Source organism: Aquipseudomonas alcaligenes NBRC 14159 (assembly GCF_000467105.1).
GTDB lineage: Bacteria > Pseudomonadota > Gammaproteobacteria > Pseudomonadales > Pseudomonadaceae > Aquipseudomonas > Aquipseudomonas alcaligenes.
Window position 1 is genome coordinate 1 of record NZ_BATI01000003.1, and the last position, 56,456, is coordinate 56,456.

The following is a 56,456-nucleotide window of genomic DNA, read 5'->3' on the forward strand; positions in this document are numbered from 1 at the left end:
GTCGCCAGCAACGCAGCCCTCTCCCCCTGCCCCTCTCCCGCAAGCGGGAGAGGGGTGACTCAGGCGTCCAGCAGCTCGGTAGCGGTTTCCAGGATGTTCTCGACGGTGAAGCCGAACTCCTCGAACAGCTGCGCGGCTGGCGCCGACTCACCGAAGGTGGTCATGCCGATGATGCGGCCTTCCAGGCCGACGTACTTGTACCAGTAGTCGGCATGCGAGGCCTCGATGGCGATGCGCGCGCCGACCTGCAGCGGCAGCACGGCCTGCTTGTAGGCGGCGTCCTGCTGGTCGAACACGCTGGTCGACGGCATGGACACCACGCGGACCTTTTTGCCCTGCTCGCTCAGCTTCTCGAAAGCCTGTACGGCCAGGCCGACTTCCGAGCCGGTGGCGATCAGGATCAGCTCCGGTTCGCCGGCGCAGTCCTTGAGTACGTAGGCACCGCGGGCCACATCGGCCAGCTGCTGGGCGTCACGGGCCTGGTGCGGCAGGTTCTGCCGGCTGAAGATCAGCGCGGACGGGCCGTCGGCGCGCTCGATGGCGTACTTCCAGGCCACCGCGGATTCCACGGCATCGGCCGGGCGCCAGGTATCCAGGTTCGGCGTGCCACGCAGGCTGGCCAGCTGCTCAATCGGCTGGTGGGTCGGGCCGTCTTCGCCGAGACCGATGGAGTCGTGGGTGAACACGTAGAGCACGCGCTGCTTCATCAGTGCGGACATGCGCACGGCGTTGCGCGCGTATTCCATGAAGATCAGGAAGGTCGCGCCGTAGGGGATGAAACCGCCGTGCAGGGCCACGCCGTTCATGATCGCGCTCATGCCGAACTCGCGCACGCCATAGAACATGTAGTTGCCGGCGGCATCATCGGCGGAAACGCCCTTGCAGCCTTTCCACAGGGTCAGGTTGGAACCGGCCAGGTCGGCGGAGCCACCGAGGAATTCCGGCAGCAGCGGGCCGAAGGCGTTCAGCGCGTTCTGGCTGGCCTTGCGGCTGGCGATGGTTTCGCCCTTCTCGGCGACATCCTTGATGTAGGCAGCGGCCTTCTCGGTGAAGTCGGCCGGCAGTTCACCGGCCATGCGCCGCTTGAACTCGGCAGCCAGCTCGGGATGGGCAGCGGCGTAGGCGGCGAACTGCTCGTTCCAAGCGGCCTCGCGGGCGGCGCCGGCTTCCTTGGCGTCCCACTCGGCACGGATGTCGGCGGGGATCTCGAAGGGGCCGTGAGCCCAGCCGAGCTGGGCACGGGTGGCGGCGATCTCGTCGTTGCCCAGCGGGGCGCCGTGGCACTCTTCCTTGCCCTGTTTGTTCGGCGAACCGAAGCCGATCACGGTCTTGCAGCAGATCAGGGTCGGACGGTCGCTGGTCTTGCGCGCGGTCTCGATGGCGGTCTTGATCTCGTCGGCGTCATGACCGTCGACGTTGCGGATCACCTGCCAGCCGTAGGCCTCGAAGCGCGCCGGGGTGTCGTCGGTGAACCAGCCATGGACTTCGCCGTCGATGGAGATGCCGTTGTCGTCGTAGAAGGCGATCAGCTTGCCCAGGCCCAGGGTGCCGGCCAGCGAGCAGACTTCATGGCTGATGCCTTCCATCATGCAGCCGTCGCCGAGGAAGGCGTAGGTGAAGTGGTCGACGATGTCATGGCCGGGGCGGTTGAACTGCGCGCCCAGCACTTTCTCGGCGATGGCAAAGCCGACGGCGTTGGCGATGCCCTGGCCCAACGGACCGGTGGTGGTCTCCACGCCCGGGGTGTAGCCGTACTCCGGGTGGCCCGGGGTCTTGCTGTGCAGCTGGCGGAAACTCTTCAGATCGTCGATCGACAGGTCGTAGCCGGTCAGGTGCAGCAGCGAGTAGATCAGCATCGAGCCGTGACCGTTGGACAGCACGAAGCGGTCGCGGTCGGCCCAGTTGGGGTTCTGCGGGTTGTGCTTGAGGTAGTCACGCCACAGCACTTCGGCGATGTCGGCCATGCCCATGGGGGCGCCGGGGTGGCCGCTGTTGGCCTTTTGCACGGCATCCATGCTGAGGGCACGAATGGCATTGGCTCGCTCACGACGGCTGGGCATCGCTAATCTCCTGCGGGGGGCTGGTCACGGTAAAAAGGCGCGTATTTTCGCCCAGCCAGGCCCCCAGGGGCAATGACAGATGGTCGAAGACCCTCCCGCCGACCTCAATCGGCGCTGAAAACCCCGTGCGCCGCCGATTGCGGCCCACCCAGGCAGGGCGCCTGGAACAGCTCGCCATGCCACACGCCGCGCAGCGTGCGCTGCAGCACCAGCAGCCAGATCGCCGCCAGCTGCACGCTGAGTACCAGGCCGACCAGGGCAAAGAAACTCAGTTCGGTCAGGCGCAGCAGCTCCAGCGTGGCCAGGGCGAACACCCCGAGCGGGAAGGTGAAGCCCCACCAGCCCAGGTTGAAGGCCATGTTGTCGCGGATGTAATGACGGGTGAACAGGGTGGCGATGACCAGCCACCACAGGCCCGCGCCCCATAGTGCCAGCCCGCCGACCAGGCCGATGCCGTGCGCTAGCTCGGCCGCCGCGGCAAGCGGCGTGCCGGTGAACGCCGCCGGCGCTGCCTGGCCCATGGTCAGCAGCCCCAGGCAGCCGGTGGCCAGCGGCCCCAGCGGCAGCCAGCTGGTGGCAGCGAAATCGGTGTCCGGCAGTTTGTGCAGGGCCAGGCGCAGCAGCACCAGGGTGATCAGCGAGAAAGCCAGGGCCAGCGACATGCCCCAGAGAATGAAGCCGACCACCAGCACCAGGCGCGCGGCGGCCGGGTCCAGGTGCGGCGCCAGCGCGCCGGCGGCGCCGGCCGCCACCTCCGGCGCGACGATCGGCAGCAGCCACACGGCCGTCATCTTCTCCAGCGCGTGGCTCTGCCGGGTGAACATCAGGTAAGGCACCAGCAGCGCGCTGCCCAGCGCCATCGCCGCATCCAGCCACCAGAGGGCATGCGCCAGCGCATACACGCCGTCGCCCCAGCGCGCCGGGCCGAACTGCAACAGGCCGCTGATCAGCACCGCCAGGCCCATCGGGATGGCACCGAGAAACATCGATTGCACCGGGTGCAGCAGCATCGGCCACAGGGTGTCGCGGTGCAGCAGCACACGGGTGAGGAACAGCAGGGCGAACAAGGCGAACAGGGCCACGCCAAACAGCCACAGGACCTCGGCCAGGATCATCTGCCCCGGCAGAGCCCAGGGCAGGTGGGCGATCACCAGAGCGAGCACGCCAGTGCCCATGGTCATGGCAAACCAGTTGGGGGTGAAGTGGCGGACGAAGGCCCAGGGTTCGGGCAGACGGCTGAAGGGGCGCGACATAAGACTCCGGTCGGGTGGTCCCGTGGGGTAACGACGAGTGGAGTCAGGCTAAAGAGCCGCTTGCCATATTAAAAATACATATTCAGCATCACATGGATACCTAATTGATATGGCAAGGCTATGAACCTGCACCACCTCAAGGTCTTCCTCGCCGTCGCCCAGGCCGGCAGTGTCAGCCGCGGCGCGGAGACCCTGCACATCAGCCAGCCGGCGGTAACCCGGGAGATCCGCGACCTGGAGGCCAGCCTCGGCCTGGCCCTGTTCGACCGCCACCCGCGCGGCGTGACGCCGACCGAGGGCGGCCAGCGCCTGCTGCAGTTCGCCGAGCGCATCTTCGCCCTGGAGCAGGCCGCCGAGCGTGACCTGCGCGACCTGGCCGGGCTCGGCCACGGCGAGCTGATCCTCGGTGCCAGCGCCACCCTGGGTGCCTACTGGCTGCCACCGCTGCTCAATCGCTTCCGCGAACAGCACCCGGGTGTGTTCGTCAGCCTGCAGATGAGCAACACCCAGGAAGTGCTGCAGCAGCTGGACGACGCGCTGATCAGCCTGGGCTTCGTCGAAGGCCCCTTCCCGGCCGAGGACTATGCCCACCACCTGCTGGCGCGCGACCGGCTGCTGCCGGTGGTCGGCCCGGCGCACCCACTGGCCGGCCGCCAGGGCCTGTACATGGCCGAGCTGCAAGCACACGAACTGTACCTGCGCGAGGCTGGCTCCGGCGCCCGCGCCAGCATCGAGCAGGCCTACCGCAAGCACGGCCTGGACGCGCGCGCGGCGATGATCGGCGGCGGCACCGAGCCGCTCAAGCGCCTGATCGCCGGCGGGCGCGGCATTGCCTGGCTGTCGCAACTGGTGGTGGAAGAGGAGCTGGCCGACGGCCGCCTGGTACAGCTCGATGTGCGCGACCTGCAGATCGAGCGCGACCTGCACGTGCTGTGGCGCCTGGGCAGCCGCCTGAACCCCGCGCCGGCCGCGTTCCTGCAGATGATCGACAGCAATATCAAAACTTTTTGATATTGCTGTTGCTGGATGAAAAGTGACCGACTAGACTGCCGCCCCTATGAATATGCGCGTGCCCCAGCTCCGTTTCGAGCCAGCCGACGAACTGGCCGCCCTGTGCAAGGCCGGCGGTGACCCGCTGCGCCTGAACGTGCTGCGCGCGCTGGCCAACGACTCGTTCGGCGTGCTGGAACTGGCGCAGATCTTCGCCATCGGCCAGTCGGGCATGAGCCACCACCTCAAGGTCCTGGCCCAGGCCGGCCTGGTGGCCACCCGGCGCGAAGGCAACGCGGTGTTCTACCGCCGCGCCCTGCCACATGGCGAGCTGCTCGGCGGCACCCTGCACGGCGCGCTGCTGGCCGAAGTGGATGAGCTGCAACTGCCGGCCGAGGTGCAGACCCGCATCGCCGCCGTGCACGCCCAGCGCGCCGCCGCCAGCCGCGACTTCTTCGCCCGCGCGGCGGACAAGTTCCAGGCCCAGCAGGACCTGATCGCCGGTCTGCCGCAGTACCGCGACAGCGTGCTGGCCCTGCTAGATGCGCTGGGCTTCGCCGCCGGCAGCACGGCGCTGGAAGTCGGCCCCGGCGATGGCGGCTTCCTGCCGGAGCTGGCGCGGCGCTTCGCCCGGGTGGTGGCGCTGGACAACAGCGAGGCGATGCTGGAGCTGGCCCGCCAGCGTTGCGACAACGAACGACTGGGCAACGTCGAGCTCAAGCTCGCCGATGCCCTGAACGACGAGATCGACGCCGCCGACTGCGTGGTGGTGAACATGGTGCTGCACCATTTCGCCGCCCCGGCCGAGGCGCTGAAGCAGCTGGCACGCCTGGTCAGACCGACCGGCAGCCTGCTGATCACCGAGCTGTGCAGCCATGACCAGAGCTGGGCCAGGACGGCCTGCGGCGACCTCTGGCTAGGCTTCGAACAGGAAGATCTGGCCCGCTGGGCCGATGCCGCGGGGCTCACGCCCGGCGAGAGCCTCTATGTGGGCCTCAAGAACGGCTTTCAGATTCAGGTACGGCACTTTGCCAAGCCGGATGCGAAGCAAACCCAGGTATGAATAGGATTTTGAAATGAGCGAATACTCCCTGTTTACCTCCGAATCCGTGTCCGAAGGCCACCCGGACAAGATCGCCGACCAGATTTCCGATGCCGTCCTCGACGCCATCATCGCCCAGGACAAGCACGCCCGCGTGGCCGTGGAAACCCTGGTCAAGACCGGCGTCGCCATCGTCGCCGGCGAAGTCACCACCAGCGCCTGGGTCGACCTCGAGCAGATCGTCCGCGACGTGATCTGCGACATCGGCTACACCAGCTCCGACGTCGGCTTCGACGGCGCCACCTGCGGCGTGATGAACATCATTGGCAAGCAGTCCCCGGACATCAACCAGGGCGTCGACCGCGCCAAGCCGGAAGACCAGGGCGCCGGCGACCAGGGCCTGATGTTCGGCTACGCCAGCAACGAGACCGACGTGCTGATGCCGGCACCGATCTGCTTCTCGCACCGCCTGGTCGAGCGCCAGGCCGAGGCGCGCAAGTCCGGCCTGCTGCCGTGGCTGCGTCCGGATGCCAAGAGCCAGGTCACCTGCCGCTACGAGAACGGCAAGGTGGTCGGCATCGACGCCGTGGTGCTGTCCACCCAGCACAGCCCGGACGTCTCGCTGCCCGACCTGCGTGAAGCGGTGATGGAGCTGATCATCAAGCACACCCTGCCGGCCGAGCTGCTGCACAAGGACACCCAGTTCCACATCAACCCGACCGGCAACTTCGTGATCGGCGGCCCGGTCGGTGACTGCGGCCTGACCGGGCGCAAGATCATCGTCGACTCCTACGGCGGCATGGCCCGCCACGGTGGCGGCGCGTTCTCCGGCAAGGACCCGTCCAAGGTTGACCGTTCGGCCGCCTACGCCGGTCGCTACGTGGCCAAGAACATCGTCGCCGCTGGCCTGGCCGAGCGCTGCGAGATCCAGGTGTCCTACGCCATCGGCGTGGCCCAGCCGACCTCCATCTCGATCAACACCTTCGGCACCCACAAGATCGCCGAAGGCAAGATCATCCAGCTGGTGCGTGAAGTGTTCGACCTGCGCCCGTACGCCATCACCAAGATGCTCGACCTGCTCCACCCGATGTACCGTGAAACTGCGGCCTACGGTCACTTCGGCCGCACTCCGCAGCAGAAGACCGTCGGCGACGACACCTTCAGCACCTTCACCTGGGAAAAGACCGACAAGGTCGACGCCCTGCGTGCTGCCGCTGGCCTGTAAGCGCCCCCGGCAATGCAAAAAGCCCCGCCCAGTGCGGGGCTTTTTGTTGGGCAGGTGCAACCCGCGACCGGGCCCCGCGAGGCTTCACCCGCCCTACTCGGCGACCGGCAGATTCGCCTGTGGGCGGCTAGGCTAGCCCTGGTCACCCTCGAGCAAGGATGCTCCCATGCCACGCTGGATCGCGCTGTCGCTGCTGCCGTTCGCCTTTGACTGCCTCGCCGCGCCCTGCCCCGACTGGTCCGCCGAGCAGGCGCGACGGGAACTGGCGGCACTCGCCGCACAGCTCGCCGACTGGGACGACGCCTACCACCGCCAGGGCCGCTCGCCAATCAGCGACGAACTCTACGACCAGTCGCGCCAGCGCCTGGAGGACTGGCAGGCCTGCTTCCCCGCCGAGGCCATAACGCCCACCGCCCAACTGCAGGGCGCCGGCGGCCCCGTCGCCCATCCGGTGGCGCAGACCGGCCTGGCCAAGTTGCGCGATGCAGACGCCGTGCGTACCTGGATGGCCGGGCGCGACGACCTGTGGATTCAGCCCAAGGTCGATGGCGTCGCCGTCACCCTGGTCTACCGCGACGGCCGCCTGCAGCAGGCGATCAGCCGCGGCGACGGCCGCAGCGGCCAGGACTGGACGGCGCGCGCCCGCCTGATCGGCGCCATCCCGCAGCACCTGCCACGCAACGACGAACTGATCCTGCAGGGCGAGCTGTACTGGCGCGTCGCCGAGCACGTGCAGGCCCGTGACGGCGGCAATGGTCTGCGCGGCCTGGCCGCCGGCGCCATGGCGCGCGGCACGCTGGATGAACCGCGCGCCCGGCAGGTCGGCCTGTTCGTCTGGGACTGGCCGAACGGCCCGGCGAGCATGACCGAGCGCCTGCAGGACCTGCGCGCCATGGGCTTCGCCGACAGCGTCGCGCTGACCCTGCCGCTGCGCACGCTGGAGGAAGCCAGTCAGTGGCGCGAGCGCTGGTATCACCAGCCCCTGCCGTTCGCCAGCGACGGCGTGGTGCTGCGCCAGGGCCGGCGTCCGGCGGGCGACAGCTGGATCGCCGAACCGCCGAGCTGGGCCGCGGCCTGGAAATACCCGCCGCGCCAGGCCCTGGCCCAGGTGCGTGCCGTGCAGTTCCAGATCGGCCGCACGGGGCGCATCACGCCACTCTTGCAACTGCAGGCGGTCGAGCTGGACGGACGCCAGGTGCGCCGCGTCAGCCTCGGCTCATTGCAACGCTGGCGCGAACTGGATGTGCGGCCCGGCGACCAGGTGGCCATCGCCCTCGCCGGCCTGACCATCCCACGCCTGGACGCCGTGGTCTGGCGCAGCCAGCAGCGCATGGTGCTGCAGGTGCCGGACCCGGCGCAGCACCATGCGCTCAGCTGCTTTCGGCCGACGCCCGGCTGCGCCAGCCAGTTCGCCGCGCGCCTGCAGTGGCTGGGCGGCAAGCAGGGCCTGGCGCTGCCTGGCGTCGGCGCCGGCACCTGGGAAAAGCTGCAACTGCAGGGGCTGCTCGACTGGCTGGCGCTGGCGGACGAGGAACTGGCGCGCCGTCCGGGCTTCGGCCCGCGCAGTGCGGCCAGCCTGTCGGCCAGCTTTGCCAGTGCACGGCAGCGCCCCTTCACACAATGGCTGCGCGCCCTGAGCCTGCCGCCCAGCGGCTCGGCACCGCTGCAGGGCGGCTGGACAGCGCTGGCGGCACGTGAGGCGACGGACTGGGATGCCTATGCCGGCGTGGGCACGACCCGCGCCGCCCAGCTGGCGGCCTTCTTCCGCCACCCGGAGGTGCTGCAGCTGCGCGAACAACTGCAGCGCAGCGGCATCGAGGGCTTCTAGTAGATACGGAACTCTTCGTGGCAGGCCTTGCAGGCCGCCTCGACCTTGGCCACCGGCGCCTCCAGTGCGCGCGCCTTCAACGGCTTGACCTGGGCCGCGCCACGCAGCTCGGCGGTGGCGGCTTCCAGCTCGCGCGCCAGCTGCTGGAAGCGCTCCTGGCGCTGCCACACCTCATCGCGCGCCTGGCTGTCGCCGTCGCTTTCGCGTACCTGCGGGAAGTGCTGCCAGGGCTGGCGCGACAGCTCATCGAGCTTGGCCGCGCCCTCGGCGAAGCGCTGCTCGTTGAAACTCAGGCGCCCACGCAGCATGCCACCAAGGTCTTCGCTGGTGCGCAGCATCTCTTCGAACAGGGCCTGGCGCTTGCCCAGCGGCGAATTGGGATCGACCCGGTCACAGCCGGCCAGCAAGGTCACAGCCAGCAGGCCAAGCAGCAGTTTCGACTTCATATCTACAGCCAGTCACGGACGAAAGGGGCGACAGTATTGCCAGTCTGCGCCCGCCCGCCAAGCGCAAGGCTGTCGCAGGAGTTTGCCAGGCCGGGTTAGCGGCGGCGCCACTCAGGTGCGGAAGCGCCCCAGGGTCTCGTTGAGCTGACGGACTTCGGCCTGAATCTGCGTACTGGCCTCGACCACCCTGTCGGCGTCGCCATGGCTGCGCTCGGCCAGGCTGGAGATATGGGTGATGCGCTGGTCGATCTCCGTCGCCACCTGGCTCTGCTCTTCGGCGGCGGTGGCGATCTGTGCGTTCATCGCGTTGATGCTGTCGACCGCGCTGACGATATGCTCCAGCACCTGCGTGGCCTCACCGATGTGCGCCAGGTTGTCGCGAGCCATGTTCTCGCTCTGCTGCATGGAGGCAACCGCCTGGCGCGCGCCCTCCTGCAGGCGCTGGATGATGCTCTGAATCTCGCCGGTGGATTGCTGCGTCCGGCTCGCCAGGGTGCGCACCTCGTCGGCCACCACGGCAAAGCCGCGCCCGGCCTCGCCGGCCCGCGCCGCCTCGATGGCGGCATTCAGCGCCAACAGGTTGGTCTGCTGGGCGATCCCGGTGATCACCTCCAGCACCTGGCCGACGCCGGCGGTTTCCGCCTCCAGGGCCTGCACCTGGCCACCACTGCGCTGCAGATGGTCGGTCAGCGCCCCGATCAGTTCCGCGCTGCGCCGCACGGCCTGCTGGCCGGTACGCGCGTGGCTATCGGCACCCCGCGCGGAATCGGCGGCATCCACCGCATGGCGCGCCACCTCGGCCACCGTCGCGCTCATCTCGTTCATCGCCGTGGCCACCTGGTCCAGGTCCTCGTGCTGCTGGCGCACGTCCTCCCCTGCCGCGCCCGCCGCGCTGGCCGCCTGGTCGACATGCCGGCGGGTACGCTCGCCGCTGTCCTTGACCTGCGCCAGCAGCACGCGGACCTGCTCCTGCATGCGGTTGTAGCCGGCAAAGATGCGGCCGATCTCGTTGTCCGCCTGGCCGCCCTGCAGCGCGCCGGTGAAATCGCCGGCACCGACCCGCGTCAGCGCCGACTCGACCGCGCGCAGGTCGCGCATCAGCGGGCTGAGGCCGAACTGGCGCCCGAGCACCACCAACACCAGGATGCCCAGCACACAGACGAAGGCCAGCCACATCTGCCGGCGTTGCGAACTCTCGGCATGCGCGGCCATCAGCCCGACCGCCTGGTTCATTTCCTTGAGCAGGGCCACCGAAGCGGACTCCAGGGCTGCCAGGTCGGCCTCGCCACCGCCGGCCGTCTGCTCCAGCCGCGGCCGGAAGGCGCGCCACAGCTCCCCGACACGCGCCATCTGCGCCTGAATCGCCGGCGCCTCGATCACGCTGATATTGCGTGCCGGGTTGCCGGCCAGCAGATCACGGTGAGCCTGGTCGAACTGCGCGATGGTGGCCTCCAGACTCTTGCGCTCGCTGGCGCCCTGGCGCAACAGCAGCGCCTCCTTGGTCATCTTCTGGCTGAGCATGCGCTGGGCACCGGCGACGTTGATGGTCTCCGGCGACACCGACATGCTCAGGTACAGCGCCACCGAGGCGGTAACGGCAAGCAGGAACATCAGGGCGTAGGAGAACAGGAACTGCTGGTTGAGGGTGCGCATTCCCAACATGCGCAGCAGCTTGTCGAAGGCGAGGGAGAGAGACATGACGAAGGCTCCGGGCAGAGGGGCGACCAGACCGGCCGCCAATAGCCACGCCAAGCAAGATCATGGCCAGCGCCGGAGTGCCTGACCTTATGGTCAGGAGTTAAAAACGCACCACAAAAGAGCAAAAATAAACCCATGCGCCCCGCCACAGAGCGACGGAAGACCTTGGGCTGCGCCACCGGGATGGCTATAATCGCCGGGCTTCACATGGCCGGCTTCGCCCGGCCATGCCCGCCACCCGTCCGAGGGGCGCTGCAGCAGGCTGAAAGACCGCCTGTCAGGCTCGGATGGGGCGTTACCCAAACGCATCAACGGCGCCCATTCGCAGACAACGAATGGAGAGCTTTCGCATGAGCGCTGCTTTTACCGATTACAAGGTAGCCGACATTTCCCTGGCCGAGTGGGGCCGCAAGGAACTGATCATCGCCGAGTCCGAGATGCCGGCACTGATGGGCCTGCGTCGCAAGTACGCCGCCAGCCAGCCGCTGAAAGGCGCCAAGATCATCGGCTGCATCCACATGACCATCCAGACCGGCGTGCTGATCGAGACCCTGGTCGCCCTCGGCGCCGAAGTGCGCTGGTCCAGCTGCAACATCTTCTCCACCCAGGACCAAGCGGCCGCTGCCATCGCCGCTGCCGGCATCCCGGTGTTCGCCTGGAAAGGTGAGACCGAGGAGGAGTACGAGTGGTGCATCGAGCAGACCATCCTCAAGGACGGCCAGCCGTGGGACGCCAACATGGTGCTGGACGACGGCGGTGACCTGACCGAGATCCTGCACAAGAAATACCCGCAGATGCTCGAACGCATCCACGGCGTGACCGAAGAGACCACCACCGGTGTGCACCGCCTGCTCGACATGCTCAAGGCCGGCACCCTCAAGGTCCCGGCGATCAACGTCAACGACGCGGTCACCAAGAGCAAGAACGACAACAAGTACGGCTGCCGCCACAGCCTGAACGACGCCATCAAGCGCGGCACCGACCACCTGCTGTCCGGCAAGCAGGCCCTGGTGATCGGCTACGGCGACGTGGGCAAGGGCTCGGCCCAGTCCCTGCGTCAGGAAGGCATGATCGTCAAGGTCACCGAGATCGACCCGATCTGCGCCATGCAGGCCTGCATGGACGGCTTCGAGCTGGTTTCCCCGTACAAGAACGGCATCAACGACGGCACCGAGGCCAGCGTCGACGCCGCCCTGCTGGGCAAGATCGACCTGATCGTCACCACCACCGGCAACGTCAACGTGTGTGACGCCGGCATGCTCAAGGCGCTGAAGAAGCGCGCCGTGGTGTGCAACATCGGTCACTTCGACAACGAGATCGACACCGCCTTCATGCGCAAGAACTGGGCGTGGGAAGAGGTCAAGCCGCAGGTGCACAAGATCCATCGCACCGGCGCCGGCAGCTTCGATCCGGCCAACGACGACTACCTGATCCTGCTGGCCGAAGGCCGCCTGGTGAACCTGGGCAACGCCACCGGCCACCCGAGCCGGATCATGGACGGCTCCTTCGCCAACCAGGTGCTGGCGCAGATCTTCCTGTACGAGCAGAAGTTCGCCGACCTCTCCCCAGAGAAGAAGGCCGAGCGCCTGACCGTGGAAGTGCTGCCGAAGAAGCTCGACGAGGAAGTGGCGCTGGAAATGGTCAAGGGCTTCGGTGGCGTCGTCACCCAGCTGACCAAGCAGCAGGCCGACTACATCGGCGTTACCGTCGAAGGCCCGTTCAAGCCGGACACCTACCGCTACTGATGCACCAGGAAGGCGGGGCGGCAACGCCCCGCCTTCTTCGCGTCTGCAAGGACCAGATTTATGTCGCAAGAACGTCGCTACAGTTTCGAGTTCTTTCCCACCAAGACCGAAGCCGGTCACGAGAAGCTGATGGGCGTGGCCCGCCAGCTGGCCGGCTACAACCCGGATTTCTTCTCCTGCACCTACGGTGCCGGTGGCTCCACCCGCGACCGCACCCTCAACACCGTGCTACAGCTCGATGGCGATGTCGGCGTGCCGACCGCACCGCACCTGTCCTGCGTCGGTGACAGCAAAGACGAGCTGCGCAGCCTGCTCAGCCAGTACAAGAATTCCGGCATCAAGCGCATCGTCGCCCTGCGCGGCGACCTGCCGTCCGGCATGGGCATGGCCAGCGGCGAGCTGCGCTACGCCAACGAGCTGGTGGAGTTCATCCGCAGCGAGACCGGTGATCACTTCCATATCGAAGTGGCCGCCTACCCGGAAGTGCACCCGCAAGCGCGCAGCTACGAAGACGACCTGCAGAACTTCGTGCGCAAGTGCCGGGCCGGCGCCAACAGTGCCATCACCCAGTACTTCTTCAGCGCCGACTGCTACTTCTACTTCGTCGAGCGCGTGCGCAAGCTCGGCGTGGACCTGCCGATCGTGCCGGGCATCATGCCGATCACCAACTACAGCAAGCTGGCGCGCTTCTCCGACGCTTGCGGCGCGGAGATTCCGCGCTGGGTACGCAAGCAGCTGGAAGCCTACGGCGATGACCTGGAGAGCATCCAGGCCTTCGGCGAGCAGGTAGTGACCGAGATGTGCGAACGCCTGCTGCAGGGCGGCGCTCCGGGCCTGCACTTCTATACCCTCAACCAGGCCGATGCCAGCCTGGCCATCTGGAACAACCTCAAGCTACCCCGCTGAGGTGAACGCGCCGCCCCGGCAACTTCGCGGCGGCGGCGCGATCTCATGCCAGACACCCTGCGCGCACCGCCCCAGCGGCGCCAGCGCGCCTCCGACACGGAAGCCTCGATGACTCTGGTACGCAACAAGATCAACGCCTCGGTAAGCCCCAAGGGCAGCCTGGAAACCCTCTCCCAGCGTGAAGTGCAGCAGCTGCGCGAGACCGGCTCCGGCAGCATCTACGCCCTGTTCCGGCAGTGCGCGCTGGCGATCCTCAACACCGGCTCGCACAGCGACAACGCCAAGACCATTCTCGAGGCCTACCCGGATTTCGAGGTGCTCATCCACCAGCAGGACCGCGGCATTCGCCTGGAACTGCGCAACGCCCCGGCCGATGCCTTCGTCGATGGCGAGATGATCGCCAGCACCCGCGAAATGCTGTTCAGCGCCCTGCGCGACATCGTCTACACGCAGAGCGAGCTGGAAAACCAGCGCATCGACTTCGACAGCGGACAGGGCATCACCGACTACGTCTTCCACCTGCTGCGCAACGCCCGCACCCTGCGTGCCGGCGCCGAGCCGCGGATGGTGGTGTGCTGGGGCGGCCACTCGATCAGCAGCGAGGAATACAAGTACACCAAGAAGGTCGGCCACGAGCTGGGCTTGCGCCGCCTGGACATCTGCACCGGCTGCGGCCCCGGCGTGATGAAGGGGCCGATGAAGGGCGCCACCATCGCCCATGCCAAGCAACGCATCGGCGGCGCCCGCTACCTGGGTCTGACCGAGCCGGGCATCATCGCCGCCGAGGCGCCCAACCCGATCGTCAACGAGCTGGTAATCCTGCCGGACATCGAGAAGCGCCTGGAGGCCTTCGTCCGCGTCGGTCACGGCATCATCATCTTCCCCGGCGGCGTCGGCACGGCCGAGGAGTTCCTCTACCTGCTCGGCATCCTCACCCATCCGGACAACGCCGACCTGCCCTTCCCGGTGATCCTCACCGGCCCGCGCAGCGCCGAGCCCTACCTGCAGCAGCTGCATGACTTCATCGGCGCCACCCTCGGCCGGGCGGCCCAGCAGCGCTACCGGATGATCATCAACGACCCGGCCGAAGTGGCCCGGCAGATGGCCGCCGGGATCAAGGAAGTGGCGCAGTTCCGCCGCGAGCGCAACGATGCCTTCCACTTCAACTGGCTGCTGAAGATCGACGAGAGCTTCCAGCGCCCGTTCGCGCCCACCCATGCCAGCATGGCGGCGCTCGACCTCAGCCGCGGGCAACCGGTGCATGCGCTGGCCGCCAACCTGCGCCGCGCCTTCTCCGGCATCGTCGCCGGCAACGTCAAGGCCCACGGCATCCGCATGATCGAGGAACACGGTCCCTACGAAATCAAGGGCGACCCGAGCATCATGCGCCCGCTGGACCGCCTGCTGCAGGCCTTCGTCGAGCAGCACCGCATGAAGCTGCCGGGTGGCAGCGCCTACGTGCCTTGCTATCGCGTCGTCGGCTGAGCCGCGCCCTGTGGCCGCATGCCATGCCCCGCTGGTCGAAAAACAGGCGACGGGCAGCTAGCGGCCACACCGCATTGCTCTGTTATACTCCGGACACCCGCCAGGCTTGCGCCCGGATGCTCGGCAACCCATCGCCCAGCAGTACCGGACGGGATCGTTCAACCAGAGCGATTCAAGCCAGGCAACTTCCCCATCGGGCTCTCGCCCCATATTGACAGGATTACACATGTCCTTTGCTTCCCTCGGTCTCTCCGAGGCATTGGCCGGCGCCGTAGAAGCCGCCGGTTACGCCCAGCCCACTCCGGTGCAACAGCGGGCCATCCCCGCCGTGTTGCAAGGCCGCGATCTGATGGTCGCCGCCCAGACGGGTACTGGTAAAACCGCAGGCTTCGCCCTGCCGATCCTGGAGCGCCTGTTCCCGGGTGGTCATCCGGACCGCGAACACCGCCATGGCCCGAAACAGCCGCGCGTGCTGGTGCTGACACCGACCCGCGAGCTGGCAGCCCAGGTCCACGACAGCTTCAAGATCTACGCCCGCGATCTGAAATTCGTCAGCGCCTGCATCTTCGGCGGCGTCGGCATGAACCCGCAGGTACAGGCCCTGGCCAAGGGCGTCGACGTGCTGGTGGCCTGCCCTGGCCGCCTGCTCGACCTGGCCGGCCAGGGTAGCGTCGACCTCTCCCGCGTGGAGATCCTGGTCCTCGACGAAGCCGACCGCATGCTCGACATGGGCTTCATCCACGACGTGAAGAAGGTCCTCGCCCGCCTGCCGGCGCAGCGCCAGAACCTGCTGTTCTCGGCGACCTTCTCCAAGGACATCATCGCCCTCGCCAACAAGCTGCTGCATGATCCCGAGCGCATCGAGGTGACGCCGCCGAACACCACGGTCGAGCGCATCGAGCAGCGCGTGTTCCGTATCCCGGCCACGCACAAGCGTGCCCTGCTGGCGCACCTGATCACCCTCGGCGCCTGGGAACAGGTGCTGGTGTTCACCCGTACCAAGCACGGCGCCAACCGCCTGGCCGAGTACCTGGACAAGCACGGCCTGCCGGCCGCCGCGATCCACGGCAACAAGAGCCAGAACGCACGGACCAAGGCCCTGGCCGACTTCAAGGCCAACCAGGTACGCATCCTGGTCGCCACCGATATCGCCGCCCGCGGTCTGGACATCGACCAGTTGCCGCACGTGGTCAACTACGAGCTGCCCAACGTCGAGGAAGACTACGTCCACCGCATCGGCCGCACCGGTCGTGCCGGCCGCAGCGGCGAGGCCATCTCGCTGGTGGCACCGGACGAGGAGAAGCTGCTCAAGGCCATCGAACGCATGACCAAGCAGCAGATTCCCGCCGGCGACATGCAGGGCTTCGACCCGGCCAGTGTCGAGGTAGAGAAGCCGGAAGCCCGTGGTCCGCGTCCGGAGCGCCAGCCGCGCGCCGACAAACCGCGCCACGAGCCCAAGCACGAACCCAAGGCCGACGGTGAAGCCGGCGACGGCCAGGGCAAGAAGCGCAAGCGTCGCCGCGGCAAAGGCAAGGGCGAAGCCGGCCAGCAGCCGCAGCAGAACACGCCGCGCCAGGCCGGCAAGCCGGCCGCCCCGCTGGCACTGCCGCCGGAGCGTGACCCCGAGGAGTTCCTCGACGACGAGTTCGACAACTTCGGCAACCGCGCCGACTACGTGCCGCCCCAGCCGCAACCGCAAGGCCGCAATCAGCGCCGCGGTGGCCAGGGCGCAGCTCAGGCCGGCCGGGGCGGACAAGGACGCACCCAGGGCGCGCCGCGTCAAGGTGGCCAGGGCCCACGTCAAGGCGGGCAGAAGCAGGGGCAACGCCAGGGCGGTCAGGGCCAGGGTCAGGGGCAGAACCGCAACCGCGGCGGCCAGGGCCAACGCCAGGGCGGCGGACGCCGTGAGGAACCCCGCTATGAGCGCCAGGAGCCGGCAGTACAGGACAGCCGCGCAGCCAAGCAACCGCTGATCATCCGCAAGGGTGAGCGCCTGCCAACGCTGGAGCAGCTGGAAAGCCTGCCGGGCAGCCGCCCACGCAGCGAGAAGCCGGCACTGCTGACGCGCAAGAGCGATACAGCGGAGTAACTACCTGCGCTCTGCAAAAGCCGGCCAATGGCCGGCTTTTTTATGCCCTTCCGCTGGGCCAAGCCACAAAAAAAGCCGGCGCTGGGCCGGCTTTTTCATTTTGCTGCGCTCGGCAACGGCGTTACTGGCGCACGCCTTCCACCGAGAGAATCAGCTCCACTTCCTGGGAAGCCGGGCCTAGGTCTTTCTGGATGTCGAAGTCCTTCAGCTTCAGCTTGGTGCTGCCCTCGAAGCCGGCGCGGTAGCCGCCCCACGGGTCGCTGCCTTCGCCGAGGAACTTGGCGGCGATCACCACCGGCTTGGTCACGCCGTTGAGGGTCAGGTTGCCGGTGATGTCGGCAGTGCCTTCGCCAGTGCTCTTGACCGAGGTGGACTCGAAGGTGGCAGTCGGGTGCTTGTCGACGTTAAGGAAGTCACCACTGCGCAGGTGCTTGTCACGCTCGGCGTGGTTGGAGTCGACGCTGGCAGTGTTGATCTTGACGCTCACCTTACTGGCTTCCGGGGCCTTGGCATCGAAGCTGAAGCTGCCGTCGAAGTCCTTGAAGGTGCCGTACAGCCAGCTGTAGCCGAGATGGCTGATCTTGAAGTTGATGAAGGCGTGCTGGCCTTGCTTGTCGATGGCGTAGTCGGCAGCCATGGCCTGGCCAGCGAACAGAGCGGCGCCCAGGGTCAGGGCGGCGAAGGTTTTCTTGAGCATTAACAGTCTCCTTGTGGGTTACTTGCCGGTGCGACCAAACATGCGCACCAGGGTGGCGTCACGGTCAATGAAATGGTGCTTGAGCGCCGCCAGGGCATGCAGGCCGGCGAAGATCACCAGGGCCCAGGCGAGGTATTCGTGAATGGCGCCGGCGACGTCGGCCTGGTCCGGGATGCTGGTCAGCGTCGCCGGTACCTCAAACAGGCCGAACACGGCAATGCCGCGGCCGTCGGCGGTGGAAATCAGGTAGCCGCTGAGCATCAGGACGAACAGCGCGAGATAGAGGAACGCATGGCCGGCCTTGGACGCCAGGCGGGTCGTCCGGCCATGGTTGGCCGGAGCCGCAGGTGGCGGGCTGACGAAGCGCCAGAGCAGGCGCCCGAGCATCACCGCGAACAGCACAAGACCGATGCTCTTGTGCAGGTCCGGCGCGGTGCGGTACCAGCCGCTGTAGTAGTCCAGACCGACCATCCACAGGCCCAGGCCGAACAGGCCGAATACCATCAGGGCCACCAGCCAGTGCAGCAGGATGCTGACCAGGCCGTAAGTGGAGTCGGAATTGCGCAACTGCATGAGAAGTCTTCCGTGTAAGCGATTGGGAAACAGCCTAGCGGCAAAACCATCGATTAAAAGCGGAATTTTTCGCTTCGAAATATCGAGTAACCAGATGATTAGGCGCTGACGCCTTAGTCAACAAGTGCCCATGATGGTTCGCGGCGAGGGCTCTGGACGGCGCCCTGGCGTGGACGAGCGGCAGGCGGCGTATCCCCGCGGGCCTTCTGGTAGTCTCAGCCACTGTCGTATCGGAGACCCACCATGAGCCAGAACACCCAATGGATGCAGCGCGACCTCGCCGTGCTGTGGCACCCCTGCACGCAGATGAAGGACCACGAGCGCCTGCCGCTGATCCCGATTCGGCGCGGCGACGGGGTCTGGCTGGAAGACTTCGACGGCAAGCGCTATCTCGACGCGGTCAGCTCCTGGTGGGTCAATGTGTTCGGCCATGGCAACGCCCGGATCAACCAGCGCATCCGCGAGCAGCTCGACAGCCTGGAGCACGTGATGCTCGCCGGCTTTACCCACGCGCCGGTGGTGGAGCTGTCCGAGCGCCTGGTGCAGATCACCCCGGACGGCCTGTCCAAGGTGTTCTATGCCGACAACGGTTCCTCCGGCATCGAGGTGGCGCTGAAGATGAGCCACCACTACTGGATCAACAGCGGCCAGCCCGGCAAGAAACGCTTCATCACCCTGACCAACAGCTACCACGGCGAGACGGTGGCGGCGATGTCGGTGGGTGACGTGCCGCTGTTCACCGACACCTACAAGGCACTGCTGCTCGACACGCTCAAGGTGCCCAGCCCGGACTGCTACCTGCGCCCCGAGGGCATGGGCTGGGAAGAACACTCGCGCACCATGTTCGCCGCCATGGAGCAGACGCTGGCCGAGCACGCCCACGAGGTGGCGGCGGTCATCGTCGAGCCGCTGATCCAGGGCGCTGGCGGCATGCGCATGTACCACCCGGTGTACCTCAAGCTGCTGCGCGAGGCCTGCGACCGTTATGGCGTGCACCTGATCCACGACGAGATCGCCGTCGGCTTCGGCCGCACCGGGACAATGTTCGCCTGCGAGCAGGCCGGCATCACCCCGGACTTCCTGGTGCTGTCCAAGGCGCTGACCGGCGGCTACCTGCCGATGGCCGCCGTACTCACCACGGATGAGGTATACGGCGCCTTCTACGACGACTACGCCACCCTGCGCGCCTTCCTCCACTCGCACACCTACACCGGCAACCCGCTGGCCTGCGCCGCGGCCCTGGCGACCCTGGACATCTTCGAGCAGGACAACGTGATCGAGGCCAACAAGGCCCTCAGTGCCCGCATGGCCAGCGCCACCGAACACCTCAAAGACCACCCGCATGTGGCCGAAGTGCGCCAGACCGGCATGGCCCTGGCCATCGAGATGGTGCAGGACAAAACCAGCAAGACCGCCTACCCCTGGCAGCAGCGCCGTGGCCTGGCGGTGTACCAGCACGCCCTGAGCCGCGGCGCCCTGCTGCGCCCGCTGGGCAGCGTGGTATACTTCCTGCCGCCCTACGTGATCACTCCCGAGCAGATCGACTTCCTCGCCGAGGTGGCCAGCGAAGGCATCGACATCGCCACCCGTGATTCGCTCAGCGTCGCGGTGCAGGCCGACCTCTATCCCAACCATCGCGATCCGGGCTGACGGCATGGAGCACAGTTTCTGGCACGACCGCTGGGCGACCAACCAGATCGGCTTTCACCAACCGGCGGCCAATCCACTCCTGGTCACTCACTGCGCCGCCCTCGCCTTGCCCAGCGCGGGCCGCGTCCTGCTGCCGCTATGCGGCAAGACCCTCGATATCGCCTGGCTGCTGGCCGCCGGCTACCAGGTCGTGGGCGTCGAGCTGAGCGAACTGGCGGTGCAGCAGCTGTTCGCCGAGCTGGGCGCGACGCCGCGTATCCAGGTGCTGAACGATGCGCTGCAGCGCTACGAGACGGACAAGCTGACGGTGTTCGTCGGCGATATCTTCGCCCTGAGCCGCGAGCAGCTGGGCCCGGTGGACGCGATCTACGACCGCGCCGCCCTGGTGGCCCTGCCCGCCACGCTGCGCTCACGCTATGCCAGCCACCTGACCGCGATCAGCGCCGGCGCACGCCAGCTGCTGATCAGTTTCGACTACGAACAGAGCCAGCTGCCGGGACCGCCCTTCGCCGTCCTGGCCGAGGAGCTGAGCGAGCTGTATGGCCAGCACTATGAGCTGCAAGCGCTGGCACGCCAGTCGCTGGCGGGGGGCCTCAAGGGGCAGTGCCCGGCGGACGAAGCGGTGTGGCTGCTGCAACCGCGCGCCTGACCTGAACTGGCGAACGCGCTTAAAATAGCCGCCTTTCCCTAGGTGACCTCCTGCATGCGCCTGTCCCGCTTCTTCATCGACGCCCCACTGTCCCTCGGCCAGCACGAACTGCCCGAAGCCCAGGCCCACTACATCGGCCGCGTGCTGCGCCATGCCGCCGGCGATGCCGTGCAGCTGTTCGACGGCAGCGGCCAGGAGTACCTGGGAGAGCTAATCGAAGTGGGCAAGAAGGCGGTGCGGGTCGAGCTGCGCGAGCAGCTCGCCGGCCAAGCCGAATCGCCCCTGCGTATCCACCTGGGCCAGGGCCTGTCGCGCGGCGAGCGGATGGACTGGGCGATCCAGAAAGCCACCGAGCTGGGCGTTGGCGAGATCACCCCGATCGTCTCCGAGCGCTGTGAAGTGCGCCTGAAGGACGAGCGCGCCGACAAGCGCCTGGCCCACTGGCGCCAGGTGGCGATCAGCGCCTGCGAGCAGTGTGGGCGCTCGGTGCTGCCGGTGATCCACGCGCCAATCACCCTGGCCGAGTGGCAGGCGCGCGTGCAGGCCGAGCTGAAGCTGGTGCTGCACCCGGTCGCCGCGCCGCTGGAAAGCCATACCCGGCCGCACAGCCTGGCCTTTCTGATCGGTCCCGAAGGCGGCCTGAGCGAGACCGAAGTCGAGCAGGCCAAGGTCGCCGGCTTCCACGCCGCGCGCCTCGGCCCGCGCGTGCTGCGCACCGAGACCGCGCCCGTGGTGGCACTGGCCGTGGCCCAGCAGCTGTGGGGCGACTTCTAACGCCCGCCACTGTCGCCTGGACGTAACAAGATGTGACTTTCGGGGATGGCAAGCCCGTCCCTCTCTGGCATGCTCTGCGCGCCAGGAGCGAAGCAGCGGCCTACCACCGCGCTGCGCGCCTGCCAAGGTCCGGGCGCATCGCCCAGACCTAACTCCAATAACAATTCGCCCGGGCTCCGCGCTTTCCCACAAGGGAGCCGTTGCAGGCCCGAGGCTCTAGGAGCACTACATGAACGAACTGGTCAACACACTCAACGGGCTGGTCTGGAGCCCGGCGCTGATCTATCTGTGCCTGGGTGTCGGTCTCTACTTCTCCTTGCGTGGCCGCTTCCTGCAAGTCCGTCATTTCAAGGAAATGATCCGCCTGATGTTCAACGGGCGCACCGATGAACACGGCATCACCTCCTTCCAAGCGCTGACCATGACCCTCGCCGGCCGCGTGGGTACCGGCAACATCGCCGGCGTCGCCACCGCCATCACCTTCGGTGGCCCCGGCGCTGTGTTCTGGATGTGGATGGTGGCCTTCCTCGGCGCCAGTTCGGCCTTCGTCGAGTCCACCCTCGGCCAGGTCTACAAGGAGAAAATCGACGGCCAGTACCGTGGCGGCCCGGCCTTCTACATCGAGAAGGGTCTGGGCATGAAATGGTATGCCTGGGTCTTTGCCGTGGTGACCGTATTCGCCTGTGGCGTGCTGCTGCCGGGCGTGCAGGCCAACTCCATCGCCTCCAGCGTGCAGACCGCACTGGGCGTACACCCGAACACCACGGCTGCCGTGCTGGCCATCATCCTCGGCCTGATCATCTTCGGCGGGGTCAAGCGCATCGCCCGCTTCGCCGAGTTCGTGGTGCCCTTCATGGCGCTGGGCTACATCCTGGTCGCCTGCGTCATCGTCATGCTGAACATCGACAAGCTGCCGGAAGTGATCACGCTGATCTTCAAGAGCGCCTTCGGCCTCGATGCCGGCTTCGGCGCCATCCTCGGCCTGGCCATCATGTGGGGCGTGAAGCGCGGCGTGTATTCCAACGAAGCCGGTCAGGGTACCGGCCCGCATGCCTCCTCCGCCGCCGCCGTCAGCCATCCGGCCAAGCAGGGCCTGGTGCAGGGCTTCTCGGTATACGTTGATACCCTGTTCGTCTGCTCCGCCACCGCCTTCATGCTGCTGATCACCGGCCAGTACAACGTGCAGGCGCCGGATGGCAGCGCGCTGTTCACCGGCATCGCCGGCGTCGCCGCAGGCCCGGGCTATGTGCAGACCGCGATGGAAAACATCATGCCCGGCTTCGGCAACATCTTCGTCGCCGTGGCGCTGTTCTTCTTCGCCTTCACCACCATCGTGGCCTACTACTACATCGCCGAAACCAACATCGCCTACATCAACCGCAAGGTGAATCGTCCCTGGATGACGCTGGTGCTGAAGGCCGCCATCATCGGCGCCACCGTCTACGGCACCGTGAAGACTGCCGATCTGGCCTGGGGCCTGGGCGACCTCGGCGTGGGCCTGATGGCCTGGCTGAACATCATCGCCATCGTGCTGATGCACAAGACCGCGTTCGTATGCCTGAAGGACTACGAAGCGCAGCAGAAGGAAGGCAAGGAGCCGGTGTTCCACCCGGAGAAGCTCGGCATCAAGAACGCCGACTACTGGGGCGGCCACCGTGCCGAAGACAACCTGGCCGAGGAGAAGGCCGTCGAGCTGCAAAGCCCGGTGGAATCCCAGCGCTGAGTTGACCTCGTAATACCCGAGCCCCGGTGCCGCAAGGTCCGGGGCTTTTTCTTGGCGGCCTCAGAGGCCGCGCAGGGTCAGCGCGGCCAGCATCAGCAGCAGCGCACCACAGCCCGCATAGCTGATGCGCTGCCACAGCAGCGAGGTGTGGCGGCGCAGCCAGTCCACCAGCGCCGCGCAGATGAAGCACCAGAGCAGCGAGGCGAGCATGAAGCCGGCGAAGAACACCACCATCTGCGCCTGGCTCGGCGTGCCCTCGACGATGCCCGCCAGCGCGCTGCCGAGGGCGCCCCAAAACACGATGTTCTTCGGGTTCGACAACGACAGCAGCGCGCCCGCGCCGAAGGCATTACGCCCCTGTGCGGCACCCTCTTCTTGCGTCGGCGGCTGCCAGGCATCGCGCAGCCCCTGGATACCAAGCCAGACCAGATAGGCCGCACAAGCGATGGTCAACGGCACGCGCACGCTATCCTGGGCCAGGAGCAGCACCAGACCGGTCAGGCCGATCAGCGCCCAGACCGCATCACCGATCAGCGAGCCGAGCTGCACCAGCAGCGCCGGACGGAAGCCACCGGTCAGGCCACGGCGCAGCGTCTCGCTGAATACCGCGCCAGGCGACGCACAAAAGGCCAGGCCGAACAGCATGGCAGCGAGGAAGATGGCCAACATCGGGAGCACTCCGCATTCGTCGATCAGGCGGATTATCCGGACTGCGGCCGGCCTCGACTTGAACCGGATTGCGCTGCTAGGCGCGCACGCAGGCCTGATAGCGCCCGGGGCTGATGCCGTAGGCAGCGCGGAAATGACGGTTGAGATGGCTCTGGTCGGCGAAGCCCAGACGATGGGCCACCTCGCCGGCCGGCAACCCCAGGCGCAACAGGCCCTGGGCACGCCGGGTGCGCAGCTGCATGGCCCACTGCCGAGGGCTGAGCCCGGTACGGCGCTTGAAGGCGCGCAGCAGGTGGAACTTGGACAGGTCCACCGCCGCTGCCATCTGCTCCAGGCTTGGCGTCTGCTCCAGGCTGGCGGCCAGCAGCTCCTGCAGACGTCCGACCGCCTCCCTGCCGATATCCCGAGCCTCGGCCAGACGCACGCCGGCGCCGCTGGCGATCCGCCCGAGCAGCAGAGTCACGCCCTCCTCGCCGTGCTCGCGCAGCAGCGGATCGTCGCTCAGGCAGGCCTCGATCGCTCGGGCCAGTTCACCGGCCAGGGCCGGTGCCTGCTGCAGCGGGCGCTCGAAGTGCAGCTCGCCGCGGCCGAGGCTCTCGGCCAGCTGTGCCGCGGGCAGGTACAGGCTGACATAGCGCCAGGGCTGCCCTTCGCGGGCACCGCCGCCCTGAATCTCGCCGGGGTTGTAGGTAGTGATGGCGCCGACGCCGGCATCGAAGGTACGTCCGTCCAGCCAGATGCGCTCTTCGCCCACCAGGTTGGCGCCGATGACGAATTCGTCGTGACTGTGTTTGTCGAACTGCTGGCCCGCCACGCTACTGCTGGCGACCTCCAGGTCGCCGAGGCGGGCCAGACGGACCGCGCTCATGTCAGATCAGGCCGGCGTCCGCCAGCTTCTGCTCCAGGCCGATCAGGTCCGGAATCTTCACCACCGCCTCGCCGAGCTGCACGGCGTCCAGCTCCAGCGGCGCCAGCTCGGCGCTGGCGCGCTGCAAGTGGCCATCGACCTTCATCGAGCGCGGGATGCCCTGCACCAGCAGGGCGATGAACTTGACCTGGTCACGACCGCCCATGGCATTGAGCACGGCTACCCGCACCCCCGGGCCGATCTGCGGCTGGCCACCGGAGGCCGCCTCGAAGGACAGCAGCGGCAGCTGCAGGTCGCGCCAGGCCACCTGGCCGAGGAACCAGGACGGCAGCCCCGGAGTGACATGCGGCGGGCGGTAGGGAATCAGCTCGGCCACTGCCACGTTGGGCAACAGCAGGGTACGGTCGGCCAGCGGCACCAGCAGGGCGGTAAGGCTGCTGACGCTGTTCTGCGGGGCTATGGCTTGGCTCATGGCGGCTCCTTGAAAGACAGCAGAGGCCGTTACTGGCACTGCTCGGCCAGATGATTGACCAGGGCGGCGGCCAGCTCGCGCGGGTCGCCGCTGAGAGCGCTGTAGCCGCCCTCGCGCAGGCTGTCGGGCATGCTCGGGCAGGCACAGCTGTCGGCCTTCTGGGTCCAGATTACGCCACCCTGGCGACGCACGTAGGCGGCGGCGGCACTGCCGTCGCTGCCCATGCCGCTAAACGCGATCACACCGCAGTGGGCCCCGTATTGTTGGGCCAGGTTGAGCATCATCTGGTCTATGGACGGGCTGTAGGGCTCCGGCCAGCCGCGGTCGGCCACCTGCATGCTGCCATCTTCGGCAAAGCCCAGTTCATGGGCGATTGGCGCCACCACCACTTCACCGCAACGCACGGCATCGCCGTGACGCGCCGGGTTGACGTGCCACTGGCTGTGGCGGCCGACGGCCTGCGGCAGCGCCGTCTCGAAGGCGGCGTCGATGTGCTGGGCGTAGATGAAGCCGATCGGCAGACCGCCGGGCAGCGCGTCGAGGAACTCCTTGACCGCCGCCGGGCCACCGAGCGAGGCGGCCAGCAGCCACACCTGCCTGGCGGGCTCGCCGGCCACCAGCGGTGTGCCGGCCAACGCAGCCGGCAGCTCCAGACGGTTGGGGCGCTGCGCCTCGGCCAGCAGGGCTTCCAGGCTGGGGCCGACGGCCTGCGCCGGATCACCGACCAGCCGCTTGAGCTTGCCGAACAGGCGGCGCTCCCAGCGCGGGTAGTTCTCCGAGTGCCGTTCCGGGGCATGGCCCTCGCCGAACAGCACCGGGGCACTGGCCTTTTCCAGGAGGTTGTCGACCAGCGGTGAGTCTTCCGACTGGGCCAGGTCCACCAGCCACAGATCGGTTTCGCAGTCGGCCAGCGCCGCCTCGTCGAGGCGCGCCGGATCACTGTTGAGTACTACCTGGTAGCCGCTGCCGGACAGCGCCTGCTGCAGCACGTGGCGCTGCAGCGAGGTGTCGGCGATGACCGCAATACGAGCAGCAGTTCTGTCAGCCATTGGCCTTGTCCTTGACCAGTTTCAGGATATTTTCCAGCAGGTCCGACTCCTGGTACGGCTTGCCCAGGTATTCGTTGACGCCGATGGCCATGGCCCGCTCGCGGTGCTTCTCGCCGGTACGCGAGGTGATCATGATGATCGGCAGGTCCTTCAGGCGCTCGTCGTGGCGCACCAGGGTGGCCACTTCGAAGCCGTCCATGCGCGGCATCTCGATGTCCAGCAGCATGATGTCCGGCTTGTGCTCCTGCAGCTGGGCGATGGCGTCGACCCCGTCCTTGGCGGTCAGCACGTTCATGCCGTTGCGCTCCAGCAGGCGGCTGGTCACCTTGCGCACGGTGACCGAGTCGTCCACCACCATGACCAGGGTTGGCCGCGTGCTGTCGACCTCGTTCGCCACCGCGGTCTGGCTGGCCAGACGCGGGGCCTGGACCTGGTTGAGCTGAAGGGCATGGCGCACGCGAATGGTCGCCAGCAGGTCGAGAATCACCACCACGCGACCGTCACCGAGGATGGTCGCACCGGAGATGCCGTGCACGCTGGCGAACTGCGGGCCGAGGCTCTTCACCACGATCTCGCGGGAGCCCGCCAGGGCATCTACCTGCACCGCCACGGCGTGCTCGCTGGAGCGCACCAGGATCACCGGCAACGGCAGGCTCTGGCCGACCAGCTTGGGTTGCTGGCCGTTGTTCAGCAGGTCGCCGAGGTATTTCAGTTCGTAGGCCTGGCCGGCGTATTCGAAGCGCGGCGCATCCGGACCGTAGTAGGCCTCCAGTTCGTACGGCGAGACCCGCACGATACCTTCGATGGTGTTCAGCGGGATGGCGTAGAAGTCCTCGCCGGACATCACCATCAGCGCGCGGTTGACCGACACGGTGAACGGCAGGCGAATGAGGAAGCGTGTGCCTTCGCCGACGGTGGACTCGATGCTCATCGAGCCGCCGAGCTGCTTGACCTCGGAGTGCACCACGTCCATGCCGACACCGCGACCGGAGATCTGCGTGACCTTCTCGGCGGTGGAGAAGCCGGCTTCGAGGATGAACTGCAGCACTTCATGGTCCGACAGATCGCTGTTCTCGTCCATCAGGCCACGCTCGATGGCCTTGCGCCGTACCGCGTCGCGGCGAATGCCGCCACCGTCGTCGGCCAGCACCAGCAGGATGTCGCCACCCTCGCGACCGAGACTCAGGCGGATATTGCCGACCTCGGACTTGCCGGCGGCACGACGCTTGTCGGCCGGCTCGATGCCGTGGTCGACGGCGTTGCGCAGCATGTGTTCCAGCGGCGCGACGATACGTTCCAGTACGGTACGGTCCATCTCGCCGTCGGCGTTGCCGACGTGGAACTCGACCTGCTTGCCCAGCTCGCCGGCCACCTGGCGGACGATCCGGCGCAGACGCGGCACCAGGCGATCGAAGGGCACCATGCGCGTGCGCATCAGGCCTTCCTGCAGCTCGGTGTTGACCCGCGCCTGCTGCAGCAGCAGGGTTTCGGCGTCACGGTTCTTCGCCGCCAGGGTTTCCTTGAGGTCGAGCAAGTCGGAGGCGGACTCGAACAGCGCACGGGACAGCTGCTGCAGCTGCGAGTGGCGGTCCATCTCCAGCGGGTCGAAGTCTTCGTAACCGGCGCGCTCGGCCTCGGCCTGATAGCGGCTGAGGATCTGCGCCTGGGTCTCGGTATCGAGGCGGCGCAGCTGATCGCGCACCCGCTCGATGGTCGCCTCCATCTCGCCAAGGGTGAAGCCGACGTCGCTCACCTGCTGCTCGACCCGACCACGGAAGATCGAGGTCTCACCGGCCAGGTTGACCAGGCCTTCGAGCAGCTCGGCAGGCACCTTGACCAGTTCCTGCGGCGCACGCTGGGCGGCGGCACGGGCAGCGGCCTCGGCGGCGCGCTGGACGAACGGCAGCACCTGGTTCTGTTGCTGTTGCTGCGGCTGGCTGCTGGCAGCCACCAGCGGCACGGCCAGCGCTACCGGCGCCGGCTGCGGCTCGGCGGCCTGCGGCTGCTCCGCGGGAGCGGCCTGATCCTCGGCCACATGATGATCATCGAGGCGCCTGCGCAGCTGGTCGAGTTCCTTCTGCAGGCCCTCGAAAGCCGACTGCACATCGAGGAACAGGCTCTCCGGCCAGGGTGCGCCCTGCTGCTGGGCCTCGGTCAGGTGTTGCTCGAGGTCATGGCTGAGATCGCCCAGGCGCTTCTGCCCGGCCAGGCGGGCACCACCCTTGAGGGTGTGCAGAATGCGCAGCAGTTCGTCGATGGCGGAGCCGTCCTCGCGGTTGGCCTCCCAGCGACCGACGGCAGCTTCCATGGCTTCCAGCAGGTCGTCACCTTCCTCGAGGAAGATGTCGAGGATCTCGTCGTTCTCGCCGTCTGCCTCGGCCTCCTCCTGCACCGGCTGCAGATGCACGCTGGTGGGCATGCTGAGCTGGGCATCGGGGTTGGCGCGGAAACGCTTGATGGTTTCGATCAGCGCCAGCCCGTCGGGGATCGCGCGATTGCCGCGTACCGCGTCGAGCATCTCGGAGAGACGGTCGTGGCAGGCCTGCAGCACACCGAACAGGTCGCCGTTGGCCTTCAGGCGACCGTCGCCGACGCCCTCGTAGAGGAACTCCAGCTCGTGGGCCAGATCGCCGATCTCGCGAATCTCGGCCATGCGCGCGCCACCCTTGAGGGTGTGCAGGTCGCGCTGCAGCGATTCCACTTCGAGGGTGTTGTCGACATCGGTCATCCAGCGCTGCAGGGCGGCAGAGGCGCTGTCAATGATGTCGAAGCCTTCCTCAAGGAAGATTTCCACCAGTTCCGGGTCGCGATCGACCACCGGGGCCGGCGCGGCAGCAACCGGCGCAGTCACAGGTGCGGGCTCGGGCTCGGGCTCGGGCTCGGGCTCGGGCTCGGGCTCGGGCTCGGCAGCGTCGAGCGTCGGCAGCTCCTCGGCAAGCGGCTGCAGATCCTCGGCGCCAAGGGCCGGCAGCGACTCGTCCAGGTGCCACTCGTCCGAGCTCAGCGCCGGCAGTTCGCTCGGCAGCTCTTCCTCGACCTGCGCGGCGGTTTCGATATGCAGTTCGGGCAGTTCATCGGGCTGCGGCGCGACAAAGTCGACGCCCGGCAGCTCGCCGAGGTCGATTTCCATCGACGCTTCTTCCGACGGCTCGGCCGGACTGGTCGGCTGCTCATCGAGCAGCTCGGCGCCCAGGGCCGGCAACGAATCGTCCAGGTGCCACTGATCCGCGCTCAGCGCCGGCATCTCGGCCGGCAGCGCCTGTTCCGGCTGCGCCAGCGTCTCGATATGCAGTTCCGCCAGCTCATCCGGCTGCGGGGCGACGAACTCCACCTCGGCCAGTTCACCGAGGTCGATTTCCATCGACTCAGGCCCTGTCGGCTGTGCGGCCGCTTCGGCGGCGGGAGCCGGCTGCGGGCTTTCCTGCGGGGCCGAGACACTCGGCGCGGCTAGCGTGCCGCCCTGGCGAAAGGAGCGGATCGCGTCGATCAACTCCGTCGAATCGAGCAGCGGCTGGTTGCGTTGCAGTTGCTCCAGCACCACGGCCAGACGGTCATGGCTCTGCTGCAGCAGGCCGGCCAACGCCGGCGAGTAGCTGAAGCGGCGATCCACCAGGCCTTCGTAAAGGGATTCCAGTTCGTGCGCGAGGTCACCAATGGCACGGATCTCGGCCATGCGCGCGCCACCCTTGAGGGTGTGCAGGTCGCGTTGCAGGGACGACAACGCCAGGGTGCTGTCCGGATCGGACAGCCAGCGGTCGAGAGCCTGGCCGGCGCTGTCGAGGATGTCGACGGCTTCCTCCAGGAAGATCTCCACCATCTCGGCGTCGAGGTTCTCCGGCATGCTGGACAGCGTCACGACCGGCTCCGGCGTGGTCGCTGCAACAGGTTCCGGCTCAGGCTCCGGCTCGACGGCCGCTACCGGCTCAGGCTCGGCTGGCAGCTCCTCCAGCTCCACGACTTCCAGACCGCTAACGCTATCGGTGTCGAGCAGCGCCAGGGTGGCGGGGTCGAGCGCCTGGTCCAGCAGGTTGCGCAAGGCCGCCACGCGCTCGGGCTGCGGGCTGACCTGCAGGGCGGCGGCAACCTGATCCATCTGGCCGATCAGCGCTTCGTGGGCGGCCTCGGCCTCGCTGAAGAAGTGCTCACTGACGGCCAGGCGACCATCCAGCACCGCCTGGTAGAGGGCCAGCAGGACCTGACACAGTTCGCTGATCTGCGGCAACTCAGCCATCTCGGCGCCACGGCCGAGCATGGTCAGCTCCTCCAGCAGCGCGGACAGTTCCTGCTGCTCGCTGGGGTGCTCACGCCATTTGCGCAGCAGGTCTTCGGCGTCCAGCAGGATGTCCATGCCTTCGGCGAGGAAGATCGAGATCAGCTGCGGATCGCGATGGTCCTGCTCTTCCAGACGCGCACTCTCGGCGCTGTCCAGACGGCTGTGATGCAGTTTCTGCACCCGCTCGAGGAACTCCGCGGCACCAGCAATGGGCGCCAGCGGCTGGCTTTCCAGCTGCTCGAGGCCGGCGCGGAACAGCTGTTCGGCATCGCGCAGCAGCTCGGCCTCGGCCAGGTCCATGGCGATCAGGTTGGTCTTGAACTCCTTGACCAGCTTCTCCAGCGGCGTGGCGATCTCGGCGATCGGCAGGATGCCGGCCATGTGCGCACTGCCCTTGAGGGTATGCAGGGCACGCTGCAGGTCATCGGTCACCGGCTGCGGCAGTTCCTGGGCGCAGTCGGCAAGGAAGCCGACCAGGGTATCCAGATGGGTTTCGGCCTCGTTGCGGAAGATTTCCAGCAGCAAGGGGTCAAGACCATCGTCCTCGACGAGCGCAGCCGCCGCGACCGGCGCTACCGCCTCGAGTTCGATCTCCAGGGCCGCTTCGTCGTCCTCTTGCGGGGCCGGCTCAGCCGCCGGCTCGCTCTGTAACTCGGCCTGCGGCGGCACGCTAGCAAGATTCGGCACCTGACCACGGGCCAGGGCATGCGCGGCGGCGGCCAGGCGATCGACGTCATCGCGCTGGCGCTGGGCCTTGGCTGCGAACTCATCGACCAGCGCCGGCATCAGCTCGACCACATCGGCGATCACCTGCTGCACCAACTGGTCGGGCTGGATGCTGCGATCCAGCACGCGGTTGAGCATGTTTTCGATCGACCAGGCCAGCTCGCCGATGATCAGCGCGCGGACCATGCGGCCACTGCCCTTGAGGGTGTGGAAGGCGCGCCGCACTTCGGTCAGCGCTTCCTTGTTGTCGGTGTCGGCACGCCACTGCGGCAGGTATTCGTTGATGGTCTCGAGGACCTCACCGGCCTCCTCGATGAATACTTCGAGCAGGTCTTCGTCCACCGGCTCTTCGTCGGCGGGCGGCGGCAGCAGGGTCGGCGGGACGTCCTGGGCCGGCGGGTTGATGGCCTGCACGGGCGCAGCCATCACCTCAGCCATGGTCAGCGGCCGCTCGACCGCCACCGGAGCCGGCTCCGGCTCGACCGGGGCACTCGGCAGCTCGACTTCCGGCAGTTCGAGATCGGCAATCTCCAGCTCGTCCCAGTTGCTCGGCGTGCTGTCGAGGTTCAATTCCTCGGCCGGTTCTTCACCCAGGCTTGGCAGCTCCTCGCCGAGCAGAAACTCGGTCGATTCGCTGGCCAGGCTCGGTTCGGCGCTGAGCGGCTGCAAATCATCCAGGCTGGCCAGCTCGAGTGGTGCATCGAGGCTCAGGTCCAGGCCGGAAGCGCCGTCTTCAACGGTCTCGCCCAAGCTCCAGTTGTCGTCGGAGACCAGCAGTTCGCCGGCATCGACCGGCAGCTCGGCAAATTCGCTGCTCAGCTCGTCGCTCGCCAGCGCCGGCAGCTCTTCCAGCGCCAGCGGCTGCTCTTCGGCCAGCGGCTCGAAGGCGATTTCCTCGGCAGCCAGCACCTCGATGTCCTGCAGCGGGTCGACCAACGGTGCCGGTGCTTCCTCGCGCGGCTCGATGCGATCGAGGATCGAGGGCTTCTCCTTGAGCGGGTAGCCCAGGCTTTCCAGGCTTTCCTCGGCGACGTCGAGGATCAGGTCGCCCTGAGTCGCGTGGTCTTCGGCCAGACGCTCCAGGTAGTACTCGACGCTGGTGATGGCGTCGGCCAGGGTGTCGAGGTTCTGCCAGTTGGGCACGGCCTTGCGCACCAGCAACTGCTCTTCGATATAGCGGGTGCAAGCCTTCAGCAGGTCGGCGGCGCGGGCCAGCGGAATCATCGCCAGACCACCGCGGACCTGGGTCAGCAGCTCCGGCACACGGGCCAGGTGTTCATGGTTCCACTGCGAGGCGATGAACTCGATGATCGCGTCCTTGGCCTGCTCCAAGCCGGTACGCGCCTCCTTGATCACCAGCTGGTGAATCTGCGCCACGTCGGTGGTGGGCAGGTGGCTCTGTTCGTTCTGCGCATCATCGCCGGGGCCGACCATGCCGGCCAGGGTGGCCTCGACATACAGCAGCGCGCCGGCCACATCCATCAGCACCGCGTCGTTCGGCTCACGCTGGCCGAGGGACAGAGCATGTACCACGTCGATCTGGTCGAGGATCACCTTGCGCGGCTGGCCAAAGCCGAGCACCGCCAGGGTATCGGCGATCTGCTTGAGCGGCGCCAGCAGGGCATCCAGCTCGGCCACCTGCTTGCGGTCGCTGCGCACGAACAGGTCGAGGCTGTCCTTGACCCGCACCAGCTCCTCGCACAGGGCGCCCACCACCGAGCGCATGGCGTCGCGGTCGGGACCGGCCAGGCGCGCGCGCTCTTCGTCGACCACGCCGCTGTCGGGCAGGGCGTCGTCGAGACGGTACTGTTCCTTGAGGGCGCGGATACGCGGCGACTGCGCCGGCGCCTTGGCCACATAGAACAGCAGGTTCTTGGTCAGTTCGTCCGGAGCGGGCTGGTTGATGCCGTCGGCGCCCTGGTCGACCAGGCGCTTGAGCTCCTTGTCCACCTGGCGCAGCAGGGTACGCACCGAGGCGCTGTTGACCACGCTGCCATTGGCCAGGCCCTCGACCATGCCGGAGGCGATCTGCCACAACGGGCCGAGCGGCGCCTCCTTGCACAGGGTCTCGAGACGGGCGAAGACGCGTGCCATATAGCCCAGGTTGGTGGCCAGGTCCTGGCTGCGGATCACGCCGACCAGGGCCATCTGAAGCATCTGCCGCAGCTTGCGCAACAGCACCGGCAGTTCGGCGGTGCGCAGTTTGTCCAGGGAATCTAACGACAGTGCCGGCAGGCGGCCGGACAGGTCCGGGGAGAACAGGCTGGTTTCCGACAGCAGGTTCTCGCCGCGCGCGGCGCGCAGATCGTTGAGCAGTGGCAGTACGACCATCGGCAGGTCGCGACGCGCACTCTGGATGCGGTCAAGGTAGGCCGGCAGCTGCAGGATGGCCTGCATCAGCACTTCCAGGGCCTCGTTCTGATTGCCGACGCGGCCATCCAGAAGAGCCTGGGTCAGCTGCTCCATTTCTTCGGCGAGCAGGGCCGCGCCGTAGAACTCGACCATCTGCAGAGTGCCGTGGACCTGGTGCACGTAGGTCTGGCAGAAACGCATGCGCGTGGCATCCTGGGGGTTCTCGACGAACGCCTCCAGGGCCTGGCGGGCCTGCTTCAGGGTCTCCGCGATTTCGCCTTTGACCCACTCCAGGGCGACATAGTCGTGCCGATCACCCATACCTGCTCCAGTCATTCTTGTCTTAGCCCTTGCGGGTGAACGCCAGAACCCGCTCGTCGGCCACCGGCACCAGGTCCGGATGCTGCCAACCGACCACTTCCCCAACCCCGACCACCAGCATTCCCCCCGGCGCCAGGCGCTCGGCCAGGCGGTTGAGGATTTCGCGGCGACGCCAGCGGCGGAAATAGATCAGCAGGTTCTGGCAAAAGATTACGTCCATGCCGGACTGTGGCGCCTTGGCCAGTTCCAGCACATTCAACCGGGCGACGCAGACACGCGCCACCAGGTCAGGCACCACTTGATAACGACCATCGGCCTGGGCGAGGAAGTAGCGCTCGCACAGGTCGCTGTCCATCTGTTCCAGCTTGCGCGCGCTGTAGACCGCCTCGCGCGCCTTGTTCAACACATTCAGACTGATGTCGGTTCCGGTGACGCCGAACTGCCGCTCGCTACCCAGCTCGCGCAGCACCTCGGCAGCGCAGATCGCCATCGAGTAGGGCTCCTCGCCGCTGGAGCAGCCAACGCTCCACAGGGCCAGAGGGTGTTGCTGTTCATCGGTGGCCAGGCGGCCGCGCAGGTAACTCTCCAGCACCTCGAAGGACGGGCGGTGGCGGAAGAAACGGGTCTCCTGCACGGTCAGACGGTCCAGCAGGGTCGACCACTCCACCGCGCCACGCGGGCCGTCGGTGACCTGGCGGAAGTAGCTGGCGTAGTCGCCGACGCCCAGTTCACGCATACGCGCGGTCAGGTTGGTCTGCAGAAAGGCCCGGCGCTGCTCGTTGATCACCACGCCGGTACGCTCTTCCAGCAGGGCCTGCCAGTCGCGAAACTCCGCCTGCGACATGTCGGCCAGAGGCTTCAAGGCCCAGACGCCGCTTGGCTGCATGCCGTGCCCCTCGCTCATGGCCGAATGCCCCGGGCAGCGACCCTCTCAGGCCGCTGCACCTCCCTAGATCAGGCCTGGCCGTCCGGCAGGGTGAAGCCGGATACCGAACGACGCATCTCACTGGCCATCTTGGCCAGGTTACCAATGCTCTTGGCGGTAGCGGTGGTACCTGCGGAGGTCTGCGAGGTGATCTCCTGAATCACGTTCATGGTGTTGGAGATGTGGCCGGCCGACGAAGCCTGCTGACGGGCGGCATTGGAGATGTTCTGGATCAAGGCCGCGAGGGTCTTGGATACCTTCTCGATCTCTTCCAGGGCCACACCGGCGTCCTGCGCCAGACGGGCACCACGCACCACTTCGGAGGTGGTCTGCTCCATGGAGATAACCGCTTCGTTGGTGTCGGTCTGAATGGTCTTAACCAGTGCCTCGATCTGCTTGGTCGCGGCGGCGGAACGTTCCGCGAGGCGCTGTACTTCGTCCGCTACCACGGCGAAGCCTCGACCGGCGTCACCGGCCATGGATGCCTGGATCGCGGCGTTCAGTGCGAGGATGTTGGTCTGGTCGGCAATGTCGTTAATCAGGCTAACGATGTCACCGATCTCCTGGGACGACTCACCGAGGCGCTTGATCCGCTTCGAGGTGTCCTGGATCTGCTCACGGATGTTATCCATGCCGGTGATGGTGTTGTGCACCACCTCGTTACCCTTGTTGGCGATGGCTACGGAACGTTCCGCTACCGCGGAGGATTCCGCGGCGTTCGCCGATACCTGGTCAATCGACACGGCCATTTCGTTGATCGCCGCAGAGGCGCCGGCGATTTCCTGGGCCTGGTGCTCGGAAGCCTCGGCCAGGTGCATCGCGGTAGCCTGGGTTTCCTGGGCGGCGGCGGCCACCTGCACGGCGGTCTGGTTGATCGTCGCTACCAGGTCGCGCAGCTGGTCGATGGAGTAGTTGATGGAGTCCGCGATCGCACCGGTGAAGTCCTCGGTTACGGTCGCGGCCACGGTCAGGTCACCGTCGGCGAGGTCGGCAATTTCGTCGAGCAGTCGCAGAATCGCCGCCTGGTTACGTTCGTTCTTCTCGGCGGTGGAGGTCAGTCGACGGTTGGTCTCGCGCACCATTACCAGACCGATGAGGATGATCGAGGCCAGTGCCAGGGCACCCAGCACATAACCGGCAATGGTGTTGAAGTAACGGCCGTCGGCCAGGTTCTCGAACTCGGTGGCCAGACCGGAGGTCTTGTCCAGCAGGGTTTGCGAGCCGGTGAAGATGGTGTTGGCGGATTCACGGACCTGGAACAGTTCCGGAGAGGTTTCCAGAATCTCGTCCACCGAACCGGAAACGAACTGGAACAGCTCGGAAATCTCGGCCAGACGCTCCAGGGCGTCTTCGTCGGTCACCTTGGAGATCTCCATGGCGCTGTTGCCTTCGATCATCGCCTTGAGCACGCGACCGAACAGGCTAGCGTCACGACCGAACATGTCGGCGGCCTGCACCGAGTCCTGGTCACCGGCCAGCACCTTGTTCACCGAGCCTAGGATACGTTCGGCCAGCAGCGACTGACGCTGGGCAACAGAGACCTGAGCGGCAGGCGCACCGCTCTGCAGCAGGATGTCGACGACTTCCTCGTACTCGACCTGCAGCTGCGGAATGGTTTCGGCGAGGGTCGCGGCTACCTGGTGCAGCGACAGTACGGTCTGTTCGCTCTGCAGGATGGCGTCGGCGTTCTGCCGCAGCACGTCCCAGTCCTTCTGCACCTCATCCATCTGCGCCTTGACCGACTCGGGGGCAGCCGGCAGACCGCTGGCCTCGTTGCCCTTGGTCAGGAAACCCCAGCGCTCTTCGAAGTCACGACGCGCTTCCTTGAGCAGCGGGAAGGCTTCGGCCTTGCCGGTCGCCGCTTCGGTGGCGTTCTTCGCGATACGCTGGGACAGGACGCGCAGTTCGCCCGCGTGGCTGATGTATTCCTTGTCGTAGCCCGACTGGGTGTTGAGGTAGGCGAAGTTGGCGAACAGCAACACGATGGAAATGATCAGGACCACGAAGAGTCCGGCGATCAGCGTGTTACTGCGCACACCTGCCAAGAGATTGCCTGCATCGAGTTTTTTCATTATTTGGCCCCCGCCTGGACCGACCGCACAACGATTTCCATGTAACGCCAAAGGGCCGACAAGTGCCGACCCAACCGAAAAGCTTATACCGCCACGTCGAGAAAGCCCTGGTGCTGAGCCAGCGCATGCGGGCTGAACACCAGCCAGGGACGTTCGCGCTGGAACACCCCATGGATGAACGGAGCAATCGCGGCCTCGAGGGGCGGCAACTGCTCGGAGAAGGTATCAACCGGGAAGTGCTGCATGCCGAACACCTCGTCGACCGTCAGGCCGGCGAACACTTCATTGTGGTCCACCACCAGAACCCGGCGCTGCTTGCGCAGGGGCGACAGTTCGCCACCGAAGAAGCCGCAGAGATCCATCACCGGCAGCAGGCGACCACGCACGTTGGCCACGCCCTTGACCCAGTTCTTCACACCTGGCAACAGCGTATGACGTGGCTCGTGCAGCACTTCGCCGACTTCGCCCATGGGCGCCACGAAATAGCGCTCGCCCATGCGGAAACCGATGCCACTCCAGGTCTGTACCGTCTGCTGCTGCGACGGCAAACCGGCAGCCAGCGTACGGCAACGCTGGTCGAGAGCGACGAGGAGCTGGAAGGGAGATTGCGCGTCCGACATGCCGACCTTGGTCTGTTCTTCTTATGTGGCTACGGACTGGCGCGGCGTTAGCCGGCCAGCACCGCGTTGAGGGTCTTCATCAGCGTGTCTTCGTCAACCGGTTTGGTCAGGTAGTCACGCGCGCCCTGGCGCTTGCCCCAGACCTTGTCGGTTTCCTGGTCCTTGGTGGTCACGATGATCACCGGGATGTGGCTGGTTTCGGCGTCCTTGGTCAGCTGACGGGTCGCCTGGAAGCCATTGAGACCGGGCATGACGATATCCATCAGCACCGCGTCGGGCTTTTCCTGGCGCGCCAGCGCTACGCCGTCGGCACCATTCTCCGCCTTGAGTACCTGATGACCATGCTTCTCGAGCATGGCGGTCAGCTTGTACATCTCGGTCGGCGAGTCATCAACAATCAGAATACGAGCCATGAAGTTCCCCATTCGGAATAGGCATCGCCGGCTTGTGGCCGGCTATCAGGAGGCTTGCTCCACCGGGACGAATTCGGGCACATGCGCCTTGATGGCGCCGAGCAGCTCTTCCTTGCTGAAAGGCTTGGTCAGGTACTGGTCGGACCCGACAATGCGCCCCTTGGCCTTGTCGAACAGGCCGTCCTTGGAGGACAGCATGATCACCGGGGTGGATTTGAAAGCACTGTTGTTTTTGATCAGGGCGCAGGTCTGATAGCCGTCGAGGCGCGGCATCATGATGTCGACAAAGATAATGCTCGGATGCGTGTCGGCGATCTTGGCCAGCGCATCGAAGCCGTCCACCGCAGTGATGACCTCGCAACCCACCTTCTTCAGCAGAGTCTCGGCGGTGCGACGAATCGTTTTCGAATCGTCGATCACCATGACCTTCAAACCCTCGGAATGCTGTTCCATGTCTGCCCTACCATCGCCTCGGTGAGTCATTTGTTTTATCTATACAGCACAGTGTGGCTGAGGCCGTAACACTACGGGCTGCGACCCGATCGTCCGGACTTTTTAGCACACTCTCCTGATGCAATCTATAAGCCCCTAATACTCGGGGTTTTTCTTGACCGGCGGCGCCCTGCGGCGCCACCCTTGCGTCTCTCTTCGCCCCACTTGAAGCAGGTTTCACCCCATGAGCATTCGCCTGGGGATCGTCATGGATCCCATCGCCCAGATCAACTTCAAGAAGGACAGCTCGCTGGCCATGCTCCTGGCTGCCCAGGCCCGCGGCTGGTCGCTGTTCTACATGGAACAGCGCGACCTCTATCAGAGCGCCGGCCAGGCCCGCGCCCGGATGGCCGCATTGACTGTCTTCAACGACCCACAGCGCTGGTTCGAACTGGAAGAGGAAAAGGACGCGCCACTGGCCGACCTGGATGTGATCCTGATGCGCAAGGATCCGCCCTTCGACAACGAGTTCGTCTACTCCACTTACTTACTGGAGCAGGCCGAACGCGACGGCGTACTGGTGGTCAACCGCCCGCAGAGCCTGCGCGACTGCAACGAGAAGCTGTTCGCCACCCAGTTCCCTCACTGCATGCCACCTACGCTGGTCAGCCGCAGGGTCGACATTCTGCGCGAGTTTGCCGAAGCGCAGCGTGACATCATTCTCAAACCCCTGGATGGCATGGGCGGTTCCTCGATCTTCCGCCACCGAGCCGGCGACCCCAACCTCTCGGTCATCCTCGAGACCCTCACCGCCCACGGCACCCAGCAGATCATGGCGCAGGGCTACCTGCCGGCGATCAAAGACGGCGACAAGCGCATCCTGATGATAGACGGTGAACCGGTGCCCTACTGCCTGGCACGCATCCCGGCCCAGGGCGAGACGCGCGGCAACCTGGCCGCCGGCGGCCGTGGCGAGGCACGCCCATTGACCGAGCGTGACCGCTGGATCGCCGCCGAAATAGGCCCGACGCTGCGCGAGAAGGGCCTGCTGTTCGTCGGCCTGGACGTGATCGGCGAGCACCTGACCGAGATCAACGTGACCAGCCCGACCTGCATCCGCGAAATCGACAAGGCCTTCGACACCCGCATAGGCGAGCGCCTGATGGATGCCATCGAGGCCAAGCTTGCCGCGCGCAAAGCTTGATCCAGGTGGCAGCTTGGCGCTTGCGGCTTGCAGGCGCCCGGCTCTAGCCGGCAGACTGCGCGGCAATTCGATTTGCGCCCCAGTCCGATGAATGCAGCACTGAAACCTCCAGCCGAACTGACCAGCTCCGGCATCCGCCCTGCGGATCGCCTGGGCTTCACCCTGTTCGTCGCCACCCTGCTGCACCTGGCGCTGATCCTCGGCGTCAGCTTCACCCTGGCCAAGCCCGGACAGATCAGCAAGACCCTGGAAATCACCCTGTCCACCTTCAAGAGCGAGGAAAAGCCCAAGGAGGCGGATTTCCTCGCCCAGGACAACCAGCAGGGCAGCGGCACCCTGGAGCACAAGGCAGCGCCCAAGACCACCGAGCAGGCGCCGTTCCAGGACAGCAAGGTGAACAAGGTCACCCCGGCCGCCGCGCCGCAGCCGACCCAGCGCAAGGAGGCCGTCGCGACCAAGACCTCGCTGACCACCAGCAAGCCGCAGCCGCAGAAGGCGCCGACCAAACAGAAGGAAGAAGAGCCGCAGCCCGACGCCCAGCAGGCGCCGATCTTCGACACCACCCAGCTGTCGGCCGAGATCGCCAGCCTGGAGGCGCAACTGGCGCAGGAGCAGCAGCTCTACGCCAAGCGCCCGAAGATCCATCGCCTCAACGCCGCCTCGACCATGCGTGACAAGGGTGCCTGGTACAAGGACGAGTGGCGCAAGAAGGTCGAGCGCGTCGGCAACCTCAACTACCCCGAGGAAGCCCGTCGCCAGCGCATCTACGGCAGCCTGCGCATGCTGGTGTCGATCAACCGCGACGGCACCCTGTACGAGGTGCAGGTCCTCGAATCCTCCGGCCAGCAGGTGCTGGACCAGGCCGCCCTGCGCATCGTGCGCCTGGCTGCGCCCTTCGCCCCCTTCACCGGCGACCTGGCAGACATCGACCGCCTGGAGATCATCCGCACCTGGCGCTTCGAGCGCGGCGACCGTCTGTCCAGCAACTAGTGCGCGCATCGCACGCTTGAAGCCGGCGCCGCCAGGGTCGAAACTAGCGGCCATGAAAACCGCTCCCAGCTATCTCAAGCATCACTTCCTGATCGCCATGCCGCACATGGCCGATCCGAACTTCGCGCAGACCGTCACCTACCTGGTGGAGCACAACGAACAGGGCGCCATGGGCCTGGTGATCAACCGCCCCAACGGTCTCAACCTGGCCGATGTGCTGGAGCAGCTGCGCCCGGACGAGCCGCCACCCGCCCTCTGCCAGAGCCTGCCGATCTTCGCCGGCGGGCCAGTGCAGACCGACCGTGGCTTCGTCCTGCATCCGAGCGGACACAGCTTCCAGGCCACCCTGGAGCTGGGCGAACTGGCCCTGTCCACCTCGCAGGACGCGCTGTTCGCCATCGCCGACGGCAATGGCCCGGCCAGACACCTGATCACCCTTGGCTACGCTGGCTGGGAAGCCGGTCAGCTGGAGACCGAGCTGGCCGACAACGCCTGGCTGACCTGCCCGGCCGACAGCGCCATCCTCTTCGACACCCCCTTCGACCAGCGACTGTCGGCCGCCGCCGCGCGCTTAGGGATCAACCTCAGCCTGCTCACCGCCCAGGCCGGCCACGCATGAGTGCCACACCGCGCCTGCTGCTGGGCTTCGACTACGGCACCAAGCAGATCGGCGTCGCCGTCGGCCAGGCCATTACCGGCCAGGCCCGCGAGCTGTGCGTGCTCAAGGCGCAGAACGGTGTGCCGGACTGGCAGAAGGTCGAGGCGCTGATCAAGGAGTGGCAGCCGGACGCCATCGTCGTCGGCCTGCCGCTGAACATGGACGGCACCAAGAGCGAGATGAGCGAGCGTGCCGAGAAGTTCGCCCGCCGCCTCAACGGCCGCTTCAACCTGCCGGTGCACACCCACGACGAGCGCCTGACCACCTTCGAGGCCAAGGGCCAGCGCCTGGCCCAGGGCCAGCGCGGCGGCTATCGCGAGCGCCCGGTGGACGCCCTGGCCGCCGCCCTGCTGCTGGAAGGCTGGCTGGAACAGAACCTTTAGGAACGATTGCGAGGACTGCCGATGAACCTGCCCGATCCCCAACAGCTGCTGCCGCGCATGGCCGCCGACCTCAAGGCACTGCTGGCGCGCCGCGGCGTGGCCCAGGCCCACTTAATCGGCATCCGCACCGGCGGTGTGTGGGTCGCCGAGGCCCTGCTGCGCGAGCTGGGCCTGGACCAGCCGCTGGGCACCCTGGACGTGTCCTTCTACCGCGATGACTTCACCCGCAGCGGCCTGCACCCGCAGGTCAAGCCCTCGCAGCTGCCGTTCGAGATCGAGGACCAGCACCTGGTGCTGATCGACGACGTGCTGATGAGCGGGCGCACCATCCGCGCCGCCCTCAACGAACTGTTCGACTACGGCCGCCCGGCCAGCGTGACCCTGGTCAGCCTGCTCGACCTGGATGCCCGCGAGCTGCCGATCCACGCCGACGTGCTCGGCGCCACCCTCGCCCTGGCCCCCGAGCAACGGGTAAAATTGTCCGGCCCCGCGCCGCTCACCCTCGAGCTGCAAAGCCTTTCCGCCTAGGAATACCCCATGCCCATCGACGCCAAGCGCTCGCTGCAGCTCAACGACCAGGGCCAGCTGCGCCACTTCCTCTCGCTCGACGGCCTGCCCCGCGAGCTGCTGACGGAAATCCTCGACACCGCCGACTCCTTCCTCGAAGTCGGCGCCCGCGCGGTGAAGAAGGTCCCGCTGCTGCGCGGCAAGACCGTGTGCAATGTGTTCTTCGAGAACTCCACACGCACCCGCACCACCTTCGAGCTGGCCGCCCAGCGCCTGTCGGCCGACGTGATCAGCCTCAACGTGTCGACCAGCTCGACCAGCAAGGGCGAGACGCTGTTCGACACCCTGCGCAACCTCGAAGCCATGGCCGCCGACATCTTCGTCGTGCGCCATGCCGACTCCGGCGCCGCGCACTTCATCGCCGAGCACGTGTGCCCGGATCTGGCGATCATCAACGGCGGCGACGGCCGCCACGCGCACCCGACCCAGGGCATGCTCGACATGCTGACCATTCGCCGGCACAAGGGCAGCTTCGAGAACCTCTCGGTGGCGATCGTCGGCGATATCCTGCATTCGCGGGTGGCGCGCTCGAACATGCTGGCCTTGAAAACGCTGGGTTGTCCGGACATCCGCGTGATCGGACCGAAGACCCTGCTGCCGATCGGCATCGAGCATTACGGCGTCAGCGTGCACCACAACCTGAGCGAAGGCCTCAAGGACGTCGACGTGGTGATCATGCTGCGCCTGCAGCGCGAGCGCATGCAGGGCGGCCTGCTGCCCAGCGAAGGCGAGTTCTACAAGCTCTACGGCCTGACCGAGCAACGCCTCAAGCTGGCCAAGCCGGATGCCCTGGTGATGCACCCGGGGCCGATCAACCGCGGCGTGGAAATCGAGTCGGCGGTGGCCGACGGTCCGCAGTCGGTGATCCTCAACCAGGTCACCTACGGCATCGCCATCCGCATGGCCGTGCTGTCGATGGCCATGAGCGGCCAGGCCGCCCAGCGTCAACTGAATGCCGAGGAGCAGAACTGATGCGTAGCCGAATCCTCGGAGCCCGGGTGATCGACCCGGCCAGCGGCCTGGACCAGGTCCGCGACCTCTATCTGGACGGCGGCAAGCTCGCCGCCTTCGACCAGGCGCCGGCCGGCTTCGTCGCCGACCAGGACATCGACGCCCGCGGCCTGATCGCCAGCCCCGGCCTGGTCGACTTGTCGGTGGCCCTGCGCGAGCCGGGCTACAGTCGCAAGGGCAATATCGCCAGCGAGACCCTGGCGGCCGCTGCCGGCGGCGTCACCAGCCTGTGCTGCCCGCCGCTGACCAAGCCGGTGCTGGACACCCCGGCTGTGGCCGAACTGATCCTCGATCGTGCCCAGGAAGCCGGGCACACCAAGGTGTTCCCGATTGGCGCGCTGACCAAGAATCTCGCCGGCGAGCAGCTGGCCGAACTGGTCGCCCTGCGCGACGCCGGCTGCGTGGCCTTCGGCAACGGCCTGGCGCCGCTGGCGGGCAACCGCAACCTGCGCCGCGCCCTGGAGTACGCCGCCACCTTCGACCTGACCGTGGTGTTCCACGCCCAGGACGCCGACCTGGCCGCCGGCGGCCTGGCCCACGAAGGTGCCACCGCCAGTTTCCTCGGCCTGGCCGGCATCCCGGAAACCGCCGAGACCGTGGCCCTGGCCCGTGACCTGCTGCTGGTCGAGCAGAGCGGCGTGCGCGCCCACTTCAGCCAGATCACCAGCGCCCGCGGCGCCGAGATGATCGCCAGCGCCCAGGCCCGCGGCCTGCCGGTGACCGCTGACGTGGCGATGTACCAGCTGATCCTCACCGACGAGGCGCTGCTCGGCTTCTCCAGCCTCTACCACGTGCAGCCGCCGCTGCGCACCGCGTTCGACCGTGACGGCCTGCGCCAGGCCGTCAAGGCCGGGGTGATCGGCGCCATCGCCAGCCACCACCAGCCGCACGAGGCGGATGCCAAGCTGGCACCCTTTGGCGCCACCGAGCCAGGCATCAGCAGCGCCGAGCTGCTGTTGCCGCTGGCGCTGACCCTGGTGCAGGACGGCCTGCTCGACCTGCCGACCCTGCTCGCCCGTCTCACCAACGGCCCGGCCAAGGCCCTGCGCCTGCCCGCCGGACGCCTGGCCGTGGGCGCGCCGGCCGACATCACGCTGTTCGACGCCGCAGGCCAGACCCTGGCCGGCGAGACCTGGCGCTCGAAGGGCGGAAACTGTCCGTTCATCGGCCACTGCCTGCCCGGCCAGGTACGCTACACCCTGGTCGACGGGCGCATCAGCTACCAGAGCTGAACCGCCCGAGCACAAAAAAGCCCGCCAATCGGCGGGCTTTTTCTTTTGTCCTGATTCAGGCGCGCGAGGCGTTCTTGATCGAGACCTGGGTGTTCAGCGTCCAGAAGTCATAGAGCACGCCGAGCAGGAACAGGCCCCCGGTGAACAGGTAGATGACCCCGGTGATCCACTTGCCCTGGTACATGCGATGGACACCGAACACGCCGAGGAAGGTCAGCAGTATCCAGGCCACGTTGTAGTCGGTGTCGCCGGCGGTGAAGCGCAGGTCCGCCTCGCGGTCCATGCTCGGGATCAGGAACAGGTCGATGATCCAGCCGATGAAAAACAGGCCCAGGGTGAAGAACCAGATGGTCCCGGTCACCGGCTTGCCATAGTAGAAGCGGTGGGCGCCGAGAAAGCCGAATATCCACAGCAGATAACCGATGACCTTGCTGTGCGTGTCCTGTCGTTGCATGCCTGCCTCCTGCGATTAACGTCGTTGTACTGACCGCGCACTCTACGCAAGGTTGCCCTGCGGGCGAAATCCCTTGCGTTACAACTTCCGTCTTGCGACTCGTGGCCTCGCGAAATACTGTATATAAAAACAGTTATCGAGTTGCACCATGCAGTTGATCGACAAGCTCACCATTCTCGCCGATGCCGCCAAGTACGACGTGTCCTGCGCCAGCAGCGGCGCCCCCAAGCGCAGCTCCAAGGGCAAGAGCGGGCTGGGTGCGACCAACGGCATGGGCATCTGCCACAGTTTCACGCCGGACGGGCGCTGCGTGGCGCTGCTGAAGATCCTGCTGACCAACTTCTGCCTGTACGACTGCCAGTACTGCGTCAACCGCCGCTCCAGCGACGTACCGCGCGCACGTTTCACGCCCGAGGAAGTCGTCACCCTGACGCTCGACTTCTACCGGCGCAACTGCATCAGCGGCCTGTTCCTCAGCTCGGGCATCATCCGCTCCGCCGACTACACCATGGAGCAGCTGGTGCGCGTGGCCAAGCTGCTGCGCGAGGAACACCAGTTCCGTGGCTATATCCACCTGAAGACCATCCCCGACGCCGACCCGCTGCTGATCGCCGAGGCCGGCCGCTACGCCGACCGCCTCAGCGTCAACATCGAGCTGCCCACCGAGAGCAGCCTGATCCGCCTGGCGCCAGAGAAGCAGGTGGGCACCATCAAGCAGGCCATGCACTCGATCCACCAGGGCGAGAGCGAGGCGCGGGTGGAAAAGCGTGCCCCGCGCTTCGCCCCGGCCGGGCAGAGCACGCAGATGATCGTCGGCGCCGACGCCACCGACGACAGCACCATCCTGCACACGGCACAGTCGCTGTACGGCGCCTACCGCTTGCGCCGGGTCTACTACTCGGCGTTCAGCCCGATTCCGCACAGCCCCAAGAGCGTGCCTTTCGAGGCGCCGCCGCTGCTGCGCGAACACCGCCTGTACCAGGCCGATTTCCTCCTGCGCGGCTACGGCTTCACGGCCGGCGAACTGCTCAGCGGCCCCGGCAACCTGGCGCTGGACATCGACCCCAAGCTGGCCTGGGCGCTGAATCATCGCGAACATTTCCCCGTCGACCTCAATCGCGCCGAGCCCGCCCTGATCGCGCGCGTGCCCGGCATTGGCGTGCTCAGCGCCAAGCGCCTGGTGGAGCTGCGCCGGCACAAGCGCATTCGCTACGAGGACGTCACCCGCCTGCGCTGCGCCCTGGACAAGGCCAGGCCCTTTATCGTCACCCAGGACTACCGGCCGCCGCTGCAGGAAAGCGAGTCGCACAGCCTGCGCCGGCAACTCAGCGAAACGCCGGCACAGATGGCGCTCTGGTAATGCACAGCGCCCGTTTCGACGGCAGCTTCAGCGGCTGGCGCCAGGTCGCGCGCCAGTTGCTGGCACAGCGCATCGCGCCGCAGGAAATCACCTGGTGCGAGCAGGACGCCGACGACGATCTGTTCGCCCGCGCACTCGCCCCCGCTGAGCCGCCAGCAGCCCAGGTACCGGTCAGGGTGCCGCGCCAGTTGCTGGAGCTGCTGGAGCAGGCTGCGCGCTATCGCTGCGCGGAACGCTGGAGCCTGCTCTATCGGGTGCTGTGGCGAGTGTGTTGGGGCGAGCGGAACGCCATGCTGGCCGGTGATCCGGACGGCAGCGAGCTGCACCGACGACTCAAGGCCGTGCGCCGCGAAGCCCACCACCTGCATGCCTTCCTGCGCTTCCAGCCCTGCGCGGACGCCGAGGGCCCTGATTTCGTCGCCTGGCACGAACCTGCCCACGACATCCTGGCCAGCGCCAGCAGCCACTTCGCCGAGCGCATGGGCCAGCACAGCTGGCTGATCGCCACGCCGCATGACGGGGTGTATTGGGATGGCCAGCGCCTACGCCACGAACTGCGCTGTCCACCGCAGTGGCAGCAATGGGCGCAGGCGCCGGATGATCGGGGCCAGCAGCTGTGGCTGGCCTACTACGGGAGCACCTTCAACCCGGCGCGCCTGAATCGCGACGTGCTGGAGAACAATCTGCCGGTGCGCTTCTGGAAGAATCTGCCGGAGGGCCCGCTGATCCCGCAGCTGATGCAGCGGGCGCGTAGCGGCGAACAGCGCCACGGCCAGGCGCTGGCCGTCGGCCTGCGCGCCGGCAAGGTGATTCGCCCGCGCGCGGAAGACGCCGCAACTAGCGGAAACGCCGGCCCGGATCGTCCTCGCTCACCTGCAGGCTGAGGCCTTCGCTCATGCTGGTGAGGTGCTCGCCGTCGGTCTCCGAACCCAGCTTGATCATCAGGCGCAGGTCGTTGGCCGAGTCGGCGTACAGCAGGGCGTCCTCGTAGGTGATCTCGCCCTGGCTGTAGAGGTTGTACAGCGCCTGGTCGAAGGTCTGCATGCCCAGCTCGGTGGAGCGCTTCATCAGGCCCTTGAGCTCGTGCACCTCGCCCTTGCGGATCAGGTCGGCGGCCAGCGGGGTGTTGATCAGCACCTCGATCACCGCACGCCGGCCCTTGCCGTCCGGGGTCGGCACCAGTTGCTGGGCGACGATGGCCTTGAGGTTGAGCGACAGGTCCATCCACACCTGGTTGTGCCGGTCCGGCGGGAAGAAGTTGATGATGCGGTCCAGCGCCTGGTTGGCGTTGTTGGCGTGCAGGGTCGCCAGGGCCAGGTGGCCGGTTTCGGCGAAGGCCACGGCATAGTCCATGGTCTCGCGGGTACGGATCTCGCCGATCAGGATCACATCCGGCGCCTGGCGCAGGGTGTTCTTCAGCGCCACCTCGAAGGATTCGGTATCGATGCCGACCTCACGCTGGGTGACGATGCAGCTCTGGTGCTGGTGGATGTACTCGATCGGGTCTTCGATGGAGATGATATGGCCGCTGGTGTTCTTGTTGCGGTAGCCGATCATCGCCGCCAGCGAGGTGGACTTGCCGGTACCGGTGGCACCAACGAACAGCACCAGGCCGCGCTTGGTCAGCGCCAGCTTCTTGAGCACCTCGGGCAGCTTGAGGTCGTCGATGGTCGGGATATTGGTCTCGATACGGCGCAGCACCATGCCAGCCAGGTTGCGCTGGTAGAAGGCGCTGACGCGGAAACGGCCGATACCACGGGCGCTGATGGCGAAGTTGCACTCGTGCTTCTCGGCGAACTCGCGGCGCTGCTGCTCGTTCATCACCGAGTGCACCGTCTCGCGGGTCTGCTCCGGCGACATGGGATTCTTGGTCACCGGCATGATCTTGCCATTGACCTTCATCGAAGGAGGCACGCCGGCGGTGATGAACAGGTCGGAACCACCCTTCTCCACCATCAGACGCAGCAGCTTTTCAAATTCCATCTTTCCCGCCCGTGTGTTTCGTGTGCGGCCGCCGCAAACGCGGCGGCATCGTTGTTGTTAGAAGTTTTCCGGCGTCTTGGCCTTCTCGCGCGCGGACTCGCGACTGACCAGGCCCTTGCTCAGCAGGTTCTTCAGGCAGGCGTCGAGGGTCTGCATGCCCAGCGAACCGCCGGTCTGGATCGCCGAATACATCTGCGCCACCTTGTCCTCGCGGATCAGGTTACGGATGGCCGGAGTGCCGATCATGATCTCGTGGGCCGCCACCCGACCGCCGCCGACCTTCTTCAGCAGGGTCTGCGAAATCACCGCCTGCAGCGACTCCGACAGCATGGAACGGACCATGGATTTCTCCTCGGCCGGGAACACGTCGACCACGCGGTCGATGGTCTTGGCGGCGGAGGTGGTGTGCAGGGTGCCGAACACCAGGTGGCCGGTTTCCGCGGCGGTCAGCGCCAGGCGGATGGTCTCCAGGTCACGCATCTCACCGACCAGGATGATGTCCGGGTCTTCCCGCAGTGCCGAGCGCAGGGCTTCGGAGAAGCCGTGGGTGTCGCGGTGCACTTCGCGCTGGTTGACCAGGCACTTCTTCGACTCGTGAACGAATTCGATCGGGTCTTCGATGGTGAGGATGTGGTGATACTTGTTGTTGTTCAGGTAGTCGAGCATGGCCGCCAGGGTGGTCGACTTGCCCGAACCGGTCGGACCGGTCACCAGCACCAGGCCGCGCGGCACGTCGGTGATCTTCTTGAACACCTCGCCCATGCCGAGGTCTTCCATGCTCAGGACCTTGGAGGGAATGGTCCGGAACACGGCGCCGGCGCCACGGTTCTGGTTGAAAGCGTTGACCCGGAAGCGCGCCACGCCCGGCACTTCGAAGGAGAAGTCGGTCTCGAGGAACTCTTCGTAATCCTTGCGCTGCTTGTCGTTCATGATGTCGTAGATCAACGCGTGGACCTGTTTGTGGTCCATCGGCGGCAGGTTGATCCGTCGTACGTCACCGTCGACGCGAATCATCGGCGGCAGGCCCGCCGAGAGGTGCAGGTCCGACGCGCCCTGCTTGGCGCTGAAGGCGAGCAGCTCGGTAATATCCATGGGACTCCCCAATCGAATGCAAGCGGGTAGAATGCCGCAGACCCCTGACGGGCGGGCTATAGAGCGCAAGTAATGTCCACCATAGCAGAGAATATTGCAAAGGTTCGCGAGCGTATCCGTGAGGCGGCGCAAGCCTCGCAGCGTGATTCGCAGAGCGTCGGCCTGCTCGCCGTGAGCAAGACCAAACCCGCCGCCGCGGTGCGCGAGGCCTACGCCGCCGGGCAACGCGACTTCGGCGAGAACTACCTGCAGGAGGCCCTGGCCAAGCAGGCCGAGCTGAGCGACCTGGATCTGGTCTGGCACTTCATCGGCCCCATCCAGTCGAACAAGACCAAGCTGATCGCCGAGCATTTCCAGTGGGTGCACTCGGTGGACCGCCTGAAGATCGCCCAGCGCCTATCCGAGCAGCGCCCGGCGCACCTGCCGCCGCTGAACATCTGCCTGCAGGTGAACGTCAGCGGCGAAGCCAGCAAATCCGGCTGCACGCCGGAAGAACTCCCCGCGCTGGCACAGGCGGTTACACAACTGCCCGGGCTGCGCCTGCGCGGATTGATGACAATCCCCGAACCGAGCGATGACCCGCAGGCCCAGCGCGCGCCCCTGGCGCGCCTGCGCCAGCTGCGTGATGAGCTGCACGCCAACCTCGACACTCTCTCCATGGGCATGAGCCAGGACCTGGAAGCGGCCATCGCCGAAGGCGCCACCTGGGTTCGCATCGGCACCGCGCTGTTCGGTGCCCGCGACTATGGCTCGCCCTCCCTATAAAGGAAGCATCTGCATGACCCACCCGCGCATCACCTTCATCGGCGCCGGCAACATGGCCACCAGCCTGATCGGCGGCCTGCTCGCCCAGGGCATTCCGGCCAGCCACATCCGCGCCAGCGACCCGGGCGCCGAGCAGCGCGCCAAGGTGGCCGCCGAGTTCGGCATCGAACTGTTCGAAAGCAACGCCGAAGCCATTGCCGGTGCCGACGTGGTGGTGCTGGCCACCAAGCCGCAGGTGCTCAAGGGCGTGAGCCAGGCCCTGGCGCCCAGCCTGCAACCGGGCCAGCTGATCGTCTCCATTGCCGCCGGCATCACCTGCGCCAGCCTCGCCAGCTGGCTCGGCGATGTCGCCATCGTGCGCTGCATGCCCAACACCCCGGCGCTGCTGCGCCAGGGCGTCAGCGGCCTGTATGCCAACGCGAAAGTCTCCGCCGCCCAGCGCCAGCAGGCCGAACAGCTGCTGTCTGCCGTCGGCCTGGCCCTGTGGCTGAACGAAGAGCAACTGATCGACGCGGTCACCGCCGTCTCCGGTAGCGGCCCGGCCTACTTCTTCCTGCTGATCGAGGCGATGACCGCCGCCGGCGAGAAACTCGGTCTGCCGCGCGCCACCGCCGCCCAGCTGACCCTGCACACCGCGCTGGGCGCCGCGCGCATGGCCACCGAGAGCGACGTGGAAGCCGCCGAGCTGCGCCGCCGCGTCACCTCGCCCAACGGCACCACCGAAGCGGCGATCAAGACATTCCAGGCCGGCGGCTTCGAAGCTCTGGTACAACAGGCACTGGACGCCGCCGCCCGGCGCTCCGCCGAACTCGCTGAACAACTGGGTCAATAAGGAACGTCCATGTCCGGATTCGCTGAAGCCCTCATCTATATCGTGCAGACGCTGGGCAGCCTGTACCTGCTGATCGTCCTGTTGCGCTTCATCCTGCAACTGGTACGCGCCGACTTCTACAACCCGCTCAGCCAGTTCACCGTGAAAGCCACCCAGCCGCTGCTCAAGCCGCTGCGGCGGATCATCCCCGGCTTCGGCGGTCTCGACCTGGCCTCGCTGGCGCTGGCGATCCTGGTGCAACTGGTGCTGATGGTGCTGGTCATCCTGATCGCCGGCGCCAACCCGGCCGCGGTCGGCCTGCAGCTGCTGGTGTGGGCGATCATCGCGGTGACCTCGCTGTTCCTGAAGATCTTCTTCTTCGCCATGATCATCAGCGTGATCCTTTCCTGGGTCGCGCCCGGCAGCTACAACCCAGGCGCGCAGCTGGTCAACCAGATCTGCGAGCCGCTGCTGGCGCCCTTCCGCCGCCTGCTGCCGAACCTTGGCGGCCTGGATATCTCACCGATCTTCGCCTTCATCGCGCTGAACCTGCTCGACCGCTTCGTGATCGGCAACCTGGCCATGATGAGTGGCATGCCCGCCATCCTCAGCCCCTTCATCTGAAGTGGCCTGGTTCCGCTGGGACGGCGAGGATCTGATCCTCGACTGCCACCTGCAGCCCAAGGCGAGCAAGGACGAATTCGCCGGGCTGCATGGCGAACGCCTGAAGATCCGTCTCACCGCGCCACCGGTCGAAGGCAAGGCCAACGCCCAGCTGCTGGCCTTCCTGGCCGGCGCTTTCGGCGTGGCCAAGAGCCAGGTCAGCCTGGAAAGCGGCGAGCTGAACCGCCAGAAGCGCGTGCGCATCCGCGCGCCGCGCCGGCTGCCGGACCTGCCGGACCTGCCGGGACTGACCACTGGGTCACCCTGAGTGACCAGCCGGCCGAAGTTGTGAAGCACGCCGATTGACGAGCACGCGCCTCACCGCATAATGCAGCCATCTCCGGCAAAGTCATGGGCATTGTCCGGCCAAACACCCCGACCCACGCAGGACGCGCACCCGAGAGGAGAGCCAGGATGAGCATGGAACGTCTCAGCCAGCAGGTAGATGCCTACGTCACCTGGAAGCGCGAGCTGATGCGCGAGATCACGCGCTATCGCAGCTGGCTGGCGCACAACCGGCTCGGCTCGGACGCCATGGACGCCCGCCTGGAGCGCGCCCTCAAGCTGCTGCGCACCGACCACATCACCCTGGCCTTCGTCGGCGAGTTCTCCCGCGGCAAGACCGAGCTGATCAACAGCCTGTTCTTCTCCGAGTACGGCCAGCGCATGCTGCCATCGCACGCCGGGCGCACCACCATGTGCCCCACCGAGCTGTTCTTCGACCCGCGCTCGGAGCGTTCCTACATCCGCCTGCTGCCCATCGAGACGCGCATGACCGACGCCAGCGTGGCGCAGTTCAAGCGCATCCCGCGGCACTGGGTAAATATTCCGCTCGACCCGAGCGACCCGGACAACATGGCCCTGGCCTTCGCCCAGGTGGCCAAGACCAAACCCATGCCGGTGGAACAGGCGATCCAGCTCGGCTTCCTGCCGGACATGCTGGAGCCGGCCGGCAAACTTGGCCAGGTGCTGGTGCCGGCCTGGCGGCATGCCATGGTCAACTTCGACCATCCGCTGCTGCGCCAGGGCCTGCGCATTCTCGACACGCCCGGCCTCAACGCGCTGGGCAGCGAGCCCGAGCTGACCCTGTCGATGCTGCCGAGCGCCCAGGCGATCATCTTCCTGCTGGCCGCCGACACCGGCGTTACCGCCAGCGACATGGCGATCTGGAAGGAACACATCCGCCAGCTCGACGACGACACCCAGGCCAGCCTGTTCGCCGTGCTGAACAAGATCGACGTGCTGTGGGACGACCTGGCCGGCGAGGAGTACGTGCAGAAGGCCATCGGCCTGGTGCGCAACAGCACCGCCAAGCAGCTCGGCATCCCCGCTGCCAGCGTGCTGCCGCTGTCGGCCAAGCAGGCACTGATCGCCAAGGTGCGCAAGGACGAGGAACTGCTCGCGCGCAGCCAGCTGGCCGACCTGGAGCAGCTGCTGTGCGAGCGCATCGTCGCGCAGAAGGAACGCCTGCTCGAAGAGCGCGTGGTCAACCAGGTGCTGGCCCTGCTCAACAACAGCCAGCATGTGCTCAACCTGCGTCTGGAGAAGGTCCGCGAGCAGCAGGCGCTGCTCAGCCACCACCAGCATGACAACGGCCAGCTGCTGTTCGAGCTGACCGCCAAGACCAAGGAAGACCACGCCCTGCACCACAAGCGCCTGCTGGGCCTGAAGACCAACCAGCGCCTGCTCAAGCGCCAGGGCGACCTGCTGCGCATCGCCGTGCGCCCGGAGCGCCTGGAGGAACACCTGACCCAGGTGCGCCAGGGCCTCAGCGGCAGCTGGACCACCCTCGGCATCAACCAGGCCATCGTGCAGTTCTTCCGCAGCGTCGAGCACGACCTCGGCAACCTGACCCAGGAAGCCGAGATGGCCAACAAGATGGTCGCCGCCATCTACCGCCGGCATAACGAGGAAAACCCGCTGCACGGGGTCGACGCGCCGCAGTTCAACAGCCAGCGCTACCAGCGCGAGCTCAAGCAGCTGCGCAACAAGGCCGACCAGTTCCGCCTGCAGCTCAAGACCCTGCTCACCGAGCAGCGCAGCCTGACCAAGCGCTTCTTCGCCACCCTGGTGCAGGAAGTCATGGGCCTGCACCAGCGCCTGCGCGCGGAGGCCGAGCAGTGGGCGGGCGATGCCCTGATGCCGCTGATGCAGCACACCCTGGAACACAAGCAGATGCTGGAAACCCACATGCTGCGCCTCAAGGCCCTGGCCCAGGAAACCCAGCAGGCGCGCCAGCGCGGCCAGCAACTGGCCGGCTACCTGGCCACGCTGGAAACCCAGCTGGCCCAGGCCAGCGAGATGCTCCGCGTGCTGCGCCGCCCGGCACCGATCCAGCGCCAGGGCAAGGTGGTCAGCCTGCCAACGGCGGCCCGTTCGCAGGGCGGCGCCGACAGCGCCTGAAAGCCTCTGGATTCAGGCACTTGACCACGGCCCCCGCGCTTGCTGCCGGGGGCCGTGCTCTTTAGACTGCTGCACTTTCCTGGATCGAGAGCAGGGTCGATGCCGACTGTTTTCCCCGCCGACTCCGTTGGCCTGGTCACCCCCCAGACCGCCCGCTTCAGCGAACCGCTGGCGCTGGTCTGTGGCCGCAGCCTGGCCGACTACCAGCTGGTCTACGAGACCTACGGCACGCTCAATGCCACGGCCAGCAACGCCGTACTGATCTGCCATGCGCTGTCCGGCCACCACCACGCCGCCGGTTTCCACAGCGTCGACGAGCGCAAGCCCGGCTGGTGGGACAGCTGCATCGGCCCCGGCAAGCCAATCGACACCGACAAGTTCTTCGTCGTCAGCCTCAACAACCTCGGCGGCTGCAACGGCTCCACCGGCCCCTCCAGCCTCAATCCGGCGACCGGCAAACCTTACGGTGCCGACTTCCCGGTGATGACCGTGGAGGACTGGGTACACAGCCAGGCGCGCTTGGCCGACCTGCTGGGCATCCGCCAGTGGGCCGCGGTGGTGGGCGGCAGCCTCGGCGGCATGCAGGCCCTGCAGTGGACCATCAGCTACCCCGAACGCGTGCGCCACTGCCTGTGCATCGCCTCGGCGCCCAAACTGTCAGCGCAGAACATCGCCTTCAACGAAGTGGCGCGCCAGGCCATCCTCACCGATCCGGAGTTCCATGGCGGGCACTTCCAGGAACAGGGCGTGATCCCCAAGCGCGGCCTGATGCTGGCGCGCATGGTCGGCCACATCACCTACCTGTCGGACGACGCCATGGGCGAGAAATTCGGCCGCGAGCTGAAAACCGACAAGCTCAACTACGACTTCCACAGCGTCGAGTTCCAGGTCGAGAGCTACCTGCGCTACCAGGGCGAAGAGTTCTCCGGGCGCTTCGATGCCAACACCTACCTGCTGATGACCAAGGCGCTCGACTACTTCGACCCGGCCGCCGCCCACGAGGGCGACCTGGCCAGGACCCTGAGCACGGCCAAGGCCGACTTCTGCCTGATGTCCTTCACCACCGACTGGCGCTTCTCGCCGGCGCGCTCGCGGGAGATCGTCGATGCGCTATTGGCCGCCAAGAAGAACGTCTGCTACCTGGAGATCGACGCGCCGCAGGGCCACGACGCCTTCCTCATGCCGATCCCGCGCTACCTGCAGGCCTTCGGCGCCTACATGAAACGGATCGAGGTCTGATATGCGAGCGGATCTGGAAATCATCCAGGACTGGATAGCCCCGGGCAGCCGCGTGCTCGACCTCGGCTGCGGTGACGGCGCACTGCTGGAACACCTGCGCGACCACAAGCAGGTCGGCGGCTACGGCCTGGAGATCGATGCGGAGAAGATCGCCCGCTGCATCGAGCGCGGCGTCAACGTGATCGAGCAGAACCTCGACGAGGGCCTGGGCAACTTTGCCGACAACAGCTTCGACGTGGTGGTGATGACCCAGTCGCTGCAGGCCCTGAAGTACCCGGACAAGGTACTGGCGGAGATGCTGCGGGTCGGCAAGACCTGCATCATCACCTTCCCCAACTTCGGCCACTGGCGCTGCCGCTGGTACCTCACCACCAAGGGCCGCATGCCGGTTTCCGACTTCCTGCCCTACACCTGGTACAACACGCCGAACATCCACTTCTGCACCTTCGAGGACTTCGAGCGCCTATGCCACGAGCTCGGCGCGCGGGTCGAGGAGCGTCTGGCGGTGGACCACGAACATCGCCACAACCTGGGCAGCCGACTCTGGCCTAATCTGTTGGGTGAAATCGGCATCTATCGCGTCAGCGGGTCCGGCCTGGCCGGTCACCGCGTCGCCGTCTAATCCGGAGGTTCCGTCATGCGCCGCTTCGTATCCCTGGTTTTCTGCCTGCTGCTCGCCCTGCCCGCGGTTGCCGAGCGCAAACAGGCCTTCGGCGAGCTGGACGTGCACTACAGCGTGTTCAACTCCAGCTTCCTGCAGCCCGATGTGGCCGCCGCCGCCGGGCTGACCCGCAGCAAGACCGTCGGTGTGCTCAACATCGCCGCGCTGAAAGACGGCAAGGGCCAGGCCGCCAAGGTCAACGGCACCCTGAAGAACCTGCTGGGCCAAACCAGCGAGCTGACGTTCAAACAGGTGCTGGAAAGCGGCGCCGTGTACTACCTCGCCGAGTTCCCGCTGCGCCAGCGCGAAATGCTGACCTTCAGCATCCAGGTGCAGATCGGCGACGCAGCCCCGCACACCCTTACCTTCAACCAGGAAGTCTTCCCGGACGAATGATGCTGCTCAAAGAACTCGTACTCGCCAGCCACAACGCCGGCAAGCTCAAGGAACTCCAGGCCATGCTCGGCGAGCATGTGCGCGTGCGCTCGATCGGCGAATTCTCCAGCGTCGAGCCAGAGGAAACCGGCCTGTCGTTCGTCGAGAACGCCATCCTCAAGGCGCGCAACGCCGCTCGCGTGTCCGGCCTACCGGCGCTGGCCGACGACTCCGGTCTGGCCGTGGACTTCCTCGGCGGCGCCCCCGGCATCTACTCGGCGCGCTATGCCGACGGCCAGGGTGACGCCGCCAACAACGCCAAGCTGCTGGACGCCCTGAAGGATGTCCCGGACGGCGAGCGCGGCGCCCAGTTCGTCTGCGCCCTGGCCCTGGTGCGACATGCCGACGACCCACTGCCGATTCTCTGCGAAGGCCTCTGGCACGGCAGCATCCTGCACGAAGCGCGTGGCGAGCAGGGCTTCGGTTACGATCCGCTGTTCTGGGTGCCGGAGCGCCAGTGCTCCAGCGCCGAACTGGCCAGCGACGAGAAGAACCGCATCAGCCACCGCGCCCGTGCCAT

The 56,456-nt window shown here is 66.7% G+C and carries 49 protein-coding genes and 1 riboswitch (1 of these 50 running past the window's edge); of the genes, 30 read left to right on the forward strand and 19 right to left on the reverse strand.

What is annotated here, in order from left to right; genetic code table 11:
- Positions 1-59: 59 nt before the first annotated feature.
- Both tkt and PA6_RS00885 read right to left on the reverse strand, forming a co-directional pair.
- Complete coding sequence (gene tkt, locus PA6_RS00880; RefSeq protein WP_021698967.1) at positions 60-2,060, reverse strand: transketolase; 2,001 nt, start codon at positions 2,058-2,060, stop codon at positions 60-62.
- Positions 2,061-2,164: 104 nt separating this feature from the next.
- On the reverse strand, positions 2,165-3,313 hold the full coding sequence (locus tag PA6_RS00885) for a TDT family transporter (RefSeq protein WP_021698968.1): 1,149 nt from the start codon (positions 3,311-3,313) through the stop codon (positions 2,165-2,167).
- A 120-nt stretch (positions 3,314-3,433) separates the two neighbouring features.
- Between PA6_RS00885 and PA6_RS00890 the strand changes: the two genes are divergently transcribed.
- The 4 genes from PA6_RS00890 (at position 3,434) to ligB (ending at position 8,398) form a co-directional block, all read left to right on the forward strand.
- Positions 3,434-4,324 (forward strand): LysR family transcriptional regulator, encoded by an 891-nt coding sequence (locus PA6_RS00890; protein WP_021698969.1) that lies wholly within the window; start codon positions 3,434-3,436, stop codon positions 4,322-4,324.
- 46 nt (positions 4,325-4,370) lie between these two features.
- Positions 4,371-5,366: an ArsR/SmtB family transcription factor gene (locus tag PA6_RS00895; RefSeq protein WP_021698970.1), complete on the forward strand. Its 996-nt coding sequence runs from the start codon at positions 4,371-4,373 to the stop codon at positions 5,364-5,366.
- 13 nt (positions 5,367-5,379) lie between these two features.
- Positions 5,380-6,570 (forward strand): methionine adenosyltransferase, encoded by a 1,191-nt coding sequence (metK, locus tag PA6_RS00900; RefSeq protein WP_021698971.1) that lies wholly within the window; start codon positions 5,380-5,382, stop codon positions 6,568-6,570.
- A gap of 166 nt (positions 6,571-6,736) precedes the next feature.
- The gene (ligB, locus tag PA6_RS00905; protein WP_021698972.1) at positions 6,737-8,398 is read left to right on the forward strand and encodes an NAD-dependent DNA ligase LigB; all 1,662 of its coding nucleotides are present in this window, start codon (positions 6,737-6,739) and stop codon (positions 8,396-8,398) included.
- Here the strand turns inward: ligB and PA6_RS00910 are convergent.
- Both PA6_RS00910 and PA6_RS00915 read right to left on the reverse strand, forming a co-directional pair.
- A complete protein-coding gene (locus PA6_RS00910; protein ID WP_021698973.1) occupies positions 8,395-8,844 on the reverse strand; it encodes a c-type cytochrome in 450 nt (149 codons plus the stop codon). The genes ligB and PA6_RS00910 overlap by 4 nt on opposite strands.
- Positions 8,845-8,955: 111 nt before the next feature.
- Positions 8,956-10,542 (reverse strand): methyl-accepting chemotaxis protein, encoded by a 1,587-nt coding sequence (locus tag PA6_RS00915; protein WP_021698974.1) that lies wholly within the window; start codon positions 10,540-10,542, stop codon positions 8,956-8,958.
- 238 nt (positions 10,543-10,780) lie between these two features.
- Positions 10,781-10,869: riboswitch (S-adenosyl-L-homocysteine riboswitch) on the forward strand.
- A gap of 8 nt (positions 10,870-10,877) precedes the next feature.
- Here PA6_RS00915 and ahcY point away from each other — a divergent pair.
- From ahcY to PA6_RS00935, 4 genes are all read left to right on the forward strand, one after another.
- The gene (ahcY, locus tag PA6_RS00920; protein ID WP_021698975.1) at positions 10,878-12,287 is read left to right on the forward strand and encodes an adenosylhomocysteinase; all 1,410 of its coding nucleotides are present in this window, start codon (positions 10,878-10,880) and stop codon (positions 12,285-12,287) included.
- A 60-nt stretch (positions 12,288-12,347) separates the two neighbouring features.
- Positions 12,348-13,193 carry a methylenetetrahydrofolate reductase [NAD(P)H] gene (gene metF, locus PA6_RS00925; protein ID WP_021698976.1) on the forward strand — a complete coding sequence of 282 codons (846 nt, stop codon included), beginning with the start codon at positions 12,348-12,350 and terminating at the stop codon, positions 13,191-13,193.
- A gap of 108 nt (positions 13,194-13,301) precedes the next feature.
- On the forward strand, positions 13,302-14,678 hold the full coding sequence (gene ppnN / locus PA6_RS00930) for a nucleotide 5'-monophosphate nucleosidase PpnN (RefSeq protein ID WP_021698977.1): 1,377 nt from the start codon (positions 13,302-13,304) through the stop codon (positions 14,676-14,678).
- A gap of 226 nt (positions 14,679-14,904) precedes the next feature.
- Positions 14,905-16,767, forward strand: coding sequence for a DEAD/DEAH box helicase (locus PA6_RS00935; protein WP_021698978.1), 1,863 nt, complete (start codon positions 14,905-14,907; stop codon positions 16,765-16,767).
- 121 nt (positions 16,768-16,888) lie between these two features.
- Here PA6_RS00935 and PA6_RS00940 read toward each other — a convergent pair whose 3' ends face one another.
- Positions 16,889-17,464, reverse strand: coding sequence for a YceI family protein (locus PA6_RS00940; RefSeq protein ID WP_021698979.1), 576 nt, complete (start codon positions 17,462-17,464; stop codon positions 16,889-16,891).
- A gap of 18 nt (positions 17,465-17,482) precedes the next feature.
- Positions 17,483-18,037, reverse strand: coding sequence for a cytochrome b (locus tag PA6_RS00945; protein ID WP_021698980.1), 555 nt, complete (start codon positions 18,035-18,037; stop codon positions 17,483-17,485).
- Positions 18,038-18,280: 243 nt separating this feature from the next.
- Here PA6_RS00945 and PA6_RS00950 point away from each other — a divergent pair, with 243 nt between their 5' ends.
- The 4 genes from PA6_RS00950 to PA6_RS00965 all read left to right on the forward strand — a co-directional run bounded on the left by PA6_RS00950 (position 18,281) and on the right by PA6_RS00965 (position 22,833).
- Complete coding sequence (locus PA6_RS00950) at positions 18,281-19,687, forward strand: adenosylmethionine--8-amino-7-oxononanoate transaminase (protein WP_021698981.1); 1,407 nt, start codon at positions 18,281-18,283, stop codon at positions 19,685-19,687.
- A 4-nt stretch (positions 19,688-19,691) separates the two neighbouring features.
- Complete coding sequence (gene tmpT, locus PA6_RS00955) at positions 19,692-20,336, forward strand: thiopurine S-methyltransferase (RefSeq protein ID WP_021698982.1); 645 nt, start codon at positions 19,692-19,694, stop codon at positions 20,334-20,336.
- Positions 20,337-20,390: 54 nt separating this feature from the next.
- Entirely contained in the window at positions 20,391-21,110 is a 720-nt protein-coding gene (locus PA6_RS00960; RefSeq protein ID WP_021698983.1) for a 16S rRNA (uracil(1498)-N(3))-methyltransferase, read from the forward strand.
- A gap of 229 nt (positions 21,111-21,339) precedes the next feature.
- The gene (locus PA6_RS00965) at positions 21,340-22,833 is read left to right on the forward strand and encodes an alanine/glycine:cation symporter family protein (protein ID WP_021698984.1); all 1,494 of its coding nucleotides are present in this window, start codon (positions 21,340-21,342) and stop codon (positions 22,831-22,833) included.
- A 60-nt stretch (positions 22,834-22,893) separates the two neighbouring features.
- On the opposite strand, the gene PA6_RS00970 is transcribed toward PA6_RS00965, so the two are convergent.
- The 10 genes from PA6_RS00970 to pilG form a co-directional block, all read right to left on the reverse strand.
- The gene (locus PA6_RS00970) at positions 22,894-23,502 is read right to left on the reverse strand and encodes a LysE family translocator (protein WP_021698985.1); all 609 of its coding nucleotides are present in this window, start codon (positions 23,500-23,502) and stop codon (positions 22,894-22,896) included.
- A 76-nt stretch (positions 23,503-23,578) separates the two neighbouring features.
- Complete coding sequence (locus PA6_RS00975; RefSeq protein ID WP_021698986.1) at positions 23,579-24,370, reverse strand: helix-turn-helix transcriptional regulator; 792 nt, start codon at positions 24,368-24,370, stop codon at positions 23,579-23,581.
- 1 nt (position 24,371) lies between these two features.
- On the reverse strand, positions 24,372-24,842 hold the full coding sequence (locus PA6_RS00980; protein ID WP_021698987.1) for a chemotaxis protein CheW: 471 nt from the start codon (positions 24,840-24,842) through the stop codon (positions 24,372-24,374).
- Between the two features lie 29 nt (positions 24,843-24,871).
- Positions 24,872-25,891, reverse strand: a complete 1,020-nt coding sequence (locus tag PA6_RS00985) for a chemotaxis protein CheB (protein WP_021698988.1) — start codon at positions 25,889-25,891, stop codon at positions 24,872-24,874.
- The gene (locus PA6_RS00990; RefSeq protein WP_021698989.1) at positions 25,884-33,563 is read right to left on the reverse strand and encodes an Hpt domain-containing protein; all 7,680 of its coding nucleotides are present in this window, start codon (positions 33,561-33,563) and stop codon (positions 25,884-25,886) included. The genes PA6_RS00985 and PA6_RS00990 overlap by 8 nt, the downstream gene beginning before the upstream one ends.
- Before the next feature lie 22 nt (positions 33,564-33,585).
- Positions 33,586-34,449: a CheR family methyltransferase gene (locus PA6_RS00995; protein ID WP_043216132.1), complete on the reverse strand. Its 864-nt coding sequence runs from the start codon at positions 34,447-34,449 to the stop codon at positions 33,586-33,588.
- Between the two features lie 68 nt (positions 34,450-34,517).
- Positions 34,518-36,560: a methyl-accepting chemotaxis protein gene (locus PA6_RS01000; RefSeq protein WP_021698991.1), complete on the reverse strand. Its 2,043-nt coding sequence runs from the start codon at positions 36,558-36,560 to the stop codon at positions 34,518-34,520.
- Between the two features lie 83 nt (positions 36,561-36,643).
- Positions 36,644-37,180, reverse strand: a complete 537-nt coding sequence (locus PA6_RS01005) for a chemotaxis protein CheW (RefSeq protein WP_021698992.1) — start codon at positions 37,178-37,180, stop codon at positions 36,644-36,646.
- Between the two features lie 47 nt (positions 37,181-37,227).
- Positions 37,228-37,593, reverse strand: a complete 366-nt coding sequence (pilH, locus tag PA6_RS01010; protein WP_043216118.1) for a twitching motility response regulator PilH — start codon at positions 37,591-37,593, stop codon at positions 37,228-37,230.
- Between the two features lie 45 nt (positions 37,594-37,638).
- A complete protein-coding gene (gene pilG / locus PA6_RS01015; RefSeq protein ID WP_021698994.1) occupies positions 37,639-38,046 on the reverse strand; it encodes a twitching motility response regulator PilG in 408 nt (135 codons plus the stop codon).
- A 223-nt stretch (positions 38,047-38,269) separates the two neighbouring features.
- Here pilG and gshB point away from each other — a divergent pair, with 223 nt between their 5' ends.
- From gshB to PA6_RS01050, 7 genes are all read left to right on the forward strand, one after another.
- Entirely contained in the window at positions 38,270-39,229 is a 960-nt protein-coding gene (gene gshB / locus PA6_RS01020; RefSeq protein WP_021698995.1) for a glutathione synthase, read from the forward strand.
- 87 nt (positions 39,230-39,316) lie between these two features.
- On the forward strand, positions 39,317-40,219 hold the full coding sequence (locus tag PA6_RS01025) for an energy transducer TonB (RefSeq protein WP_021698996.1): 903 nt from the start codon (positions 39,317-39,319) through the stop codon (positions 40,217-40,219).
- 52 nt (positions 40,220-40,271) lie between these two features.
- Positions 40,272-40,838 carry a YqgE/AlgH family protein gene (locus PA6_RS01030; RefSeq protein ID WP_021698997.1) on the forward strand — a complete coding sequence of 189 codons (567 nt, stop codon included), beginning with the start codon at positions 40,272-40,274 and terminating at the stop codon, positions 40,836-40,838.
- The gene (ruvX, locus tag PA6_RS01035) at positions 40,835-41,260 is read left to right on the forward strand and encodes a Holliday junction resolvase RuvX (protein ID WP_021698998.1); all 426 of its coding nucleotides are present in this window, start codon (positions 40,835-40,837) and stop codon (positions 41,258-41,260) included. The genes PA6_RS01030 and ruvX overlap by 4 nt, the downstream gene beginning before the upstream one ends.
- A 21-nt stretch (positions 41,261-41,281) precedes the next feature.
- Entirely contained in the window at positions 41,282-41,788 is a 507-nt protein-coding gene (gene pyrR / locus PA6_RS01040) for a bifunctional pyr operon transcriptional regulator/uracil phosphoribosyltransferase PyrR (protein WP_021698999.1), read from the forward strand.
- Positions 41,789-41,797: 9 nt separating this feature from the next.
- Positions 41,798-42,799, forward strand: coding sequence for an aspartate carbamoyltransferase catalytic subunit (locus PA6_RS01045; RefSeq protein WP_021699000.1), 1,002 nt, complete (start codon positions 41,798-41,800; stop codon positions 42,797-42,799).
- Entirely contained in the window at positions 42,799-44,070 is a 1,272-nt protein-coding gene (locus tag PA6_RS01050) for a dihydroorotase (RefSeq protein ID WP_021699001.1), read from the forward strand. The genes PA6_RS01045 and PA6_RS01050 overlap by 1 nt, the downstream gene beginning before the upstream one ends.
- Positions 44,071-44,125: 55 nt before the next feature.
- On the opposite strand, the gene PA6_RS01055 is transcribed toward PA6_RS01050, so the two are convergent.
- On the reverse strand, positions 44,126-44,524 hold the full coding sequence (locus PA6_RS01055; protein ID WP_021699002.1) for an NINE protein: 399 nt from the start codon (positions 44,522-44,524) through the stop codon (positions 44,126-44,128).
- Between the two features lie 148 nt (positions 44,525-44,672).
- Here PA6_RS01055 and PA6_RS01060 point away from each other — a divergent pair, with 148 nt between their 5' ends.
- Positions 44,673-45,884 carry a putative DNA modification/repair radical SAM protein gene (locus PA6_RS01060; protein ID WP_021699003.1) on the forward strand — a complete coding sequence of 404 codons (1,212 nt, stop codon included), beginning with the start codon at positions 44,673-44,675 and terminating at the stop codon, positions 45,882-45,884.
- Positions 45,884-46,768, forward strand: coding sequence for a TIGR03915 family putative DNA repair protein (locus PA6_RS01065; protein ID WP_021699004.1), 885 nt, complete (start codon positions 45,884-45,886; stop codon positions 46,766-46,768). Before PA6_RS01060 ends, PA6_RS01065 begins: the two co-directional genes overlap by 1 nt.
- Here the strand turns inward: PA6_RS01065 and PA6_RS01070 are convergent.
- Both PA6_RS01070 and PA6_RS01075 read right to left on the reverse strand, forming a co-directional pair.
- The gene (locus PA6_RS01070; RefSeq protein WP_021699005.1) at positions 46,722-47,867 is read right to left on the reverse strand and encodes a PilT/PilU family type 4a pilus ATPase; all 1,146 of its coding nucleotides are present in this window, start codon (positions 47,865-47,867) and stop codon (positions 46,722-46,724) included. The genes PA6_RS01065 and PA6_RS01070 overlap by 47 nt on opposite strands.
- 57 nt (positions 47,868-47,924) lie before the next feature.
- Entirely contained in the window at positions 47,925-48,959 is a 1,035-nt protein-coding gene (locus PA6_RS01075) for a type IV pilus twitching motility protein PilT (RefSeq protein WP_021699006.1), read from the reverse strand.
- Between the two features lie 72 nt (positions 48,960-49,031).
- Between PA6_RS01075 and PA6_RS01080 the strand changes: the two genes are divergently transcribed.
- From PA6_RS01080 to rdgB, 9 genes are all read left to right on the forward strand, one after another.
- Complete coding sequence (locus PA6_RS01080) at positions 49,032-49,724, forward strand: YggS family pyridoxal phosphate-dependent enzyme (protein ID WP_021699007.1); 693 nt, start codon at positions 49,032-49,034, stop codon at positions 49,722-49,724.
- 13 nt (positions 49,725-49,737) lie between these two features.
- A complete protein-coding gene (proC, locus tag PA6_RS01085) occupies positions 49,738-50,556 on the forward strand; it encodes a pyrroline-5-carboxylate reductase (protein ID WP_021699008.1) in 819 nt (272 codons plus the stop codon).
- A 9-nt stretch (positions 50,557-50,565) separates the two neighbouring features.
- Positions 50,566-51,159 carry a YggT family protein gene (locus tag PA6_RS01090; RefSeq protein WP_021699009.1) on the forward strand — a complete coding sequence of 198 codons (594 nt, stop codon included), beginning with the start codon at positions 50,566-50,568 and terminating at the stop codon, positions 51,157-51,159.
- Position 51,160: 1 nt separating this feature from the next.
- A complete protein-coding gene (locus PA6_RS01095) occupies positions 51,161-51,466 on the forward strand; it encodes a DUF167 domain-containing protein (protein ID WP_021699010.1) in 306 nt (101 codons plus the stop codon).
- 146 nt (positions 51,467-51,612) lie between these two features.
- A complete protein-coding gene (locus PA6_RS01100; protein WP_021699011.1) occupies positions 51,613-53,601 on the forward strand; it encodes a dynamin-like GTPase family protein in 1,989 nt (662 codons plus the stop codon).
- Between the two features lie 99 nt (positions 53,602-53,700).
- On the forward strand, positions 53,701-54,840 hold the full coding sequence (gene metX, locus PA6_RS01105; protein ID WP_021699012.1) for a homoserine O-succinyltransferase MetX: 1,140 nt from the start codon (positions 53,701-53,703) through the stop codon (positions 54,838-54,840).
- A 1-nt stretch (position 54,841) separates the two neighbouring features.
- Complete coding sequence (metW, locus tag PA6_RS01110; RefSeq protein ID WP_021699013.1) at positions 54,842-55,462, forward strand: methionine biosynthesis protein MetW; 621 nt, start codon at positions 54,842-54,844, stop codon at positions 55,460-55,462.
- A 15-nt stretch (positions 55,463-55,477) separates the two neighbouring features.
- Positions 55,478-55,897 (forward strand): DUF4426 domain-containing protein, encoded by a 420-nt coding sequence (locus PA6_RS01115; protein WP_021699014.1) that lies wholly within the window; start codon positions 55,478-55,480, stop codon positions 55,895-55,897.
- Positions 55,894-56,456: the 5' portion of an RdgB/HAM1 family non-canonical purine NTP pyrophosphatase gene (gene rdgB / locus PA6_RS01120; protein WP_021699015.1), read on the forward strand. Its footprint extends 34 nt past the window's final position; the window shows 563 of its 597 coding nt (coding positions 1-563); its start codon is at positions 55,894-55,896; the stop codon falls past the right edge of the window. Before PA6_RS01115 ends, rdgB begins: the two co-directional genes overlap by 4 nt.

What these genes read in the sequence shown, in the direction of transcription:
- PA6_RS00915 (WP_021698974.1), bottom strand. Translation starts at nt 10,542, where the DNA reads ATGTCTCTCTCCCTCGCCTTCGACAAGCTGCTGCGCATGTTGGGAATG.
- PA6_RS01025 (WP_021698996.1), top strand. Translation starts at nt 39,317, where the DNA reads ATGAATGCAGCACTGAAACCTCCAGCCGAACTGACCAGCTCCGGCATC.
- PA6_RS00945 (WP_021698980.1), bottom strand. Translation starts at nt 18,037, where the DNA reads ATGCAGTTGCGCAATTCCGACTCCACTTACGGCCTGGTCAGCATCCTG.
- PA6_RS00960 (WP_021698983.1), top strand. Translation starts at nt 20,391, where the DNA reads ATGCGCCTGTCCCGCTTCTTCATCGACGCCCCACTGTCCCTCGGCCAG.
- PA6_RS00985 (WP_021698988.1), bottom strand. Translation starts at nt 25,891, where the DNA reads ATGGCTGACAGAACTGCTGCTCGTATTGCGGTCATCGCCGACACCTCG.
- PA6_RS00910 (WP_021698973.1), bottom strand. Translation starts at nt 8,844, where the DNA reads ATGAAGTCGAAACTGCTGCTTGGCCTGCTGGCTGTGACCTTGCTGGCC.
- pyrR (WP_021698999.1), top strand. Translation starts at nt 41,282, where the DNA reads ATGAACCTGCCCGATCCCCAACAGCTGCTGCCGCGCATGGCCGCCGAC.
- ruvX (WP_021698998.1), top strand. Translation starts at nt 40,835, where the DNA reads ATGAGTGCCACACCGCGCCTGCTGCTGGGCTTCGACTACGGCACCAAG.
- PA6_RS00990 (WP_021698989.1), bottom strand. Translation starts at nt 33,563, where the DNA reads ATGGGTGATCGGCACGACTATGTCGCCCTGGAGTGGGTCAAAGGCGAA.
- PA6_RS00890 (WP_021698969.1), top strand. Translation starts at nt 3,434, where the DNA reads ATGAACCTGCACCACCTCAAGGTCTTCCTCGCCGTCGCCCAGGCCGGC.
- metX (WP_021699012.1), top strand. Translation starts at nt 53,701, where the DNA reads ATGCCGACTGTTTTCCCCGCCGACTCCGTTGGCCTGGTCACCCCCCAG.
- PA6_RS01060 (WP_021699003.1), top strand. Translation starts at nt 44,673, where the DNA reads ATGCAGTTGATCGACAAGCTCACCATTCTCGCCGATGCCGCCAAGTAC.
- tmpT (WP_021698982.1), top strand. Translation starts at nt 19,692, where the DNA reads ATGGAGCACAGTTTCTGGCACGACCGCTGGGCGACCAACCAGATCGGC.
- PA6_RS00935 (WP_021698978.1), top strand. Translation starts at nt 14,905, where the DNA reads ATGTCCTTTGCTTCCCTCGGTCTCTCCGAGGCATTGGCCGGCGCCGTA.
- pilH (WP_043216118.1), bottom strand. Translation starts at nt 37,593, where the DNA reads ATGGCTCGTATTCTGATTGTTGATGACTCGCCGACCGAGATGTACAAG.
- PA6_RS01030 (WP_021698997.1), top strand. Translation starts at nt 40,272, where the DNA reads ATGAAAACCGCTCCCAGCTATCTCAAGCATCACTTCCTGATCGCCATG.
- PA6_RS01090 (WP_021699009.1), top strand. Translation starts at nt 50,566, where the DNA reads ATGTCCGGATTCGCTGAAGCCCTCATCTATATCGTGCAGACGCTGGGC.
- gshB (WP_021698995.1), top strand. Translation starts at nt 38,270, where the DNA reads ATGAGCATTCGCCTGGGGATCGTCATGGATCCCATCGCCCAGATCAAC.
- metK (WP_021698971.1), top strand. Translation starts at nt 5,380, where the DNA reads ATGAGCGAATACTCCCTGTTTACCTCCGAATCCGTGTCCGAAGGCCAC.
- PA6_RS00895 (WP_021698970.1), top strand. Translation starts at nt 4,371, where the DNA reads ATGAATATGCGCGTGCCCCAGCTCCGTTTCGAGCCAGCCGACGAACTG.
- ligB (WP_021698972.1), top strand. Translation starts at nt 6,737, where the DNA reads ATGCCACGCTGGATCGCGCTGTCGCTGCTGCCGTTCGCCTTTGACTGC.
- ppnN (WP_021698977.1), top strand. Translation starts at nt 13,302, where the DNA reads ATGACTCTGGTACGCAACAAGATCAACGCCTCGGTAAGCCCCAAGGGC.
- PA6_RS01075 (WP_021699006.1), bottom strand. Translation starts at nt 48,959, where the DNA reads ATGGATATTACCGAGCTGCTCGCCTTCAGCGCCAAGCAGGGCGCGTCG.
- PA6_RS01055 (WP_021699002.1), bottom strand. Translation starts at nt 44,524, where the DNA reads ATGCAACGACAGGACACGCACAGCAAGGTCATCGGTTATCTGCTGTGG.
- PA6_RS01115 (WP_021699014.1), top strand. Translation starts at nt 55,478, where the DNA reads ATGCGCCGCTTCGTATCCCTGGTTTTCTGCCTGCTGCTCGCCCTGCCC.
- PA6_RS00975 (WP_021698986.1), bottom strand. Translation starts at nt 24,370, where the DNA reads ATGAGCGCGGTCCGTCTGGCCCGCCTCGGCGACCTGGAGGTCGCCAGC.
- PA6_RS01065 (WP_021699004.1), top strand. Translation starts at nt 45,884, where the DNA reads ATGCACAGCGCCCGTTTCGACGGCAGCTTCAGCGGCTGGCGCCAGGTC.
- PA6_RS01100 (WP_021699011.1), top strand. Translation starts at nt 51,613, where the DNA reads ATGAGCATGGAACGTCTCAGCCAGCAGGTAGATGCCTACGTCACCTGG.
- PA6_RS01080 (WP_021699007.1), top strand. Translation starts at nt 49,032, where the DNA reads ATGTCCACCATAGCAGAGAATATTGCAAAGGTTCGCGAGCGTATCCGT.
- PA6_RS01000 (WP_021698991.1), bottom strand. Translation starts at nt 36,560, where the DNA reads ATGAAAAAACTCGATGCAGGCAATCTCTTGGCAGGTGTGCGCAGTAAC.
- metW (WP_021699013.1), top strand. Translation starts at nt 54,842, where the DNA reads ATGCGAGCGGATCTGGAAATCATCCAGGACTGGATAGCCCCGGGCAGC.
- PA6_RS00980 (WP_021698987.1), bottom strand. Translation starts at nt 24,842, where the DNA reads ATGAGCCAAGCCATAGCCCCGCAGAACAGCGTCAGCAGCCTTACCGCC.
- PA6_RS00965 (WP_021698984.1), top strand. Translation starts at nt 21,340, where the DNA reads ATGAACGAACTGGTCAACACACTCAACGGGCTGGTCTGGAGCCCGGCG.
- ahcY (WP_021698975.1), top strand. Translation starts at nt 10,878, where the DNA reads ATGGAGAGCTTTCGCATGAGCGCTGCTTTTACCGATTACAAGGTAGCC.
- PA6_RS01005 (WP_021698992.1), bottom strand. Translation starts at nt 37,180, where the DNA reads ATGTCGGACGCGCAATCTCCCTTCCAGCTCCTCGTCGCTCTCGACCAG.
- PA6_RS01045 (WP_021699000.1), top strand. Translation starts at nt 41,798, where the DNA reads ATGCCCATCGACGCCAAGCGCTCGCTGCAGCTCAACGACCAGGGCCAG.
- PA6_RS01050 (WP_021699001.1), top strand. Translation starts at nt 42,799, where the DNA reads ATGCGTAGCCGAATCCTCGGAGCCCGGGTGATCGACCCGGCCAGCGGC.
- tkt (WP_021698967.1), bottom strand. Translation starts at nt 2,060, where the DNA reads ATGCCCAGCCGTCGTGAGCGAGCCAATGCCATTCGTGCCCTCAGCATG.
- pilG (WP_021698994.1), bottom strand. Translation starts at nt 38,046, where the DNA reads ATGGAACAGCATTCCGAGGGTTTGAAGGTCATGGTGATCGACGATTCG.
- PA6_RS00885 (WP_021698968.1), bottom strand. Translation starts at nt 3,313, where the DNA reads ATGTCGCGCCCCTTCAGCCGTCTGCCCGAACCCTGGGCCTTCGTCCGC.
- PA6_RS00970 (WP_021698985.1), bottom strand. Translation starts at nt 23,502, where the DNA reads ATGTTGGCCATCTTCCTCGCTGCCATGCTGTTCGGCCTGGCCTTTTGT.
- proC (WP_021699008.1), top strand. Translation starts at nt 49,738, where the DNA reads ATGACCCACCCGCGCATCACCTTCATCGGCGCCGGCAACATGGCCACC.
- PA6_RS01070 (WP_021699005.1), bottom strand. Translation starts at nt 47,867, where the DNA reads ATGGAATTTGAAAAGCTGCTGCGTCTGATGGTGGAGAAGGGTGGTTCC.
- PA6_RS00940 (WP_021698979.1), bottom strand. Translation starts at nt 17,464, where the DNA reads ATGCTCAAGAAAACCTTCGCCGCCCTGACCCTGGGCGCCGCTCTGTTC.
- PA6_RS00995 (WP_043216132.1), bottom strand. Translation starts at nt 34,449, where the DNA reads ATGCAGCCAAGCGGCGTCTGGGCCTTGAAGCCTCTGGCCGACATGTCG.
- metF (WP_021698976.1), top strand. Translation starts at nt 12,348, where the DNA reads ATGTCGCAAGAACGTCGCTACAGTTTCGAGTTCTTTCCCACCAAGACC.
- PA6_RS00950 (WP_021698981.1), top strand. Translation starts at nt 18,281, where the DNA reads ATGAGCCAGAACACCCAATGGATGCAGCGCGACCTCGCCGTGCTGTGG.